Genomic DNA, 56349 nt, shown 5'->3' with positions numbered 1-56349 from the left:
CGCTCGTTGGCGACACGGATCTCGCTGCGCTCGGGCGTGAGCGCGACGAAGTCCAGCGCCGCCGTACCGGTGAACGGGACGGCACGCCGCAGCGCGAAGTTGCGCGCGGCGCCTCGCAGCGGACCGGGCAGGCCGTCCAGCTTGGCGAGCGTGCGTTGAAGCCGGTTCACGACATCGGTCTCAGTTGCGGACCGGCTTGCCGGTTTGCAGCATCCCCATGATGCGTTCCTGCGTCTTGGGGTTGTCCAGCAGCGAGCAGAAATGCTTGCGCTCCAGCGCCATCAGGTACTCCTCGGTGACGAGGGAACCCGCCTCGACCTCGCCACCGCAGACCACGTCGGCAATCGCCGACGCCAGGTGGTAGTCGTGGGCGCTGACGAAGCCGCCATCGCGCATGTTGGCCACCTGCCCCTTGATCGTCGCGATGCCGCTGCGGCCGGCGACCGGGAAAACAGCCTTGTGCGGAGGTCGGTAGCCGGCCTCGGCCATGCCCAGCGCGGTGGCCATGGCCACGTGCAGCAGCTCGTCCTTGTGCGGCACGATGACGTCGCTGTCGAGCAGGAAGCCGTTCTTGCGGGCCTCGTGCGCCGACGTCGCGACCTTGGCCGTGGCCGCGGTCATGAAGCCGTCCTTCAGGAAGCTCAGGATGTCGGCGCCGGCATTGCCGGCCGCCGCCATCTCGGCGGCGCGGCGGGCAATGTAGGTCAGGCCGCCGCCGCCGGGCACCAGGCCCACGCCCACTTCGACCAGGCCCACATAGCTCTCGATGTGGGCGACGCGGCGCGCGCAGTACACGGCCAGCTCGGCGCCACCGCCCAGTGCCAGGCCGCGCATCGCGGCGACAACCGGCACGCTGGCGTAGCGCAGGCGCAGCATCATGTCCTGAAGCTTCTTCTCTTCCGGCGCGATGCCCTTGCTGCCCATCTTCATGAAGACGGGCATCAGGGACTCCAGATTGGCGCCGGCCGAGAACACGTCGTCCGGGCTCCAGATGACCATGCCCGTGTAGTCCGCTTCGGCGATCTCGACGGCCTTGAGCAGGCCCTCGGTGACGGCTGGGCTGATCAGGTGCAGCTTGGCGGTGATCGACGCGATGACGACGTTGCCGTCCAGCGTCCAGACGCGCACCTCGTCGTTCTTGAACAGCTCCGTGCCCGACTTCAACGGGTCTGCCGCGCCGGTTCCCAGCAGCGATTCACGGAAGGCCTGTCGCTGGTAAACCGGCAGCTCGCTGCGCGGCTTGAACCTCGCCTCCAGCGCGCTCCACGAGCCCTGCGGCGTGTGCACGCCACCGGCTTCGGCGACCGGGCCTTCCGTCACCCAGGCGGGCAGCGGCGCGCTTGACAACGCCTTGCCTTCGGCAATGTCGGCCGAGATCCACTCGGCAACCTGCTTCCAGCCCGCGGCCTGCCACAGCTCGAACGGGCCTTGGCTGCTGCCGAAGCCCCAGCGCATCGCGAAGTCGATCTCGCGCGCGGTGTCGGCCACGTCGGCCAGGTGCACGGCCGCGTAATGGAAGCTGTCGCGCAGGATGGCCCACAGGAACTGGGCCTGCGGGTTGCTGGATTCACGCAGCAGCTTCAGGCGGTCGGCCGGGCCTTTCTTGAGCATTCGGGCAACGATCTCGTCGGCCTTCTTGCCGCCGGCGACGTACTCGCCGGTCGCGAAGTCCAGGCGCTGGATGTCCTTGCCCACCTTCTTGTAGAAGCCGGCGCCGGTCTTCTGGCCCAGCGCACCCTTCGCGATGAGGCCGGCCAGCACCTTGGGCGTGGCGTAGGTGCCGTAGAACGGGTCGTCCTTCAGGTTGTCCTGCATCGTCTTCACGACGTGGGCCATGGTGTCCAGGCCGACGACGTCCGCGGTGCGGAAGGTGCCGCTGGACGCGCGGCCCAGTTTCTTGCCGGTCAGGTCGTCGACGACGTCGACACTCAGGCCGAACTTCTCGGCCTCGATCATCGTGGCCATCATGCCGGCGATGCCGACCCGGTTGGCGACGAAGTTGGGCGTGTCATGGGCGCGCACGACGCTCTTGCCCAGCGACGTGGTGACGAAGGCCTCGAGCTGGTCGAGGATCTCCGGTCGCGTCGTCGGCGTATTGATCAGCTCCACCAGCGCCATGTAGCGCGGCGGGTTGAAGAAGTGGATGCCGCAGAAGCGCGGCTTGATCCCCTCGGGCAGGACTTCGGAGAGCTTGGTGATGCTCAGGCCCGAGGTGTTGGACGCCACGATGGCGTGCTGGGCCACGAACGGCGCGATCTTGGTGTACAGGTCCAGCTTCCAGTCCATGCGCTCGGCGATGGCCTCGATGACGAGGTCGCAGTCCTTCAGCAGCTCAAGATGCTCCTCGTAGTTGGCCTGCTGGATCAGCGCGGCCTCGGCTGCCTCGCCCAGCGGCGCCGGCTTGAGCTTCTTCAGGCCCTCGACGGCCCTGGTGACGATGCCGTTCTTGGCTCCATCCTTGGCGGGCAGATCGAACAGCACGACCGGCACCTTGCAATTGACGAGGTGGGCGGCGATCTGCGCGCCCATCACGCCGGCGCCGAGCACGGCGACGCGGCGGACTTGGAATCGACTCATTGGGAAATCTCCGAGGTAGTTCGTTTACTCGACGCGGATCCACGTCTGCGTACGGAAGAAGGGGCCGATGTAGCCGCGCATCTCCAGCTTCTTGCCGCCATCCACGGGCTTCAGGCGCGTGCGGTAGGTCTTGCCGTTGTTGGGGTCGAGGATCTCGCCGCCGCCCCAGACGCCATCGCCCTCGGCCTTCACGCCGCGGATGATCTGCAGGCCGACGATGGGCTTGTCCTTGCGGTCGTCCGCGCACTTGTCGCACTTGGCATCGGGGCCGTCCTTGGCGTCGAGCAGCTTGTCGATGCTGCCGACGAGCACGCCACCCTGCTCGTTGATGCGCACCAGCGACTTGGCGGTCTTGCCGTCGTCGTCGATGGTCTTCCACAGGCCCACCGGCGTGGTCTGCGCGAGGGCGAGAACGGGGGCCAGCAACGTGGCGGCGGCGATCAGGGCTTTCTTCATCGGCTTGTCTCCTGGGTTGTCATGGCGCGTCAGAACAGCGCTTCGTCCATTTCCATCAGCGGGGCCAGGCCCGCGCGGCAGCTGCGGATCAGGCTGGCAGTCTCGGGCAGCAGCTTGGCGAAGTAGAAGCGTGCCGTGGCCAGCTTGGCCGTGTAGAACGGATCGCCCGAGTCCTTCTTGTCCAGCGCGATCTTGGCGGCCTGCGCGAAGAAGAACGCGAAGGTCATGTGACCCACGACGCGCAGGTAGTCCACCGCCGCGGCGCCCACCTCGTCGGGGTTGCCGAAGGCCTTCATGCCGATCTCCTGCGTCAGCTTGTTGACCTTGTCACCCAGGTCGGCCAGCGGGTTCACGAACTCCTGCATGGCTTCATTGACGCCCTCTTCCTCGATGAAGGCGGCGATCTTCTTGCCGAACTTCTTCAGCGTGGCGCCGTTGTTGGCGAGCACCTTGCGGCCGAGCAGGTCCAGCGACTGGATGGTGTTGGTGCCCTCGTAGATCATGTTGATGCGCGCGTCGCGCACGAACTGCTCCATGCCCCATTCGTGGATGAAGCCGTGGCCGCCGTAAACCTGCATGCAGTGCGAGGTGGCCAGCCAGCCGTTGTCGGTGATGAAGGCCTTGATGATGGGCGTCAGCAGCGCGACCTCGGCATCGGCGTCCTTGCGCTCGTCCTCGTCGTCGCTCTTCAGTGCCTTGTCCAGTTGCAGCACGGTGTAGCCCTGCAGCATGCGGCCGCCCTCGGCGAAGGCGCGGGCCGTGAGCAGCATCTTGCGCACGTCGGGGTGCACGATGATGGGGTCGGCCGGCTTGTCCGGCGCCTTGGGGCCGGACAGGGCGCGCATCTGGATTCGGTCCTTGGCGTAGGTCACGGCGTTCTGGTAGGCCACCTCCGTCAGGCCCAGCGACTGGTTGCCCACGCCCAGGCGGGCGGCGTTCATCATGACGAACATCGCTGCCAGGCCCTTGTTGGGCTGGCCCACCAGCGTGCCGGTCGCACCTTCCAGCACGATCTGCGCGGTGGCGTTGCCGTGGATGCCCATCTTGTGCTCCAGGCCGGCGCAGAAGAGGCCGTTGCGCGCGCCCAGCGTGCCGTCGGCGTTGACGTTGAACTTCGGCACCACGAACAGCGAGATGCCCTTGGAGCCGACCGGCGCGTCCGGCAGACGGGCCAGCACCAGGTGGATGATGTTCTCGGCCATGTCGTGCTCGCCGGCGGAGATGAAGATCTTCTGGCCGGTGATCTTGTACGTGCCGTCGGCCTGCGGCTCGGCCTTGGTGCGCAGCAGGCCCAGGTCGGTGCCGCAATGCGGCTCGGTCAGGCACATGGTGCCGGTCCACTCGCCGCTGGTCAGCTTGGGCAGGTAGGTGGCCTTCTGCTCGGGCGTACCGTGGGCATGCAGCGCCTCGTAGGCGCCGTGGCTCAGGCCCGGATACATGGTCCAGGCCTGGTTGGCCGAGTTCAGCATCTCGTAGAAGAACTGATTCACCAGCAATGGCAGGCCCTGGCCGCCGTACTCGGTGTCGCAGGACAGCGCCGCCCAGCCGGCCTCGACATACTGCCGATAGGCCTCCTTGAAGCCCTTGGGCGTGGTCACGGCGTGCGTGGCCTGGTCGAGCGTGCAGCCCTCGGCATCGCCGCTGAGGTTGATGGGGGCGATGACTTCGGCAGCGAACTTGCCGCCTTCCTCAAGCACCGCGTTGATCGTGTCGGCATCGATGTCGGCATGGGCCGGCAGCATCTTCAACTCGTCGACAACGTTCAGCAGCTCGTGCATGACGAACTGCATGTCACGCATGGGCGGTTGGTACTGGGGCATCGGGTACTCCTGGGCTAGGGGTGAGAGTGAGTCGGTCAGCGCCTGGCGGCGCCGTTCTTGGAGTCGGGGCGGCTGCGGTCGATCTCCAGGCCCAGCGGGGTCGCGTAGAACTGGATGGTCCGCTCGAAGCCGTTGCCGGCACGTGACAGTGCGCCGGGGATGCGCATGAAGCGCGCGTCGTGGTGCAGCGACAGGATCAGGCCGTGCAGTTCGAAGACGATCTGGTCGACGTCGGCATCGGCCCGCAGATGGCCCTCGTCGCGGGCCAGGACGATGGCCTTGTGCAGTGCCGCATGCCAGGCCTTCACCATGCCCACCAGCGCGTCGCGCACGGGGCCGGGCCGGTCGTCGAACTCGACGGCGCCGCTGATGTAGATGCAGCCCGAGTCGACCTCGACCGAGACGCGCCGCACCCAGCGCTCGAACATCGCACGCAGCCGCGGCAGGCCGCGCGGCTCGCGGATGGCCGTGAAGAAGACTTCCTCTTCGAACTTGGCGTGGTATTCGGTGACGACCGCGATCTGCAACTCCTCGCGCGAGCCGAAATGGGCGAAGACGCCGGACTTGCTCATGCCCGTCACGTCGGCCAGCGCGCCGATGGAAAGGCCCTCAAGGCCCATGTGCGAGGCCAGGCCCAGGGCTGCTTCGAGGATAGCGGCGCGGGTCTGCTGGCCCTTCTGCAGCGAGCGCGCCACGCGGGCCGGCTTCGCGGCGCGCAGCGGGGCGGCTTTCTTGGCGGGGGCGGGCTGTGTCGACACGGGCAGGAATAAAACGAACGGTCGTTCTATTTTGCAGGTCGCTTCCGTGACAACGCCAGCATGGCCCCGCGATTTACTAGGGTGATGCACCTAATACTGCCGCCAACCTAGGGAACACCCGGATCCAGGGCTGTCATGCGGCCACGCTTGAGCGCTGGCCCGGTTCTCGCTAGGCTCGCGGCTGGAGGTAAGCCCAGTGGATGTGCTCCAGCTCGATGTCTCCGGCCGACCCCAGGCCTGGATCACGACGCGCGAAGCGGCCGTGATCTATGCCTGCGACGGCATCGCCTGGACTTTGGGCGAACCCTGCCAGGTGCTGCGCGGCGGCCTGCAGCGCATCACCGGGCGGCAATCCCGCATCGAGGTGCACTCCATCATCGCCGTGCGCGGCGCCGTGCCCAGCCGGGCCTGGCGTCAGGCGCCGGCCTTGACCAACGGCAAGCTCTTCGTACGCGACCGCTTCGTCTGCGCCTACTGCGGCCACCGCCGCCTGCCGGAGGATCTGACGCGCGAGCACATCCAGCCCACGTCGCGCGGCGGCCTGGACAGCTGGATGAACTGCATCACCGCCTGCCGTCCCTGCAACGGCCGCAAGGGCAACCGCATGCCGGAAGAGGCACACATGAGCCTGCTCTACCTGCCCTATGTGCCCAGCCTCCACGAGGACATGATCCTGCGCGGCCGCCGCATCCTGGCCGACCAGATGGAGTTCCTGCTCGCCAGCGTGCCCAGGAGTTCGCGCTTGCACGGTTGACAGGCAACCGTAAAGAGTTGTGCCGGACGGCATCCAGCCGTCAACGGCGAGACAATGAGGCGCGTTGGGCAGCTGTTTTGCCTCTGGAGACCCCGAATGTCCAAGCTCATGACTTCCCTCACGCTGGCCGCGGCGGCCGCGCTGTCGGCCTGCTCGACGACCAGCCCCGACGTGGTCCAGCGCGGTGACGCGCAGCGCATGTCGCAGGTACAGGACGCAACCGTGCTGTCCACCCGCCCCGTCACCGTGGACGGCTCGCAAAGCGGCGTCGGCGGCGTGGCCGGCGGCGTCACCGGCGCCATCGCCGGCGGCTCTGTCGGCGGACGCCGCGACGGTCAGGTGGCCGGCGTCATCGGCGCCGTTGCCGGTGCCGTCATCGGCAACGCCATCGAGCGCTCCGCCACCCGTGAGGACGCGCTGGAAATCATCGTCCAACTGCGCAACGGCGAGCGCCGCGCCATCATCCAGGCCCGCGGCAACGAGAGTTTCAACAGCGGCGACCCCGTCGTCCTCGTGACGACCGGCGGCAAGACCCGCGTGACCCGCGCCCCGGCCGTCATGCCGGCCGGCCCCGGCAGAAACGGCTGAGAGGCACCTCGGGCCGCAGCGGCGGACAATGGCGGGCTTGCCCCGCCACTTTCCGCCTTTCCATGAGCGAGCCCGACGAACCCCTGTATGAAGCGCGCCTGTGGCGCGACAACGGCTGGACCGCCCAGGTCATCAAGAACGAGGACGACGAGGGCTGGGCCGTCGCCATGTTCAAGGCCGGCGAGAACGAGCCGGCCCTGGTCGGCCCCTGGACCATGGGGCGTGACAAGAAGAACCCAAAGCCGCTGGACGTCAACGCCTTCAACACGCTGGTGAAGACGGCCTCGGAGGTCATACGCCGCCACGAGCAGCAACTGCATGCCCAGCTCAACAAGGCCCTCTATGTCGCCCGCGACGGCAACTGGCTGAAGATCACGCTGGAGATCGTGCCCGCCGAGGACGACCCCTATGCCTGGCTCAGCGCCTTCGATGCCGCCGGCGAGCGTCTGGCGCAGGTCAAGGTGGCCGCGGGCTTGCGGTTCAACCAGTCGGCCGCCGAGGCCTGGGTGGACTCGGGCTTCGAGCGCCCCGCCGGCCAGGACTGACTGCAGGTCCGATTGCGGCCAGACGTCCGCAGGCCGCGACCGAAGAATGGCGGCACCCCTTCTGGAGCACGCCATGTCCTTCCGCATCACCGGCCTGCCGGCCCGGCCCTTTTCCCACCTCTTCGGCCTGAGTGACGCCGAGCTGGCGCGCCATGGCGCCCGGCGCTTCCACGGCGAGGGCCTGCCAGACCGCGTCGAGCTGCGCGACACCGGGCCCGGCGAAACCGCACTGCTCATCAACCACGAGCACCAGCCGGCCGACACGCCCTACCGTTCGCGCCACGCCATCTTCGTGCGCGAGCATGCCGGCGCCCCGTTCGACGCGACAGACACCCTGCCCACTGCGCTGCGCAGCCGCCTGCTGTCGCTGCGCGCCTTCGACGCCAGCCACCTGATGGTGGACGCCGACCTCGTGGACGGCTCGGCGGCCGAGGCGCTCATCGAGCGCCTGCTCTCAAGGCCCGACGTGGCCTATGTACACGCGCACTTCGCGCTCCGGGGCTGCTATGCGGCGCTGATCCGCCGCGCTTGATCCAGCTCCACGATCGCCAACGCCGCTTCGTCACGAGGCAGCATCTGGACGATCTCGCCATCGGGCGCGATGACGATGCCGGCGCCGAAGCCGCCGCGCCCGGGCGCGTTCAGCGACTCGGCCCAGTTGCTCTGCAGCACCCAGGCCCGCAGTGCCAGCGCCAGGCGCGCGGCGCCGACGCGGTAGGCCTCGCAGAGGACAGCCTGCTCGGCGTCCGACTCGGCGATGTAGCCGGGCCAGAAGATCAGGCGCGGTCGTGCGTCGTCGACGGGCAGCGCGGCTCGCAATACCGGCAGCAGTGCCTCCACATCCAGCATCTCGCGGCACAGCACCGAGGTGCAGAGCGACTCGCCCAGCACCGTCCAGCCGCGTGATCCACCGGCGGTGAAGAACGTCGCCTCGCTCGGCGTCAGGCCGGTCTTGTGCACGCGGACGACTTCGTCTCCGCACGCATCAATGAAGACATGGCTGTTGAGGACCGCACCACCTGGCCCCAGCGTCGGCATGCCGATGGCCGCGGCGATGCCGAGCCGGGCACAGGCGGCGCGGACCTGCGCTCGCGCGTCGGCCAGCGCCGCCGCGTCCAGCAACTCGGGCAGGCGACGGTGAAAGCCCGTCAACGCCAGCTCCGTGCAGACGCAGCCATCGGCGCCGGTCGCGGCGGCACCTTCCAGCGCGGCCAGCACCTCGGCCAGGTTGCCGGCCAGCGTCCAGTGCATGCGCGGCTGGCTGATCGCCCAGCGCGGCTGCCGGCTCAAGGGGCAATCTCGAACGTCAGCCCGGCACGCTCGTGCAGGCGACGCACCAGGGCCAGGCCCATCGCGGCGCCGGGCGTCCACACGCCGCCGGGCGTCGCGTCACGTCCAACGTCCTGCACCAGGCACAGCGCGGCCTCGCTGATGAGCTTGCAGGTCGAGCCATAGCCCGGGTCGCGGTCGCCCTTGACGACGGCACGCAGCGTCTGGCCGCGAGCCGACTTGCCCGTGAACCAAAGCGTGTAATGGCCGGCCTCGCGCGCGGCCTTGTCCGGGCCGTCGCCGGGCTGGGTCAACACGAAGCGACGCAGCAGGAAGCGCGTCGGCCTGAAGCCCAGCGCCAGGCTCTGCAGCTTCGTGAGGCGGGCCAGTGCAACCGCTTTCCTGCGACCCTTGTCGCCCTGGCCGGGCTTGCCGGTCAGCAGCCTCTCGCTATAGACGAAGCCCGCGCCCCAGGGGTGGCCGCGCAGCGCATTGCTGCGGTGCACGTTCTTCGTGTTGATGGTGGCCATCAGGAAGGGGCCGCTCCAGGCGTCGGCCCAGTCGTCGTAGGCCGGGTCCTGGTCGGCGGGCTGGCGCGGCCCCTTGAAGCCCGGCGTCAGCGCGAAAGGGTTGGCCATCAGCTTGACGAGGCCCGGCTCGCGGCGCACCGCTTCCAGGGTTTCCATCATGCTGGCCAGCGTGCCGCCCGAGGCTGCGCCCTTCACGCGCGCGACGCGCCCGCGCACCTCAGGCAGTGGCGCGCCGAAGCGTTTTTCGGCCTCGGCCTGCAGGTAGACGACACCCAGGTCGAAGGGGATGGAATCGAAGCCGCAGGAGAACACGATGCGCGCGCCGCTCTTCTCGGCCAGCGGCGTGAGCTTGGGGATCATGCGGGCCATCCACAGCGGCTCACCGCAGAGGTCCACATAGTCCGTGCCGGCTTCGGCACAGGCGGTGGCGAGCGGCTCGCCATGCAGTTGATAGGGGCCGACCGTCGTGAGGACGACCTTTGCGCGCCCGACCAGCGCGTTGAGCGCGGCCGCGTCGCCCGCATCGGCCTGCAGCAACGCCACAGAGGGCGGCAGGTTCAGCTCATCACGCACCCGGCCGAGCCTGTCGAGGCTGCGCCCGGCGACGGCCCAGCGCGCACCGGCCGCGCCGCTGAGGTGCAGGTATTCGGCGACGAGCCGCCCCGTGAAGCCGGTAGCTCCGAAGACGATGAGGTCGAATTCCTTGTCGAAGCTCATGCCCTGCCCCTCATCGCCAGCCAGTCGCTGCGCAACATCGACAGCAAATGGCAGTCCACATACTCGCCTGCCACGAAGACGATGCCGCGCTGTATGCCCTCGTGCTTGAAGCCGCATTTCTCTGCCACGCGACGCGACGCATGGTTGTGCACCGACACGCCACAGGACAGGCGGTTCACCGGCCAGTTCTCGAACAAGTAGTCCACCAGCAGCGCGGCCGCCTCGCTGGCCAGGCCCTGGCCGCGCATCGACGGGTCGGCCAGGGTCCAGCCGATCTCGCGCGCCGTCGTGTAGCGCCCGGCGCTGAAGTGCAGCACGTCGCCTATGACGCTGCCATCCTGCAGGTGGCAAATCAGGAGCCTTTCGGAATCCTCGCTGGCGAAGCCGTTGTCCTTCCAGCGTGCATCGATCTTGTGCGGCGACATCATGCGCGTGCCTGCAAACTGGCCCCGGACCTGCGGGTCGCCGGCTGTGCGCTTGAGCCAAGGCAGGTCGTCCTCGTTCACATGGCGCAGGCCGACGCGTTGTCCTCTCAGCATGGATTCGTCCTCGAAATAGGAAAGCCCGGCCGAAGCCGGGCCCGTGGCGGGTGTCGCCGCCTAGAAATGGATGCCGCGCATCATCTGCTGCAGCGCGATGGCCTCGGGCGACAGGCCGCCGCCCCGGCCCTTCTCGCCCTTGGCAGCATCGCTGTCGGGGAACATGCGGAACGAGGTGTTCATGACGATCTGAGCAATGCGCGGCGCCGCGGCATGCAGCAGTTCGCCGGACACGCCCAGGCGCGTGGCGATGCGCACCGGCTTGGCCGTGCAGGCCTGGGCGATCATGTCGGCAGCCTCCTCCGGCGACAGCGTCGGCACGTTGTTGTAGATCTTGGTGGGCGCGATCATGGGCGTGCGCACCAGCGGCATGTTGATGGTGGTGAACGTGATGCCGGTATCGGCGAACTCGCTGGAGGCGCATCGCGTCCACGCATCCAGCGCGGCCTTGGATGCGACGTAGGCCGAGAAGCGCGGTGCGTTCGTCAGCACGCCGATCGAGCTGATGTTGACGACATGGCCGCGCCTCTTGGCCGTCATGCCGGGCAGCAGGCCCATCGTCACGCGCAGGCAGCCGAAGTAGTTCAGCTCCATCGTGCGCTGGAAGTCGTGGAAGCGGTCGTAGCTGCTCTCGATGGCGCGCCGGATGGAACGGCCGGCGTTGTTGATGAGGAAATCCACGCCGCCGAACTGGGTGTTGCACCACTCGACGAGGTTGGCGCTGTCCTCGGCGTCGGCGATGTCGCAGGCGAAGGCGTGGACCTGCGCCTCCTTGCCGGCCTTCTGCTTGATCTCGGCGACGGCTTCCTTCAGCTTGGCCTCGTCGCGCGCGCAGATCAGCGTGATGGCGCCGGCCTCGGCGAACTTGATGGCCGCGGCCAGGCCGATGCCCGACGAGCCGCCCGTCACCAGAACCACCTTGCCGCCGGTCGCGCCCTTGAGCGAGCGATCGATGAAGAGGTCCGGGTCGAGGTGGCGCTCCCAGTAGTCCCACAGCCGCCAGGCATAGTCGTTCAGGTCCGGGCATGCGATGCCAGACCCCTTCAGCGCGGCCTCGGTGTCGCGGCAGTCGAAGCGCGTGGGGTAGTTGATGAAGGTGAACATATCCTCGGGCAGCCCCAGGTCCTTCATCACCGCATTGCGGATGCGGCGCACCGGCGCCAGCGCCATCAGTCCCTTCTTGACGCTCCGGGGGATGAAGCCCATCAGCGCCGCGTTGATGAACAGGTTCATCTTGGGCGCATGCGCGGCCCGACTGAAGATGTCCAGCACATCGCCGACGCGGTAGCCCTTGGGGTCCACGAGGTGGTAGCAGCCCTGACCCTTGGTGACCAGGTGCGAGATGTGGTCCAGCGCGTCGACGACGAAGTCCACCGGCACGATGTTCATGCGGCCGCCCTCCAGGCCCACGCTGGGCATCCACGGCGGCAGGATCTGGCGCATGCGCTGGATCAGCTTGAACACGTAGTACGGCCCGTCGATCTTGTCCATCTCGCCGGTCCTGGAGTCGCCGACGACCATGGCGGGGCGATACACCGTCCACGGCCGCCTGCACTCCTTGCGCACGAGCTTCTCGCTTTCGTGCTTGGTCATGAAGTAGGGGTGGTCGAGGTTCTCGGCCTCGTCGAACATGTCCTCGCGGAACACGCCCTCGTACAGGCCCGCCGCTGCGATGGAGCTGACATGGTGGACATGGCCCGCGTCGATCGCCTGCGCGAACTCCACCATGCTGCGCGTACCCTCGATGTTGACGGCGACCTGCGACTCCTCGTCGGCGGAGAGGTCGTAGACGGCGGCCAGGTGGTAGAGGTGGTCGATCTGGCCCTTGAGGCCTTTGATGACGTCGCCGGCCACGCCCAGCTTCTTGCCCGTCAGGTCGCCGTAGACGGGGATGGCGCGGGTCTTGCCAACGCCCCAGTAGGCCAGCAGGTCGGGCAGCTTGGCCGCACTCCCCTCGCGCATCAGAAAGTAGACCGTGCTGCCGCGGCGTGCCAGCAGCTTCTTGACGAGCCGCTTGCCGATGAAGCCGGTGGCACCGGTGACGAAATACTGCATGCGGGTCTCCTGCTCTTGAAGTTGGGGGGCGATTCGCGTCTGATTCTTCACCAGCGCCCGCGGCACCCCGCTGCGCACTTTCCCGAGGAAACGCGACCCCACTCGTAGAGCGCACTCACTAGGAATCGCCGTGCTGGAGCGGGATGCGGCCGCTACAGTGCCATCGGCCCACTCAACAATCTGCGCAACTCGCAAGGACACCCACCATGGTCAAGAAGCTCCAGAAGATGGCTGACAAGAAGAAGACCTCGGCTGCCACCGGCTTCCCCGCTGGCCTGCTCGACGGCGCGATGGCACAGAACGTGAAGGACAGTGCACAGCAGATCTGGGCCGCCGGCCTCGCCTCCTTCGCCAAGGCCCAGGGCGAAGGCTCCAAGGTGTTCGAGGCCCTGGTCTCGGAGGGACTGAAGTTGCAGAAGAAGACACAGTCCGCCGCCGAGGAAAAGCTCAGCGCAGTGGCCAGCAAGGTCAGTGGCATGGCCGGCGACATGGGTGCCAAGGCCGGTCACCAGTGGGACAAGCTGGAGGCCATCTTCGAGCAGCGCGTCGCCAAGGCCTTGAAGAGCCTGGGCGTGCCGTCCGCCGGCGACATCGACAGCCTCATCAAGCGCATCGATGCTCTAGCCCAGTCCGCCGGCCTGCAGGAGGCACCGGTGAAGGCGGCCCGCAAGCCCGCTGCCAAGAAAGCCACCGCCGTGAAGAAGGCCGCCATCGCGAAGAAGGCGCCCGCCGCCAGGAAGCCCGTGGCCAAGAAGGCCGCAGCTACGCCCGCCAGTAAGGCCGCCCCGGCCCGGAAGACGGCAGCGACAGCCAAGGCCGCGCAGGCCTGAGGCTAGACCCCCGCCGCGATGAGCCGACCGAAGAAGATCGGCCTGGCCCTGGCAGGCGGCGGCCCGCTGGGCGCCATCTATGAAGTGGGCGCCCTTTGTGCGCTGGAGGACGCCGTTGATGGCCTGGACTTCAGCGCCTGCGACGGCTACATCGGCGTCAGCGCGGGCGGCTTCATCGCCGCAGGCCTGGCCAACGGCATGACGCCGCGCCAGCTCTGCGCCGTCTTCATCGAGAACAGCACCGAGGCGCCCGACCGCTTCGACCCCGCGGAACTGCTGCAGCCGGCCTGGGCCGAGTTCGGTGCACGCCTGCGCCTGTTGCCGGGCCTGCTGGCCGACGCGGTGCGCGACGTGGTGCTGGAGGGCCGCTCCGTGCCGGGGGCCGTCGAGCGCCTGGGACGCGTGCTGCCCACCGGCCTGCTCAGCAGCGAGCGCCTGGCTGCTGCGCTGAGCCGCGTCTTCGCCGAGCCTGGCCGCACGAACGACTTCCGCGCGCTGCGCCGCCGCCTCGTGCTGGTGGCCACCGATCTGGACAGCGGCGAGGCCATCCCATTCGGCACCGCGGGCTGGGACCATGTGCCCATCGCACAGGCAGTGCAGGCCAGCGCCGCGCTGCCGGGCCTGTTCCCGCCAGTGGAGATTGCCGGGCGCCACTACGTGGACGGCGCGTTGAAGAAGACGCTGCATGCCTCCGTGCTGCTGGACCGCGGGCTGGACCTGCTGATCTGCCTGAACCCGTTGGTGCCCTACGCGAGCAACCGGATGTCGCCGCGCGACGCGCGCTCGCGCAGGGCGCGGAAGCTGGCCCACAAGCTGGGCCGCCCGGCGCTGCGCGCGCAGCAACCGCGCATTCATCGGCTGGTGGACGGCGGCCTGCCGCTGGTGCTGTCGCAGACCTTCCGCTCGCTGATCCACTCGCGGCTGGCGCTGGGCCTGAAGGGCTACGAGCGCACGCACCCGCGGACCGACATCCTGCTGTTCGAGCCCGACCCGCGCGACGCCGAGCTGTTCATGGCCAATACCTTCGGCTATGCGCAGCGCCGAAAGCTGGCCGAGCATGCCTACCAGGCCACGCGCGAGCTGCTACGCGAGCGCGCCGCGACGCTGAAGCCGCAGCTCCAGCGCGTCGGCCTGACGCTGCGCGAGGACCGGCTGGCCGACCGCGAAGCCCGTCTGCTGTCCTTGCCGGGCGAAACGCGCATGGAGGCCGCGCTGCGCTCGCTGCGCGGGTCGTTGAGCATGCTGGAAGCTAGGCGTCCACCAGCCGCCGCGTGATCGCCGCACGCAGCGGCGGCAGGTGTCGGGCCATGTCGATGACGGCCCTGCGCAACGCCAGCACCGGCGCGCGGTCGTCGGTGAAGAAGCGCACCAGCGCATTGGTGCCGGCATACAGCGGGCCAGCCGCGCGGCGGTGCTCTGCCTCATAGGCCAGCAGGGCGCCCATCTCGCCCGGGTCGCACCCCGGCTCCAGTCGCCGCGACAGCGCCTCAACGCCGTGGAGCCCCAGGTTGTAGCCATGGGCCGTGACCGGGTGCATGCCCACCGCCGCATCGCCGATCAAAGCCAGGCGCGGCGCGACGAAGCGCTGCGCCCAGACGGCCACCAGCGGATAGACGTGGCGCGCGCCGTCCACGCGCATCTCGCCCAGGCTGCCCTCGGCCGCGGCCGCTATGGCGGCGGCGAACGCGGCGTCATCCATCGCGGCGATTCGCGGCAACTCGGCGTTCGCGACGGTCCACACGGCCGAGCTGCGGCGACCGGTCTTGGGCAGCAGCGCCAGCGTGCGGCCTTCGAGAAAGCATTCCTGCGCCAGGCCTTCGTGCTCGCGCTCATGCGTCAGCGGCACGAGCAGCGCACTGCGGCCGAAGTCGTGGTGGCGGGCGGCGATGCCGGCGAGGCGGCGTAACGGCGAGAAGCGGCTGTCGGCCGCGACGACCAGCGGCGCCGCATGGCGCTCGCCGGTGCGCGTCTGCACGACGGCGACCCGGGCCTCGCGCCAGAAGCCGGCGACCTGGCGCCCGCAGCGGATGTCCATGCCGCGCTGCTGCGCCGCCTCCCAGGCTGCGGCGCGGATGCGGTGGTTGGCGACCAGCCAGCCGAGGTCCTGCCCGGCGGCCTCGAAGGCCAGCGGCGTGCGCGTGCCGCTGGAGCGCACGCTGGCGCGGCGCAGCGGCGCGATGTCGCACAGCCGCCCCCACAGGCCCAGCTGCTCCAGCACGCGGCGTGAGCGGTGGGTCAGCGCGATCTCGCGGCCATCGTCTGCCGGGCGAGCCAGCGCGGCGGCATCGGCCTGCTCCAGGACGCGCACGGCCAGGCCGCGGTCATGCAGCGCACAGGCCAGGGCCAGGCCGGCCGGGCCGGCACCGCAGATCAGGACTTGGGCCTCTGAGGCGGCAAGGTCGTTCATGGCCAAGCAGCCTAGGGCGGTGGGCGGAACGCCGCCTTGACCCACATCAGCCCGGCTCGGGATAGGCCTCGGCCTCCTCCAGCGTCTGCAGCTCGACGAGGCGGCGGTACAGGCCGCCGTCCAGGCCCATCAGCACCTCGTGCGTGCCGCGCTCCTGCAGGCGGCCGTGGTTGAGGACGAGGATCTGGTCGGCCGCACGTATGGTGGACAGGCGGTGCGCGATGGCCACCACCGTCACGCGGCCGTGCAGCGCGGCCAGCGCCTCGCCGACCAGCCGCTCGGTCGCGCTGTCGATGTTGCTGGTGGCCTCGTCCAGGAACAGGATGCGCGGCGCGCCCGCCAGCGCCCGCGCCATCGCGAGCAGTTGCTTCTGGCCGGTGGACACGCGCGCTCCGCCCTCTCCCAGCCGCGTGCCATAGCCCTGAGGCAGCGCGGCGATGAAGTCATGCGCACGGGCGGCGCGGGCGGCATCCTCGACGTCCTCGTCCGAGATGCCCGGCCGACCCATCGCGATGTTGTCGCGCACGCTGGCCGACATCAGATAAGGCTCCTGCGGCACCAGGCCCACCGCGTCGCGGAAGGCCACGTCCGGCACGGCGGCCAGCGGTTGCCCGTCCACCGTGATGCGGCCCTGCTGGGCCGTGTAGAAGCGCAGCAGCAGCGACAGCAGCGTGCTCTTGCCGCTGCCCGTGTGGCCCACGATGCCGACGAAGCTGCCGGCCGGGATGTCCACGTCCACGTCGTGCAACACGAGCCGCGCCGGGTCGTAGCCAAAGCTCAGCCCCTCGATGCGGATGCAGCCCTGCGCGATGTCGCGCCCGTCCTGCGCCGGGCCGCGGTGCTCGTCCTCCTCCAGCAGTGTGCGCACGCGGGACGCGGCGACCATGGCCTGCTGCAGCTGGCCGAACTGCATCGTGATCTGGATCAGTGGCTCGACGACGCGGGCGATGTAGGCCAGAAAGGCATACAGCAGGCCCACCTCCAGGCCCGACAGCTCGCGCCGGCCGAAGCTGTAGATGACGGTGACCAGCAACAGCACGTTCATCAGGTCCAGCGCAGGGCGCAGCAGCCAGGCGTTGGCGCGCAGCTCGGCGATGCGCGACAACCGGTGCTCGGCATTCGTCATCTCGAAGCGCTGCCCGAAGCGGTCTGCCGCGCCGCTGGCCTGCAGCACGGCCATGCCGGCCATGCTCTCGGCCATCTGCGCGTTGATGTCGCTGCGCAGCTGGCGCGTGCGCGCGACGGCCGGCGCGGACAGGCGCTGGTAGCCCAGGATGATGACGACCATGGCCGGCACCAGCGTCGCGACGATGAGCATCAGCCGCCAGTCCAGCACCGCCATCGCGACCAGCGAGCCGGCGACGACGATGGTCGAGTCCAGCATCACGTACAGCACCTGGCGGTAGAGCTGGTTGACCGACTCGGTATCGTTGGTGACGCGACTGACAAGCTGGCCCGTGATGGCCTTGTCGAAGAAGGCCATGGGCAGCGCCAGCACGTGCGCGTAGACGCGCTCACGCAGCCGCAGTACCGAACGCCGAGCGACGCCGGCCATGCGCGACAGCTGCGCGTAGCGTATCCACGACGCGGCCCAGCCGGTCAGCAGCACCAAGGCAAGCAGCGTCGCCATCTCGCCCAGGTCGTAATGGCCTGGCAGCAGGTGGTGGTCGATGTAGCGCTTGCCGAGCATGGGCGCCAGCACCTCCAGGCCGGCGGCGATGACCAGCCACAGCGCGCCCCATAGCAGATGCGGTTTCTCAGGGTGCGCCGCGTCCAGCAGCAGGCCCACGCTCTGCCACGGCTTCTCGTGCTTCTTCGCGGTCTCAGGCGGCTTCAAGGCTGGCCTCGATCTGTTGGTAGCGCCACTGCGAGGCGTACCAGCCGCCCAGCTCCAGGAGCTGCGGGTGCGCGCCGCGCTCGATGACGTGGCCCTGCCTCAGCACGATGACCTCGTCCGCATCCATCACCGCCGACAGCCGGTGCGCGATGACGATGACGCTGCGCTCCGGCCGCGCAGCGCGCAACTCGCGCAGGTGGTCGAGGATGGCCGTCTCGGTACCGGTGTCCACGGCCGACAGCGCGTCGTCCAGCACCAGCAACGGCGCGTCGCTGAGCAGTGCGCGGGCGATGGCGACGCGCTGGCGCTGGCCGCCGGACAGCGTCACGCCGCGCTCGCCCACCTCCGTCGCGTAGCCGTTCGGCAGCCGCGCGATGTCGTCGTGCACGGCCGCCAGCCGCGCCGCGGCCTCGATCTCGTCGCGACTGGCGCCGGGCTTGGCCAGCGCGATGTTGTCGGCCACCGAGGCGGAGAACAGGAAGGGCTCCTGCGGCACCCAGGCAATATGGCCGCGCAGCGTCGCCAGCGGCAGCTCGGGCAGAGCGGTGCCGGCCAGCGTCAGCCGGCCCGCATCGGGCTCGGCCTGGCGCAACAGCAGACGCACCAGGGTGGACTTTCCCGCGCCGGTGGCGCCGACGATGCCCAGCGTGCGGCCCGGCGCCAGCGTGAAGTCCACCTGCTCAAGGGCCGGCCGCTTGGCGCCGGGGAAGCTGAACGTCAGCGCCTCGGCCCGCAGCGAGGCCTGCGCCGGCAGCGCCGCACTGCCTCCATCGGCCAGCGTCAGCGGCGCATCCAGTACCGGCGCCAGCCGCATCCAGGCCGCGCGGCCGCGCTCCAGCAGCGCCAGCACCCAGCCGGCCGCAAACATGGGCCAGATCAGCTGGCCCAGGTACATCGTGAAGGCCGTCAACTGGCCGATGCTGATCTCGCCGCGCGCTACCAGCCAGCCCCCCACGGCCAGCGCGATGGCCGTCGCGGCGGACAGCGTCATGCCCACGGCGGGCTCGTAGGCGGCCTCCAGGCGCTGCGAGCGGAAGCTGGCCTCGGCAGCGCGGTCGGCAAGGCCGCCAAACTGCGCCTCGCTGCGCGCCACCAGGCCCAGCGCGCGCACGGTGCGCACACCGGCCAGACTCTCCTGCACCTGCTGGTTGAGGTCGCCGAAGCGTGTCAGCGAATCCTGGGCGGCCTGGTGCAGGCGCTTGGAGACCCACCAGAACGCCAGCGCCATCGGCGGGAAGGGCAGGAGCGCCGCGAGGCCCAGGCGCCAGTCGATGGCGAGGGTCATCATGGCCAGCACGAGGATCAGCGTCTGCGAGCCGTCGAAGCCCGCCAGCATGGCCTCGCCGGCGGCCTGTTCCACGGTGTCGATGTCGTTGGTCGCCAGCGCCATCAGGTCGCCGGTGCGCTGACTCTGGAAGTAGGCCGGCCCCTGCAGCGCCAGCCGCGCGAACAGCTGCGTGCGCAGCCGCGCGCCAAGGCGGAAGGACGCCTTGAACAGCGTCAGCCGCCAGCCCGCGCGCAGCAGGTAGATGACGAGGCCGGCCGCGACCAGCAGGCCCAGCTGCCGCAGCAGCGCGGGCCCCTGCAGCCCGCCGGCCACCAGTTCGTCGACGACATGGCCCACCTGGCGCGGGATCCAGACGGTCAACAGCGCGATGCAACTCAGCATCGCGCCTGCGGCGGCGTAGGCACGCCAATGCTCGCGCACGAAGCCGGCGAGCATGCGGGAGAGGCTCATCGCCCGGACCGCCGCCACGGCATCCTCCGGGTCGACATGTCGTTCAACGGCTGCGACGCCAGCCCGAGGGCGACGACCGGGCCGCCCCGTTCGTCGACATCACACCCCACGACCACGCCACTCAGCGTGACGCAACGCGGCGGCCAGAAACGGGCGGGCCCGTCGATCAGGAGCAGTGCAGGCGACATGGGCCGCGACTATGCCCCAGAGGCCCCGGGATGCGGCGGATCGGTCGGGAGCGCCGGCAGCCCGATGCGGGGCCCGCCGCGCCTGCAACTGTCGCGCCGCAACCACCCAAGCTCCGCCCGGGCTTGGGTGGTTGCGGCGCGCCCCTTGTCTACACTGCGTGCGCTGGTCATCAGAAATCGCGCCGGCATGCCGCAAGGACGACCTTGCCGGCCTTTCTTCACCTCTCGGGACGACCCGAGCGCTGAGCGCTCGCGCGCCGGGAGATACACATGGCATGGCTGATTCTGGTCATCGCAGGCCTGTTCGAAGTGGGCTGGGCCATAGGCCTCAAGTACACCGAGGGTTTCACGCGCCCCTGGCCCACGGCCGGGACCGTGGCGGCAATGGTGATCAGCGTCGCATTGCTGGGCATGGCGATGCGCACGCTGCCGGTGGGCACGGCCTATGCCGTCTGGACCGGCATTGGCGCCGTCGGCACGGTAGTGCTGGGCATGCTGCTGTTCCACGAGCCGGCGACCGTCGCGCGGCTGACCTGCGTGGGCCTCATCGTGGCCGGCATCGTCGGCCTGAAGCTGACCACGGCCTGAGCCACGGCGGCGCGGTCAATAGGTCCGCCCGCCCTTGAACTGCGCATGCTGGCGGCGCTGCAGCGTCGTGCTGCGGCTCATCGCCTCGAAGCTGATGCGCGCATGGGCATGCATGATGGCCAGGCCCAGCGCGTCGGCGGCGTCCTTGCCCGGCACGCCCGGCAGGTTCAAGAGCCGCTGCACCATGGCCTGCACCTGCTCCTTCTTGGCCTGGCCGTGGCCGGCGACGGCCTTCTTCATCTGCACGGCCGTGTACTCGCTGACGGCGAGGTCGGCCGACACCAGCGCGGTCAGCGCGGCGCCGCGCGCCTGCCCCAGCAGCAGCGTGGACTGCGGGTTCACGTTGACGAACACGATCTCCACCGCCGCGCATTGCGGCTGGTAGCGCGCGACGACCTCGCGGATGCCGTCGTAGAGGATCTTCAGTCGCCCGGGCAGGTCACCCAGCGCGACGCCGCTGGTCTTGATCGTGCCGCTGGCGACATAGGCCAGGCGCGCCCCCTCGGCATCGACAAGGCCGAAGCCGGTGGTCTGCAGGCCGGGGTCTATGCCAAGAATCCTCATCGCATCCCCCGCCAGAGCGCCCCATGGGCGATGAGCCCCCCTTGGGGGGCGTCAAGCGGAGTTCGCATGGGGGTCGACATCACCTGTACCCCAGCGGCAGCTGGAAGTACCAGCGCGCCGAATGGAAGAACACCGGCGCCGCGAAACACAGCACGGCGATGCGGTCCAGCAGGCCCACGGCGCCGGTGATGGAGCTGCGGTTGCCCCAGTAGCGCGCACCGGCGTCCTTCTTCAGCGCCTTCATGACCAGGTCGCCGAAGCCGGCCGCGCCGGCCGTCACGAACGCCATCGCCAGCGCCTGGCCGGCCTTGAAGGGCGTGATCCAGAACAGCAGGCCGCCCGCCGCCGCGCCGGTCAGCGTACCCACCCACCAGGCCCGCATCGAGAAGCTGCGGCTGATGCGCCGCGCCACCGGCCGGCGGCGCAGCAGGCGGCGCGCGATCTCCTGCGCGATCTGCGCTGCCGCGACGACCATGACGAGGAAGAACAGCAGGAAGGCACCGCGTCCCGTATAACCGGGGAAGTCCAGCAGCAGCAGGGCCGGCGCATGCGACAGGCCGTAGACGCAGACCATCACGCCCCACTGGATCTTGGCGTTGCGCTCCAGGAAGCGCTGTGGATCGTCGGCCAGCGCGCTGACGATGGGCAGCGCGAGGAAGCCGTAGACCGGCAGGAAGACGGTGAAGAGGTCGAAGAAGCGCGTGCCGCAGATCATGTACTGCACCGGCAGCAGCACGAAGAAGGCGACGATGAGCGTGCGGTGGTCGCTGCGCTGGGTGTGCAAGAGGGTGATGAATTCGCGCAGCGCGAGGAAGGACAGCAGCGCGAACAGCAGCGTCGCGCCCAGCGGCCCGGAGATCCATGCCACCCAGAACAGGCAGCCGCCCACCCAGGCCGCGCGCAGGTCGCGGCGCACGCGTGACCAGGCCAGCCGCGAGGCCAGCCGGTCGTCCTCGTTCTCGCGCTCGCGCAGCGAGTTCAGGAACAGTCCGATGCTCAGCAGCAGCAGGAATCCGAACAGCACGAGGAACAGCAGGGCCACCTGCTCGTTCGAGGTCAATTGCTTGAGCCAGCCCACCATCAGTCGGACTCCGCCACATGCCCCACCGCCGCGGGATCGGGCCGCTGCTCCATCACGGCCTCGCGCGCGCGGCACAGGAAGTCGGCCTTGCTTTCACCCTCGCGCAGCTGCAGCGGCGCGCCGAAAGTGACCGTGCACAGGATGGGCACGGGCACGACCTCGCCCTTGGGCATGACGCGCTGAACGTTGTCTATCCAGGTCGGGATCAGCGGCACATGGGGGAACTGCTCGGCCAGGTGGAAGATGCCGGACTTGAAGGGCATGGGGTTGCCCTTGCTGGAGCGCGTGCCCTCCGGAAAGATGACCAGGGAGTCGCCATTGGCCAGCGCCTCGGCCAGTGGCTCCAGCGGGTCCTCGTCGGGGGTGGCGCGGCTGCGGCTGACGTAGATGGCGTTGAAGACCTCGGTCGTCAGCCAGCGCCTGAAGGCGCTCTTGGTCCAGTAGTCGCGCGCGGCAATGGCGCGGGTCGAGGCCCGCAGCTCATGCGGAAAGGCGGCCCATATCAGGACAAGGTCGAAATGACTCTGGTGGTTGGCGATGTAGATGCGCTGCTCTGCTTTTGGCGGGCAGCCCTTCCAGTGGCCCTGCGCACCCGTGATGAGCCGGGCGATGAAGGCGAGCAACTGGCCGGTGAAGGCGGCAAGCGTCATGGGCCGGATTATCGCGGCCCGATCGTGGCCGCCTACCAGTCGTCGCCGCCGCTGCCGAAGTCGTTGCTGCCGGCATCGCCGCCGCCCCAGCCGTCGCCACTGCCGAAGTCGACGTCGCGACGGGCCAGCTCGTCGGCCGCCCCGTTGCTGCTGCCCGAGTCGAAACTGCCAGGCACCAGCCCGCTGCCCGCGCTGCCGTCATGGTCGCGCGGCAGGCTGCGCTCGTCGCGGCCCTCGTGCAGCAGCTTCTCGGCCAGCATGCCGGCCGCCACGCCGCCCGCGGCGGCCAGGCCCACGCCCATCAGGCCGGGGCCGCCGGACGCCGGCGGCACGCCGGGGCCATAGCCCGGCTGCGGGCCATAGCCACCGCCCATGCCGTAGCCGCCGCCGGCCATCGCGGGCTGGGACGGCACCTGGGCCTCGGTGCGACGACGCATCCAGCTCGCGGCGATCCAGATGAAGAGGCCGGCGCCGACCAGCAGCACCCAGACCGGGATGCCGCCACCGCTGCGCTCGGCAGGCGCGGCCCGCAGCGGTGCCGCAGGCTTGACGGCGGCCGGTACGTTGGACGGCCTGGCCTCGGCGGCCTGCTCGCGCTGCAACAGCTGCTCGAAGGCACTGAACTTGGCCGGGTCGGCGAACTTGATGGCCGGGTCCAGCCCGCGCGCACGCTGCACATGGGTGGCGGCGTCGCCGAACTTGCGCTCATGCGCCAGGATCTCGGCCAGCACGTAATGCGCCCGCGCGCTGTCGGGCTTGGCCGCGACGACCTCGCGCATCAGCTTCTCGGCGCCGGCGTAGTCGCCGCGCTGCGTGGCGGCCTGGACCTCGTCGACGGTTGGCAGGGCCTGTGCCGCGCCCATCCACAGCAGGGACAGCAAGGCCACGCAGATCAGCAGGAATCGGGGAAATTTCATCGCAACACTCCTCGAAGCGTCGCCCGCGTGCCACGCACGCCGGCCGACGGCAGTTTGCGCCCCGGATCTGACGACGGGCCGTCCGGTTTCAAGGCTTTACGTGCAACATGCAAGCCTGCGCTCAGCCAGCAGGCGACAGGTCTGCGGTCGCACGCCCCCCGGTCAGGCCAGCTGCGCGGCGGCGGCGGGCCGCCGCATCGAGGCCCGCATCATCTGCGCGGCCTTCTCGCCGATCATCATCGCCGGCGCGTTGGTGTTGCCGCTGATCAGCGTGGGCATGATGGATGCGTCCACCACGCGCAGGCCCAGCAGTCCGTGCACGCGCAGCTCGGCATCGACGACGGCCAGCGCATCGGCGCCCATCCTGCACGTGCCCACCGGGTGGTAGATGGTGTCGGCGCGGCGGCGCAGCAAGGCCTCGATGTCGGCGTCCGAACGCGTCTCGGTGCTCCACATCTCGGTGCGCCAGTGCGCGCGCAACGACGGCTGCTCCAGCAGCGCGCGGGTGAGCTTGAAGCCGGCCACCATTTGCGGCATGTCGTCGGGATGCTGGAAGAAGGCCGGGTCGATCAGCGGCGCACTGCTCGCGTCCCGGCCGGCGAGCCGCACGCTGCCGCGGCTGCGCGGGCGCAGCAGGCAGACATGACAGGAGATGCCATGGCCCCAGCGCAGCTTGCGGGCATGGTCTTCCACGGCGGCGACGACAAAATGCAGCTGGATGTCGGGCCGTGACTGCTCGGCGCTGCTGCGCAGGAAGCCGCCGCCCTCGGCGAAGTTGCTGGTCAGCATGCCGCGGCGCTCGGCGCGGTAGCGCTGCATGCCGCGCCAGAACGCCAGCCCGCCGCGCAGCGACAGGCCGAAGGTGTCCAGGCTGCGGCTGCGCAAGCCGAAGACGAAGTCCGGGTGGTCCTGCAGGTTGGCGCCGACGCCGGGCAGGTGGTGCAGCACGGGAATGCCCTGAGCCTGCAGCTGCGCCGCGTCCCCCACGCCGGACAGCATCAGCAGCTGCGGCGACTGGATGGCACCCGCCGCTAGCACCACCTCGCGCCTGGCCTGCAGCCGGCGCAGCACACCGCCCACGCGGGCCTCGACGCCCACGGCGCGGCGGCCGTCGAACAGGATACGCAGCACCTGGGCCTGCACCGTCACGCGCAGGTTGGGCCGGCCCAGGTGCGGGCGCAGGTAGGCGCGCGCAGCGCTGCAGCGCTCGCCACCGTCCTGCGTGACCTGATAGATGCCCAGGCCTTCCTGCGTCGCGCCGTTGAAATCGACGTTGATCGCATGGCCCGCCTCGCGGCCGGCCGCCAGCCAGGCGGCGTGAAGCGGGTTGTCGGTGCGCAGCTGGCTGACCTTCAGCGGGCCTGCGTTGCCATGCAGCGGCGCACCGAACGTGTCATTGCCCTCACTCTTGATGAAGAAGGGCAGCACGTCGTCCCAGGCCCAGCCGGGGTTGCCGAGGGCGGCCCAATGGTCGTAGTCCTCGCGCTGGCCGCGGATGTAGACCATGGCATTGATGCCCGAAGAGCCGCCCAGCATCTTGCCGCGCGGCACATAGCCGCGGCGACCGTCCAGGCCGGGCTGGGGCACGGTCTCGAAGGCGTAGTTGTGCAGCCTGCTGGGCACCATCAGCACCGCGGCGGTGGGCACGCTGCCAAGCCAGTTGTTCACGTCGGCGCCGGCCTCCAGCACCAGCACCTGCGTGTCGCGGTCTTCGCTCAGCCGCCCGGCCAGTGCCGAGCCGGACGAGCCGCCGCCGATGACGATGACGTCGTGGCTCTCGTCGAAGTGCGGCGCGTCGTTCATGGGCATCAGGCGATCCGCTTGAGCAGGGAAAGCAGGCGCTCGAAGGTGGCGCCATAGGGCGGCTGGAACAGCCGCGTGCCGGCGAAGCTGGACTGGATGAAGATGGGCTTCTCCTTGCTGCAGGTGCGGAAGCCCCATTCGCCGTGATAGGCCCCCATGCCACTGGCGCCGACGCCGCCTATGGGCTGCTCCTCCTGGCCGAAATGCCACAGGCAGTCGTTGATGGTCACGCCGCCGGCATGGGTCTGGCACATCACCTGCTCGCGCGCGGCGCCGTCGCGGCCGAACCAGTAGAGCGCCAGCGGGCGGTCGCCGCGATTGATGTGGGCCAGGGCCTCGTCGACCCGGTCGTAGCCGACGACGGGCAGCAGCGGGCCGAAGATCTCCTCCTGCATGACCGCCATCTCGGGCGTCACGTCCAGCAGCAGCGCGGGCACCATGCGACGATCATTGGGACGGTCGCCGGGCTGTTCATCGTGGCTGCGCAGCACGCGGGCGCCGCGGGCGGCCGCATCGTCGAGCAGGCCCTGCAGGCGTGCGAGGTGGCGAGGCGAGGCGATGCTGCTGTAGTCGGCATTGCCGTCTATGCGCGGATACATGCGGCGCATCTCGGCGAGGATGCGCTGGCTCAGCGGCTCGATCAGTTCCCGGGGCACCAGCAGGTAGTCTGGCGCCACGCAGGTCTGGCCGGCGTTGAAGAGCTTGCCGAAGGCCAGGCGCGAAGCGGTCAGCTCAAGGTCGCAGCTGCGGTCCACGACGACGGGCGACTTGCCGCCCAGCTCCAAAGTGACCGGCGTCAGGTTCTTCGCTGCCGCCTGTGCGACGAGGCGGCCGACGGCCGTGGAGCCTGTGAAGAAGAGGTGGTCGAAGGGCAGGCCGACGAAGGCCTTGCCGACCTCGGCGCCCCCCGTGATGACCTGCATCTCCTCCGGTTTGAAATGCTCGGCGACGATGCGGGCCATCAACTCTGCGGTGGCCGGCGTCAGCTCCGAGGGCTTGATGAGCACGCGGTTGCCGGCGGCCAGCGCCGCGACGGCCGGTTCCATGGCCAGGTAGTAGGGGTAGTTCCAGGGCGAGACTATGCCCACGACACCCAGCGGCTGGCGCATCAGCGTATTGCGACCGGGCCGGAAGTGCAGCGGCGTCGGCACGCGCCGCGGCCTCATCCAGCGGCGCAGATGCTTCAAGGCGTGGCGGGCGCCGGCCTCGACCGTGAAGATGTCGGCCAGCAGCGACTCCTGGCGGGCGCGGTGGCCGAAGTCCTGCGCGATGGCTGCGGCCAGGGCCTCGCCATGCTCACGCGTCATGTCGAGCAGGCGCTGCAGGCGGTCACGGCGCACCTCGTAGCTCGGCATGCGCTCGGCCTCGAAGGCGCGGCGCTGGGCCGTCAGCGCCAGATGAAGCCGCTCCTGCAGCGTGTTGTCCATGGGTCGGTCTCCGGTGCTCTTGCTGGATGCACCGAGGCTAACCCCAAGACGGGACCTCACCAACGGGAGAGGCCCTGGACTAGAGGACTACGTCTAGAGCCGGCTCATGCCCATCCCTGACTGGCAGGGATGGTCCTTCGATGGGCGTCGGACAGCCCGCAGGGGCTGCCCTCGGTCTCATCTCAGTGCCGGAAGTGACGCACGCCGGTCAGCACCATCGCGATGCCGCGCTCGTTCGCCGCGGCGATGACCTCATCGTCGCGCATGGAGCCGCCCGGCTGGATCACGCAGGAGGCGCCGGCATCGGCCAGCACGTCCAGCCCGTCGCGGAACGGGAAGAAGGCGTCGCTCGCGACGGCCGAGCCCTTCAGGTTCAGGCCGGCGTTGTCGGCCTTGATGGACGCGATGCGGGCCGAGTCGATGCGGCTCATCTGGCCCGCACCCACGCCCAGCGTCATGCCGCCGCCGCAGAAGACGATGGCGTTGCTCTTCACGTACTGCGCGACGGTCCAGGCGAACATCAGGTCGTCCAGTTGCTGGGGCGTGGGCTGCAGCGTCGTGACGATCTTCAGGTCCTCGCGCTTCAGGAAATGGTTGTCGGCCGTCTGCAGCAGCAGGCCCGAGCCGACGCGCTTGCTGTCTCCGGCGTTGCGGCCCTGGTCCCAGGGGCGGGCGCCGCCCGGAGGCAGCGCGATCTGCAGCAGGCGCACATTGACCTTGCCCTTGAAGACCTCCAGCGCCTCGGCGCTGAACGACGGCGCCATCAGCACCTCGACGAACTGCTTGCTGACCAGCTGCGCGGCCGCGCCGTCCACCTCGCGATTGAAGGCGATGATGCCGCCGAAGGCACTGGTGGGGTCGGTCTTGAAGGCCTTCTGGTAGGCCTCGGCCGGGTTGGCGCCCACGGCCACGCCGCAGGGGTTGGCGTGCTTGATGATGACGCAGGCCGGCGTGTCAAAGCTCTTGACGCACTCCCACGCGGCATCCGCGTCGGCGATGTTGTTGTAGCTGAGTTCCTTGCCCTGCAGCTGCTTGCCGGTCACCAGCGAGCCCGGCGCCGGGAACAGGTCACGGTACAGCGCGGCGCTCTGGTGCGAGTTCTCGCCGTAGCGCAGGTCCTGCACCTTGACGAAGGTGGCGTTCATCTGCGCCGGGTACTCGGCCTTGCTGCCGTCCTCGTTCAGCGCGGACAGGTAGTTGCTGATGGCCGCGTCGTACTGCGCGATGCGGTTGAACGCCGCGACGGAGGCCGCGAAGCGCGTCTTGTCGCTGGTCCTGCCATGGGCCTTCAGCTCGGCCAGCACGGCGGCGTACTGGGCCGAATCGGTCAGCACCGTCACGTCCTTCCAGTTCTTGGCCGCGCTGCGCACCATGGCCGGGCCGCCGATGTCGATGTTCTCGATGGCGTCCTCCAGCGTGCAGCCGGGCTTGGCCACGGTGGCCTCGAAGGGGTAGAGGTTGACAGCCAGGATGTCGATGCGCGTGATGCCATGCTGCTGCATCGCCGCGACATGCTCGGGCAGGTCGCTGCGCGCCAGCAGGCCGCCGTGGATCTTGGGATGCAGCGTCTTCACGCGGCCGTCCATCATCTCGGGGAAGCCGGTGTGCTCGGCCACTTCCGTCACCGGCAGGCCGGCCTCGGCCAGCAGCTTGGCGGTACCGCCGGTGGACAGCAGCCTGGCGCCTAGAGCATGCAGCTCCTCGGCGAATTCGAGGATGCCGGTCTTGTCGGAGACCGAGAGGAGTGCGGTGAGTTGTGTCATGGTCTTGATCGGTTGGGGTCGGAGCTCTTCGCTGCGCTCAAAGGTCCAACCCGCAAGGTCTTACAAATTGTGATCGGTCAGCTTGCGGCGCAGCGTATTGCGGTTGATGCCCAGCCACTGCGCCGCCCTGCTCTGGTTGCCGCCGGCCTCGCGCATGACGATCTCGAACAGCGGCTTCTCGACCAGCTTCACCAGCATCTCGTGCATGGAATGCGGCTCCTGGCCATCGAGGTCACGGAAGAAGGCTTCGAGGTTGTCGCGCACGCAGGCGTCGATGGGGTTGGGCGGGGTGGTGTTCTTCTGGGCACTCATGACAGGAGTTTCTTGTTTCAGGCGGCGCAGGCTTCGTCGGCCTGTGCGTCTTCGTCGTTGGCGGCCGCGAGGGTGGGCGGCAGCCGGTCATGCGCCTGGCCGAGTTCGTCGAACCAGTCGCGGAGCGCCTGCAACTGCTGATCGCAGCGCTCCAGGGTGTTCATGTGCTGGCGGAAGGCCTCGCCGCCGGGCAGACCGCGCACGGCCCAGCCGATGTGCTTGCGCGCGCTGCGCACGCCGCTGAGTTCGCCGTACAGGCCGTAGTGGTCATGCAGGTGCTCGGTCAGCACGTCGCGCGCTTCGACGATGGTGGGCGGAGGCAGGTGCTCACCGGTGGCAAGGAAATGCGCCACCTCGCGGAAGATCCACGGCCGGCCCTGGGCCGCGCGACCTATCATCAACGCGTCGGCCTGGGTGTAGGCCAGCACGTCGCGGGCCTTCTCGGGCGTGTCGATGTCGCCGTTGGCGACGACCGGGATGGACAGCGCGGCCTTCACGGCGGCGATGGTGTCGTATTCCGCCAGGCCTTTGTACCCCTGCTCGCGCGTTCGGCCGTGTATGGTCAGCATCGCGATGCCGGCGGCCTCGAACAGCTTCGCCAGGCGCAGCGCGTTGCGCTCGTCGGCGCTCCAGCCGGTGCGCATCTTCAGCGTGACCGGCACGCCGCGCGGCACGCACTGGGCCACGACCGACTCGACGATCTCCAGCGCCAGCGCCTCGTTGCGCATCAGCGCCGAGCCGGCCCATTTGTTGCAGACCTTCTTGGCCGGACAGCCCATGTTGATATCGATGATCTGCGCGCCGCGGTCGACGTTGTAGGCCGCAGCCTCGGCCATCATGGCCGCGTCGGTGCCGGCGATCTGCACGGCAATGGGGCCGGGCTCACCCGAGTGATCAGCGCGACGCGAGGTCTTGAGGCTGCCCCACAGCTCCTTGCGTGACGTGACCATCTCGCTGACCGCATATCCCGCGCCCAGGCGCCGGCACAGCTGGCGGAAGGGCCGGTCCGTCACCCCGGCCATTGGCGCCACGAACAGCGCGTTGGGGAGGAGGTGGGGGCCGATCTTCACGAGGGGTCTGCTCAAAAATGAGGCGACATTGTAGCCACCCCGGCCTTCGCGCCCGGACCACAATGCCGGCATGGAAGCCTGGCTCGCTCAACTCATCCAAGATCTGCTCACCGCCCTGGCCCTGCCCCAGGTGGGCCTGGTCGCGGTCTTCATCATCACTTTCGTCTCGGCGACGCTGCTGCCGCTAGGCTCGGAGCCGGCTGTCTTTCTCGTCGTCAAGGCCGACCCGAGCATGTTCTGGCCGGTCATGGCGGTGGCGACCGTGGGCAACACCCTGGGCGGCATCACCAGCTGGTGGGTTGGCTATGGCGCGGAAAGGGCGGTCGAGGCCGTCAAGCACCGCGAGCCGCCCAACCCGCGCGCGCTGGCCTGGCTGAAGCGCTTCGGCCCCAAGGCCTGCCTGCTGAGCTGGCTGCCCATCGTGGGCGACCCGCTGTGCGCCGTGGCCGGCTGGCTCAGGCTGCCGTTCTGGCCCTGCGTGGGCTGGATGGCGCTGGGCAAGGGCTTGCGCTTCATCTGCTTCACCGCTGCACTGCTGTGGCTGCTACCCGAATCATGGATGTCATGGATGCAATGAACACACCCGCCTATCAAGACCTGAGCACGCGCCAGCAACGCCTGCACCGCCTCGGCCACCTGCAGGCCATCGCCCAGTGGGACCAGGCCGCCAACATGCCGGCCAAGGGCAACGAGGCACGCAGCCTGGCGTTGGCCGAGATGGACGGGCTGCTGCACCAGCTCGCCACCGATTCCATGCTGCCCGGCTTGCTGGACGCCGCCGCGGCCGAGCCGCTGGACGACACCCAGCGCGCCAACCTGCGCGAGATCCGTCGCGCCTGGCGCGCCGCCAACGCGTTGCCGCAGGCGCTGGTGGAGGCCAAGAGCCTGGCCAACAATCGCTGCGAGCACGCCTGGCGCACTCAGCGCCCGGCCAACGACTGGGCCGGCTTCGCGCCCAACCTGCGCGAGGTGCTGAGGATCGCTCGCCAGGAGGCCGACTGCCTGTCGCAGAGCGCGGGGCTGTCAAGGTACGACGCGCTGCTGGACGTCTACGAACCGGGCATGCGCGGCGCGGACGTCGAGCGTGCCTTCTCGCCGCTGCGCCAATGGCTGCCAGGGCTGATCCGCGACGTCCTCGCCAAGCAGGCGGACGAGGCGGTCATCGAGCCCATCGGCCCCTTCCCCACCGCGGCGCAGAAGGCGCTGGGCCTGGACGCAATGCGGCTGATGGGCTTCGACTTCGGCGCTGGCCGCCTGGACGAGAGCACGCACCCCTTCTGCGGCGGCGTGCCCGAGGACGTGCGCATGACAACGCGCTACCGCGAGGACGACTTCCTGCCCAGCCTGATGGGCACCATCCACGAGACCGGTCACGGCCGCTACGAGCAGGGCCTGCCGCGCGAGCTGCTGGGACAGCCCGTCGCCCGCGCGCGCTCCATGGGCATACACGAGAGCCAGAGCCTGTCCTTCGAGATGCAGCTGGGCAGCCACCCGGCCTTCGCCGGCCTGCTGGCCCCGCTGCTGCGCAAGCACCTCGGCGACCAGCCGGCCTTCGAGCCCGGCAACCTGCATCGGCTGCTGACGCGCGTGAAGCCCGGCCTCATCCGCGTCGATGCCGACGAGGTCACCTACCCCGCCCACATCCTGCTGCGCTTCGACATCGAGCGGGCCCTCATCGAGGGCGAAGCCGAGGTGGACGACATCCCCGCGCTGTGGGACGCCGGGATGGCCGAGCTGCTGGGCCTGGACACGCGCGGCAACTTCCGGGACGGGCCTATGCAGGACGTGCACTGGCCGGCCGGCCTGTTCGGTTACTTCCCCTGCTACACGCTGGGCGCGATGTATGCGGCGCAGTGGTTCGCGACGATGCGCGCGCAGCAGCCGGATCTGGACGCCCACATCGCCCGCGGCGAGCTGGGCGGCGTGTTCGACTGGCTGGGAACGCACATCTGGCAGGCCGCAAGCCGCTACGAGACGCCGGAATTGGTGCTCCGGGCCAGCGGCGAGGCGCTGAACCCGGCGCACTTCGAAGCCCACCTGCGCGGGCGCTACCTGGGCGCCTGAGCGGCAGGCACCCGCTCCGGCGCGATCAGCCCGCGATGGCGGCGTTGGTCTTGGCGCGGTGGATGCGCGCGCTCTGGCGGTTCTCGGCACGCTGCACGCGGCGCTGCTCGGCGGCGCCGACATGGCCGTCGGCCGCGGCATGCGCCTCGGCCTGGTCCACCTTGGCCTGGCCTTGCTCCAGGCGGCCGGTCTCGCGCTTGGTCAGCGCGCCGCTCTGCAGCCCGTTCTCGATGCGCTTCTCCTGATTCACGTTGCGCTGCACGTCGGCCTGCATGCGCTGGCTGGAGGCTGACAGCGGATTGCCGTTGACGCCGTTGGTCTCGGCCGTCTTGATGTCGCGGCTGGCCTGGTTCTGCGCGGCACGCAGTTGGCGGCGCTCGGCGGGGCTGAGCTTGCCGTCCTTCAGATCCTTGGCCTGCAGCTTGTCGATCTTGGCCTCGTCGCGTTCGAGCAGTCCGGCTTCACGCGTGGTGATCTTGCCGTTCTGCAAGCCATTCTCGATGCGCTGCTGCTGGTTCACGTCGCGCTGCACGGTGGCCTGCGCGGGAGTCTGCGGCGCGGCGGCAGGGGTCTGGGCAAAGGCGGCGCTGGTCAGCAGGGCCAGGGCGGCGGAGGCGATCAGGGAAGTCTTCATGTTCGGGTTCCTTTCTGGCGGTCAGCGACGGCTGGCCTGCGGGTTCAACGTCGCGCGCCGAGCGCTGCCGACCGGCTGGAACACTCGTCGGTGAGAGGACGTAACCGCCGCGCAAGCCTGCCGACAGCTTGCCGCGCCGGCGCAAAAAAAGGGGCCGCTCCACCGGGAGCGGCCCAATCTACTTCGAACAATCTCTCTTTCAACCCACCGCGCTTCCCCGGCCCCCCGGCCATCTCCACGCGTGGCGCCCTGACGTTGTGGCCCGCCGGACTGGGCCGCCGCGACTGATGCGGCAACCGTGAAGCCATTCTGGGCAAGACGGGCCGCCCTGCCATCCCCGCAAGCTCAGGGGTAGCAACCGCCGGCCGTGAACGGCGTCACAGCAGCAAGGCCAGGCGCTCCAGGATCAGCACGGCAAAGAAAGCAAGGCCGGCGACCAGCGTCCACTTCATGATGACCAGGCCCGAGCGCCGCCAGCGCGTCTGGCCGGTGGCGATGGACAGGGCAAAACAGACGACAGCCGAAAACAGCAGCAGGCCGACGACGAGACGGGCGATCAGCATGCGTTACCAGGCCGGCGCCAGTTCGGCGAAGCCCTGGGGCGCCGCGCGCTCGTCGTCGAAGCTGACGACCTCGTAGGCGGACGCGTCGGCCAGCAGCGCACGAAGCAGCTTGTTGTTCAGCGCATGGCCGCCCTTGAACGAGGTGTAGGCCGCAAGCAGCGGCATGCCGGCTACCTGCATGTCGCCGATGGCGTCCAGGATCTTGTGCTTGACGAACTCATCGTCGTAGCGCAGCCCGTCGGCGTTCAGTACCTTGTAGTCGTCGACCACGATGGCGTTGTCCATGGAGCCGCCCAGCGTCAGGCCGCGCGAGCGCATCAAGTCGATGTCGGCCGTCATGCCGAAGGTGCGCGCGCGGGCGATCTCCTTCTTGTACTTGCCCGAGCCCATATCGAAGACGAACTGGCTGCCGGTGGCGGCCACGGCCGGGTTGTCGAATTCGATCTCGAAACTCAGCGTGTAGCCGTGGTGCGGCTCCAGCCTGGCCCACATCAGCTTCTTGCCCTCGCCCTGGCGCACCTCGACGGGCTTCTTCACCCTCAGGAAGCGCTTGGGCGCGTCCTGCATGACGATGCCGGCGGACTGCAGCAGGAACACGAAACTCGCCGCCGAGCCGTCCAGCACCGGCACCTCGTCGGCATTGATGTCGATGACGAGGTTGTCCAGTCCCAGGCCGGCGCAGGCCGACAGCAGATGCTCGATGGTCTGCACCTTGGGCGCACCGGGGTCGCCACCGGGACTGATGGTGGTGGCCATGCGCGTATCGCTGACCGACATGACGCCGACCGGGATGTCCACCGGCGGGCACAGGTCCACGCGGCGGAAGACGATGCCGGTGTCCGGCGGCGCGGGGCGCAGCGTCAGCTCGACCTTCTGGCCACTGTGGATTCCCACGCCGACGGCGCGGGTGATCGACTTCAGGGTGCGTTGCTTGAGCATGCCCGCGATTGTCCCGGATCAGGGCTGGGCCCTACGCTCCACGGGCAATCGCAGCGAGAGCCGAGTGCCGCCGCCCGGCGTGGAGTCGATTCGCAGCTTGCCGCCCAGGCGCTGGGCACGCTTGATCTGGCTCTTCAGACCGCGGCCATGCTGGATGGTCTGCAGGTCGAAGCCGGCACCGTCGTCCTCGACACGGATCTCGACATGGCTGCCATGGTGGCGCGTGACCATGCGCACGCGGCTGGCCTGGGCATGCTTGAGTACGTTGTTGAGCGCCTCCTGCATAAGCCGCAGCACGTGCAGCGCGTCGGGCGGCTCCAGCCAGGGCAGCGGTGGCAGGTCTTGCACGTCCCATTCGAGCTTGAGGCCGCCCGCCTGCAGGCGCTTGCCGAGGCGATACCGCATCGTCGCCAGCAGCGAGACCAGGTCGTGGCCCACCGGCTCCAGCGAGTCGATGACCAGGCGCAGATCGTCCACGCATTCGCGCAGCACCTCCACGCATTGTTCGTGCGACATGCTGCCCTGCTCCATCGCCACCAGCGCCGACAGCAGCGACGAGCCCAGGCCGTCGTGCATGTCGGCCATGATGCGCTGACGCTCCAGCAGCAGGGCCTGCTGGCGCTCCGCCTCGCGCAGCTGGACGTTCTGCGCCTGCAGCACCGAAACCTGCTCGTCCAGGTCCTCCTGCAGCTGGCTGTTCTCGGCCTTCACCTGCTCGACGGCGCCGACATAGCGGCGTTGCACAGCATGCAGGAAGCTGACCATGACGATCAGCGTCGCGAACGGCATCAGGAAGACATGCTCGGGCCAGGCCCAGCCGGCCAGCACGGCGAGGTCATGGCCACCGATGAGCAGGCCGACAATCAGCGCCAGCGCCATGATGCACAACTCGGCGCGGCGCTCGCGCCAGGCCAGGTAGGCCAGGCAGGCGGTGCCGACGGCGGCGACGCAGGCCGTCACCGCGTACTGCATGACGACCATGTCGAGCTGGCGCAGCCACAGCGGCATGCTGAACAGGCTGACGAGCAGCACGCTGGCCGTCAGCGCCCATTCCAGCCTGGGCAGGCGCCGGCTCGCGAAGCGCAGCGCGAACAGCAGCGCCGACAGCATGACCCAGCCCATGGACGCATGCGTGGCCCACCAGAACCAGTCCAGCGCAGCGGGCGACGCCGGCAGGCTGACGTAGTAATGCAGGTTGCGTACCACCCAGGCCGCCGCGCCGAGGGCGAACAACCCGTAGATGGCCTCGCCGGGCCGGCGCAGCCACAGCGTCAGCGCGAACAGGCCCAGCACGGCCAGCGTCAGGCTGACGGCCTGGGCCAGGCCTGTCTGGGCACGCACCCGCCACAACCAGCGCTTCTCCAGCGCGTCGCGCGGCCCGACCCAGATGCGCGACACCGCGTGATAGCTGCCCGCCGGCACCGGCAGCGCGACGACCAGGTCCAGCCCCTGGGCGCCCAGGCCTGGCAGAGGCAGCCAGATCGGCTGCACCCATTGCTCGCGTTCGGCATGCTGGTTGTCCAGCAGCAACTGCCAGCCGCCGTCGACGCGAGCCAGCACCGCAGCCGACAGCGTGACCAGGCGCGGCAAGTACAAGGCCATGGCCTCGTCATGCCCGGCCGGCACATGCAGCCGGTACCAGCGCATCTCGTAGCCATGCGCGTCACTGACCATGGCCGCTCCGGGGCGGCTGCGCACGTCTGGCAGGACCACGGGCTGCCAGGCCGAAGCGGCCTGCGGCGGCAGCAGCTCGGCGGGAAGGCCCAGGCGGTGGCCGCCGCTCGCCGCGTGATGGCGCAACGCCGCCCACCAGTCATCGAGCTGGGCACGCGTCCAGGCACTGGTTGCCAGCTCGGTGGGGGCCGCATCGATGCCGGCGGCGCTCGCGCTGGGCTGTGGCAGGCGCTGCGCCTGCGCGGGCAGCCCGGCCAGCAGGGCCAACCCCAGCAGCCAGCCGCGCAGCAGCAGGCCAAGCTCAGGCATCCCCAGTGCTTCTTCTAGGCATTGACATGGGGCGCCAGCATGCCACAGGGGGTGGCGCCGTCCCACCCCGGCCCGCCCTTCAGCTCATGTCGACCGGCAGGTACTTGCGCGCCGCCTCGCGCAACTCGCGCGACAGGCCGGCGTCGCCGACGGCGCGAGATAGCAGCAGCGCGCCGACCAGCGTGGACAGCAGGGCCAGCGCCTGCTCGCGGCGCCCGACGGCGTCCGCCGCGGACATCTGCGTCTGCAGCGTCGTGGCCAGGCACTCGACGCCCTCGCCGAAGGCCTGCTGTACCGCCGGCCCGCCGCGCGCCGCGTCGCCCGCCAGCGCCGCCAGGCCGCAGCCCGCGCCGAGGCGGTCGCGATGCGCGTCAGACAGGTAGGCCTTGATCCAGGCCGACAGGCTGCGGTCGGTTTGCTGCTTCCACTGCTCGCGGTTGGACTGCAGCGCGCGCTGCGTGGCTTGGGCGGCCAGGTCGTCCTTCGACTCGAAGTGGCCATAGAACCCGCCGCGAGTCAGGCCGGCGGCCTGCATCAGGTCGTTCAGGCCTATGCCGTCGAAGCCGCGCTCGCGAAAGAGCTGGGCGGCGTTATCGAGGATGCGCTCGCGGTTCTCCTCGGCCTGGGCACGGCTGACCTTCATCGCATCTCCTGGATTGCTTGCAGATGTCGCTTGACGGATTTTATATGTTGAACGACATTTATCTCAATCATGTCGATCGACATGAATAAACGGACCGAGAAGGAATCGCCATGAAGCTCAAGAACGCCGTCGTCCTCATCACCGGCGCCAACCGCGGCCTGGGCCGCGCCTTCGCCGAGGCCGCACTCGCCGCCGGCGCCGCCAAGGTCTATGCGGCCGCACGCACTCCGGCCGCCATCGATCTGCCCGGCGTCGTGCCCGTCGCGCTGGACGTGACCGACCCCGCCCAGGTCGCCGCAGCGGCCGCGCGATGTGCGGACGTGACGCTGCTCATCAACAACGCCGGCATCTCGCGCCAGGGCCGACTGCTTGCCGCGGACGGCATGGCCGCCGCCCGTGCCGAGCTGGAGACCAACTTCTTCGGTCCCTGGGCAGTGGCGCGCGCCTTCGCGCCGGTGCTGCAGGCCAACGGCGGCGGCGCGGTGCTGAACGTGCTGTCGGTGTTGAGCTGGCTGACGCTGCCGGGCGTGGCCACCTACAGCGCCTCCAAGGCCGCGGCCTGGTCGCTGAGCAACGGCCTGCGCAACGAGCTCAAGGCCCAGGGCACTCAGGTGACGAGTCTGCACGTCGGCTTCATGGACACCGACATGACGCGCGGCCTGGAGGCCCCCAAGGCCGCGCCCACCGACGTGGCCCGCTTCGCGCTTGAAGGCATCGAGGCGGGTGCCTTCGAGGTACTGGCCGACGACCTGAGCCGTCAGGTCAAGCACAGCCTGTCCAGCCCCACGCCGGCCTACGCCGGCTGACGAGGAGGCCGACATGGTCGAACCCCCTGCCCTGGCCGCGCCGACGGCGGCCCGTGCCGACGGCCGACTGGCCGCCGCCCGTCACGCCTTCTCCACGCCCGAGCGCGCGCAACTGACCGCCGCCGAGCGCGCCGCGCTGGCCGGCGCCGCCGAGCCACCGCTGCGGCACGAGGGCCTCAAGCTCGCACGCTGGACGCTCGGCACCGGCCCGCGGGTCGTCCTCGTGCATGGCTGGAACAGCCGCGGCGCCCATTGGCTGGCCTTTGCGCGGGCACTGGTGCAGGCCGGCTTCTCCGTCACGCTGTTCGACCTGCCCGGCCATGGCGACTCGGGCGGCCACGCAGCCAGCGTCGTCCATGCCGGCCGCGCGCTGCGCGCAGTGATGGCAGCCTGCGGTGACGTCCATGCAGTCGTCGGCCATTCGATGGGCTCGGCGGCCGCACTGCTGGCCTTCGCCCATGGGCTGCGGGTCAAGCGCAGCGTGCACCTGGCCGGCCCGTCGTCGCTGACTCCCATGGTCAAGAGCCTGGCCCGGGCCCAGGGGCTCGGGCCGGCGGACGCGGCCGCCTTCGCCGGCTGGGTCGAGGGCTTTATCGGCACGCGCATCGCCTGCGTGGACCTGGAGCGCCTACAACAGGGCCTGCGCCATCCTGCCCTCATCGTTCACGATCCGGAGGACCACACGGTGCCCTTCACCGCTTCGCAGGCGCTGCACGCCGCCTGGGCCGGCTCCCGCTTGGAGCCCATGCCAGGCCTGGGCCACCGCCGCCTGCTGGCCGATGCCGACGTCATCGCGCGCAGCGTGGCCTTCCTCGCCGAGGACAGTTCGCCATGAGCCTGGTTCGGCCACGCCGACGGCCCCGGCCAGGCCATCCCGAAAAAGCAAAAAGGGCGAGCCGCAATGGCCCGCCCTTTTTTGTTGTCGACGCAAGCGCGTCGCTCAGTCCGCCTGCTTGCGCAGAAAGGCCGGGATCTCGATCTCGTCCATGCCGTTGGACGACAGCGCCTCGACCTTGGCGGCCGCGCTGCCCGAACGGCCATGGCGCCAGACGCTGGGCACGTTGGCGTTGGCAAAGTCACCCAGACCCAGACCCACATTGGCCTGCTGCGGTTGGCCGACGGCCGGCGCGGCCATCGCGACGGCCTGCGTCAGCACGGGCATGCCGTCGGTGCCGTTGCGCACCACCTGCTGGGTCTGCACCACTTGCAGCGGCGCCTGCTGGCGCGCGCGGCCGGCCATCAGGCCGGTGGCGATGACGGTCACGCGCAGCGCATCGCCCAGGGTCTCGTCGTAGGCCGTGCCGAAGATGACATGGGCCTCGTCCGACGCGTAGCGCTTGATCGCGTTCATCGCGTTGCGCGACTCGCTGAGCTTGAAGTTGCTGCGGCCGGCGGCGATCAGCACCAACACGCCGCGTGCGCCGGACAGGTCAATACCTTCCAGCAGCGGGCAGGCGACGGCGGCTTCGGCGGCCTTGGCGGCGCGATCCGGGCCCGTGGCCTGGGCCGTACCCATCATGGCCTTGCCCGGCTCGCTCATCACGGTCTTGACGTCCTCGAAGTCGACGTTGACCAGGCCGGGAATGTGGATGATGTCGGAAATGCCGCCAACGGCGTTCTTCAGCACGTCATTGGCATGCGCGAAGGCCTGATCCTGCGTGACGTCGTCGCCCAGCACGTCGAGCAGCTTGTCGTTCAGCACGACGATCAGCGAGTCCACATTGGCTTCCAGCTCGGCCAGGCCGGCGTCGGCCGCCTTGGCGCGTCGGCCACCTTCGAAATCGAAGGGTTTGGTGACGACGCCCACCGTCAGGATGCCCATCTCCTTGGCGACGCGGGCGATCACCGGCGCGGCGCCCGTGCCGGTCCCGCCGCCCATACCGGCGGTGATGAACAGCATATTGGCACCGGCGATGGACTCGCGAATGCGGTTTTCGGCCTCCTCGGCGGCCGCCTTGCCCATTTCGGGTTTGGCACCGGCACCCAGGCCGGAAGTGCCGAGTTGCAGCAATTGGTCGGCCTTGGAGCGATTGAGCGCCTGCGCATCGGTATTTGCGCAGATGAATTCAACGCCTTGAACGCCCTGGGCGATCATGTGGTCCACGGCATTGCCGCCGCCGCCACCGACCCCGATCACCTTGATTTGGGTGCCTTGGTCAAACTCTTCGATCATCTCGATGGGCATATCAAACCTCCTACTGCAATTGTGCCTCGGGCACATGAATGTTGACTAGTTGCTGAAACAATTTTTTCTTGATTCTTGGGGGGTCAGAAATTCCCCATGAACCAGTCCTTGGCGCGGCCGAGCAGGGTTTGCACCGAGCCGGCCTGCTGCGCCGCCTTGAAACCCCGGTTGCGCGACAACCTCGCCTCCTCGAGCAACCCCATGACGGTGGCAGAGCGCGGATTGGCGACCATGTCGTAAAGCGCGCCCGAATAGGTGGGCAGGCCGCGCCTGACAGGTTTCAGAAAAATATCCTCGGCGAGTTCCACCATGCCCGGCATGACGGCCGAGCCGCCGGTCAGCACGATGCCGGAGGACAGCAATTCCTCATACCCGCTCTCGCGAATGACCTGGTGCACCAGCGAAAAGATTTCCTCGACGCGCGGCTCGATGACGCCGGCCAGCGCCTGCTTGGACAGCATGCGAGGGCTGCGATCGCCCAGGCCGGGCACCTCCACCTGATCGGCGGGGTCGGCCAGCAGTTGCTTGGCGACGCCATACTCAACCTTGATTTCCTCGGCATCCTTGGTCGGCGTGCGCAAGGCCATCGCGATATCGCTGGTGATCAGGTCGCCCGCGATGGGAATGACGGCGGTATGGCGGATGGAGCCGCCGGTAAATATCGCCACATCGGTCGTGCCGGCGCCGATATCCACCAGCGCGACGCCCAGGTCGCGCTCGTCGGCGGTCAGGGCGGCATGGCTGGAGGCGCTGGGATTCAAAACCAGCTGGTCGACCTCCAGGCCGCAGCGGCGCACGCATTTGACGATGTTTTCAGCCGCGCTTTGGGCACCGGTGACGATATGGACCTTGACCTCCAACCGGCCGCCGCTCATGCCAATGGGTTCCTTGACCTCGTGGCCGTCGATGACGAATTCCTGGGGCTCGACCAGCAGCAGGCGCTGGTCGTTGGGGATATTGATGGCCTTGGCGGTTTCGACCACCCGGGTCACGTCGACCGGCGTGACCTCCTTGTCGCGCACGATGACCATGCCGGTGGAGTTCTGGCCGCGGATATGGCTGCCAGTGATCCCCGTATAAACCCGTGAGATTTTGCAGTCGGCCATCATCTCGGCCTCTTTCAAGGCCTGCTGGATGGACTGCACGGTGGCGTCGATATTGACGACGACGCCGCGCTTCAGGCCATGCGAGGGCGCCACGCCAAGGCCGGCGATGCGCAATTCCCCACCCGGCAATACCTCGGCCACAACGGCCATGATCTTGGCGGTTCCGATATCCAGCCCGACGACCAAATCCTTGTATTCCTTGGCCATGTCCGTCCTCAACGCTTTCTATTTACGGGTTTACCCGGAGTTTTTACGGTCACGCCACGCAGCTTGACTGCGTAGCCGTCGGCGTGACGCAGGTCGGCGGACAGCAGCGGGCTGTGGTAGGTCGCCGTGACCTGGGTGATGGAATGGGCAAAGCGGCCGAAGCGCTGCACCACCTCTGCCTCGCTGCCACGGCCCAGCTCGATGACTGCGCCGCTGCTGAAGGTGGCGCGCCAGGAGCCGCGACCGGACAAATCCAGGCGCTCGATGCTCTCGCCCAGCCTCTCAGCGGCCGGCTCCAGCGCCCGCCACATCTGCAGCATCGGGGCGGCGGCATGGGCCGGGCCGGCGAGCATGGGCAGGTCCTCGTCCTCGACGTCGCCCAGGTTGGCCTGGAAGACCTCGCCAAAGCTGTTGACGAGGGCGCGCTCCGCGGCGGACTCGGTGGCGGCATCGGCACCGTCAGCTCGCGCCTCCCAGTAGGCCGCGGCGCGGTGCTCCTCCAGGTTGACCTTGAGCCGCATCGGCCAGATGCGCTGCAGCTGAGCATGCCGCACCCAGGGCACGGCCTCGAAGGCGGCGCGGCCGTCCTTCAGGCTCATGCTCAGGAAGGAGCCCTTCAGGCGCGGCAGCGCATTGGCGCGCAGTGACGCGACGCTGTTGCGGCTGACATCGCCCTCGACTTGGATGGCGCGCAGGTTGAACACCGGCAACCGCACCGCCCAGCGGAAGAAGCCCCAGGCCGCCGTCGCCAGCAGGCCCGCGACGAGCAGCGCCGACACCGCATTCATCAGGCGGACGTCGGGCGGCAGCGCGGCGGTGGCGACGGCGGAGTTCATGTCAGGCGCTGGCGGCGCGATCCAGCCGGGCCTGGGCCAGCAGCCACAGGCACAGGTGCGGGTAGGCGATGCCGACGGCCTGCGCGGCCTTCGGGACGAGCGAATGCGAGGTCATGCCCGGGCTGGTGTTCATCTCCAGCAGGAAGGGCTTCATGTCCGACTTGCGCAGCATCAGGTCGGCGCGCCCCCAGCCGCGGCAGCCCAGCAGCCGGTAGGCGCGCAGCACCAACTGCTGGATCTCGGACGCCAGCGCGGCGGGCAGCGTGTCGAACAGGTACTGCGTCGTGTCGGTCTCGTACTTGTTTGCAAAGTCGTAGTTGCCGGCCTCGGCGCGAATCTCGATGACTGGCAGCGCGACGGCGCCCTCGCCTTCACCCAGCACGGCACAGGTCAGCTCGGGACCTTCGATGCACTGCTCGAACAGCAATTCGTCGTCGAAGCCCAGCGCCAGCTCGACGGCGCCCTGCATGTCGGAGTAGCCGGCGGCCTTGGTGATGCCGATGCTCGAACCTTCGTGCGGTGGCTTCACGATGACGGGCAGGCCGAGCTCATCGGGAATGGTGCGGACGCGCTCGCGCGTCAGCTCGGCCCGCGACAGGGCCAGGTACTGCGGCGTCGGCAGGCCCTCGGCGGACCAGACGCGCTTGGTCATGGTCTTGTCCATCGCGACGCCGGAGGCCGTCACGCCGGAGCCGGTGTAGGGCAGGCCCAGCCATTCGAGGGCGCCCTGCAGGGTGCCATCCTCGCCGCCACGACCATGCAGCGCGATGAAGGCGCGGGCAAAGCCCTCGTCCTTGAGCGCCTGCAGCGGGCGCTCGGCGGGGTCGAAGGCGTGGGCATCCACGCCGGCGCTGCGCAGCGCGGCCAGCACGCCGTTGCCGCTCATCAGCGACACCGGACGCTCGGCACTCGTGCCGCCGAGCAGCACGGCGACTTTGCCGAGCGCCAGGGCGTCGATGTTCAGGTCGATTGGCGAGGTCATTCGAAATCTCCGCGCCGAGGCGCTGCGATGCGAGCCCCTTCGGGCAGCAGTGCGTGGCTCATGCGGACGCTCCTTGCGAGAAATGTTGGGCCACCAGGCCCGGCAGCCCGCTCATCGAACCGGCGCCCATGCCGATGACGACGTCGCCGTCGCGCGTCAGCGCGGCCAGCGCGGCCGGCATGTCGGCCACCTTGGCGACGAAGTTGGAGCTGCCCACGGCTCGGGCCAGCGCCGCGCCGGTCGCGCCCTCGATGGGTGGCTCGCCGGCCGCGTAGACCTCGGTCAGCAGCACGACGTCGGCGCCCTGCATCACTCGCACGAAGTCGGCGAAGCAGTCGCGAGTGCGCGTGTAGCGGTGCGGCTGGAAGGCCAGCACCAGACGGCGGCCGGGGTAGGCGCCGCGCGCGGCGGCGAGCACGGCGGCCATCTCGACCGGGTGATGGCCGTAGTCGTCGATCAGCGCGAAGCGCCCGCCGTCGGCTGCCGGCCAATCACCATGCTTCTCGAAGCGGCGGCCCACGCCGGCGAACTTCGCCAGCGCCTTCTGGATGGCCTCGTCCGGGCAGTCCAGCTCCATCGCGATCGCGATGGCCGCCAACGCATTGCGCACGTTGTGCTCGCCGGCCAGGTTCAGCAGCACGTCCAGGTCGGCCGCCTCCTCGCGCCGGCAGGTGAAGCGCATCTGCGCACCGTCGCCGGGCCGCACGTCGACCGCGCGCACGCTGACGCCGGCCGACAGGCCGTAGCTGACGACCGGCCGCTCGATGCGGCCGAGGATGGCGCGCACACCGGGGTCGTCGGCGCACACCACCGCCGCGCCGTAGAAGGGCATGCGGTGCAGGAACTCGACGAAGGCCTGGTGCAGGCGCTCGACCGAGTGCCCGTAGGTATCCATATGGTCGGCGTCGATGTTGGTGACGACGGCCAGAACGGGGCTGAGCTTGAGAAAGGAGGCATCGCTCTCGTCGGCCTCGACGACGATGAACTCGCCCTGTCCGAGGCGCGAGTTGGCGCCGGCGGCGTTGAGTTTGCCGCCGATGACGAAGGTCGGGTCCAGGCCCGCCTCGACCAGGATGGCCGTCACCAGCGAGGTCGTCGTCGTCTTGCCATGCGTGCCGGCGATGGCGATGCCGCGGCGCAGCCGCATCAGCTCGGCCAGCATGACGGCACGCGGCACGACGGGCAACTGGCGGGCGCGAGCCGCGATGACCTCGGGGTTGTCGGCCGCGACTGCGGTGCTGGTGACCAACGCCTGCGCGTCGCCGATATGCGGTGCGGCGTGGCCGATCTCGACGCGCAGACCCAGCGCTCGCAACCGCTCGGTCGTCACGCTCTCGACGGCGTCCGAGCCGCTGACCTTGAAGCCCAGGTTGTGCAGGATCTCGGCGATGCCGCTCATGCCGGCGCCGCCTATGCCGACGAAGTGCAGCCTTTGTACGGCGTGTTTCACTTGAGCATCCCCTCGATCTCGTCGGCCACGCGCGCGGCGGCGCGCGGCCGGGCCAGAGAGCGCGCCTTTTCGCCCATGGCCAGCAGCGCGGCGCGGTCCAGGCCGCTCAGCAGCTCGTGCAGCTTCGCGGGCGTCAGCTCAGCCTGCGGCAGATGGATGGCCGCGCCATGCTGGGCCATGAAGATGGCGTTGTCGCGCTGGTGCGAGGTAGTACTGACAACCAGCGGCACCAGGACCGCCGCGCAGCCGGCCGCGCACAGCTCGCTGACGGTGATCGCGCCCGCCCGGCAGACGACCACGTCCGCCCAGGACAGCGCTGCGGCCATGTCGTCGATGAAGGGACGCACCTCGGCGGCAAGGCCGGCGTCACTGTAGGCCTGCCAGACGGCACCCAGGTGATCCTGGCCCGACTGGTGCAGCACCTGCGGGCGCTGCTCGGCCGGCCACAGCGCCAGCGCCTGCGGCAGCGCCTGGTTCAGCGCGCGCGCGCCCAGTGAGCCGCCCAGCACCAGCAGGCGCAGCGGCCCGCCGCGCTCGGCCATGCGCTCGGCCGGCGCGGGCAGCGCCTCGATCTCGGCGCGCACCGGATTGCCGCTGACGACGGCGGCCGCCGTGGAGGCTGCCGCCGCGCCGTCGAAGCCGAAGGCGATGCGGCGCGCGAAGGGCTTGAGCGCGAGGTTGCTTTTCAGCATCGCCGCGTCGGCATTGACCAGCATCAGCGGTCGGCCGCTGAAGGCCGCTGCCAGGCCGGCCGGCACGCAGACGTAGCCGCCCATGCCCAGCACGGCCGTCGCGCGGCGCTGTTCGTAGACCCGGCGCGCCTGGCCCAGCGATTGGAAGAAGCCGACAAGGCCACGCAGCATGTGCTTGAGCCCCTTGCCGCGCAGGCCAGCAAAGGGCAGCGCGTCGATCGCGATGCCGCGCGCCGGCACGAGGCGGTTCTCCATGCCGGCCGGCGTGCCTATCCAGGACACCGTCCAGCCGCGGCGCTGCATCTCCTCCGCGACCGCGAGGCCCGGAATGATGTGGCCGCCAGTGCCGGCCGCCATCACGACGAGATGACGTTCGGTCATTGGAACCCCTCGTCCAACGAGTATGTTGGCCGATCCCCCGAGGGGATGCGAGCCGGCTCGGGAGCGGCCCGGCGCTCGGCCCGCCATGCACTACGGCCTTCACGGCTCACGACCGCCCTCCCCGCATCATCTGCCGGTTCTCCAGATCGATACGCAGCACCACGGCCAGCGCGACGCAGTTCATCAGGATGGCCGAGCCGCCGAAACTCATCAGCGGCAGCGTCAGGCCCTTGGTCGGCAGCGCGCCCAGGTTCACGCCCATGTTGATGAAGGCCTGGCCACCCATCCAGATGCCTATGCCTTGCGCATACAGCCCCGCGAACACACGGTCCAGCGCGATGGCTTGGCGGCCGATCAGGAAGCAGCGCCGCGTCAGCCAGAAGAACGCGACGATGACGACGGCCACGCCGGCAAAGCCCAGTTCCTCGCCGATGACGGCAAGCAGGAAGTCGGTATGCGCCTCCGGCAGGTAGTGCAGCTTCTCGACGCTGCCGCCCAGGCCCTGACCCAGCCACTCGCCACGGCCGAAGGCGATCAGGCTGTGCGTCAGCTGGTAGGCCTTGCCCTGGGCGTACTTCTCGTCCCAGGGGTTGAGGTAGGCAAAGATGCGCTCGCGGCGGAACTCGCTGAACGTGATCATCAGCACGAAGGCGCCCACCAGCACCGTCGTGATCAGCAGGAACATGCGCCCGTTGACGCCGCCCAGGAACAGGATGCCCATCGCGATGGCCGCGATGACCATGAAGGCACCCATGTCCGGCTCGGCCAGCAGCAGCAGGCCCACGAAGGCCAGCGAGATTGCCATCGGCGTGACGGCCTGGAAGAAGTTCTCCCGCGCGTCCATCTTGCGCATCATGTAGTTGGCCGCGTACAGAGCGATGCCGAACTTGGCCAGCTCGCTCGGCTGGAAGTTCATGACGCCCAGCGGGATCCAGCGCCGCGCGCCATAGACCACCTTGCCGACGCCGGGAATCAGCACGCCCACCAGCAGCACCAACGCGACGATGAAGACCCAGGGCGCATAGCGCTCCCACAACGCCACCGGGATCTGCACGGTGATGAGACCGGCAATCAGCGCGAAGCCTATGGCCACCATGTGGCGCGTCAGAAAATGCGTGGGCAGGTATTTGGAGAAGCGCGGGTTGTCCGGCATCGCGATAGAGGCCGAATAGACCATCAGCAGGCCGAAGGCCATCAGCGCGACGACGACCCAGACCAGCGTGATGTCGAAGCCCTGCAGCTGCGTGGGTCGGCCGGCCGAGGTGGACACCCAGTCACGCACCGGCACGCTGGCGTCCTCGGCCTCTCGCTTCCACAGGCGTTGCAGCCTGGCGGTGACGCCACCCAGTACCGCGTTCACAGCATCACCCCGCGCTCGTCGGCCAGCCGCTGTACCGTCGCGACGAAGACCTCGGCGCGGTGGGCGTAGTTGCGGAACATGTCCAGGCTGGCGCAGGCCGGCGACAACAGCACGCTGTCGCCGCTTTGCGCCTGCCCAAGGCACCAGGCGGTGGCTGCCTCCAGCGTGTCGTGGCGCAGCAGCGGCACGCCGGCATTGGCCAGCGCGGCCGCGATCTGCGGCGCGTCGCGGCCGATCAGCGCGACGGCGCGCGCATGACGGGCGACGCCGTCGGCCAGCGGCGCGAAGTCCTGCCCCTTGCCATCGCCGCCCAGGATGAGCAGCAGCTTGGCGGGCGCGCGGTCGGCGCCCAGGCCGGAGATCGCAGCCACCGTGGCGCCGACGTTGGTGCCCTTGGAATCGTCGTAGAACTCGACTCCATCGATGCTGCCGACCGGCTCGACGCGATGCGGCTCGCCGCGGTACTCGCGCAGACCGTGCAGCATGGGCGCCAGCTCGCAGCCGGCGGCTGTGGCCAGCGCCAGCGCGGCCAGCGCATTGGCAGCGTTATGACGGCCGCGCACGCGCAAGGCGTCGGCGGGCATCAGGCGCTGGATAAGCAGCGGCTCCTCTTCATCGCCCTTGCGCTTCTTGATCGTCGGGTCCAGCTCACGGGCGCGCACCAACCAGGCCAGGCCGCCTTCTTCCAGCAGGCCGAAGTCGCCCGGCGCCGTCGGCGCGTTGAGGCCGAAGCGCACGACGCGGCGCGACACGGTGCGGCCGGGCTTGCCGCGGCTGCCCTTGACGAACACCGGCGCGGGAACCAGCGCCTCGACCGCCGCGTCGTCGCGGTTCACGACGAGGATGGACTCACGGCCGAAAATGCGCGCCTTGGCGCGGCCGTAGGCAGCCATGTCGCCATGCCAGTCGAGGTGGTCCTGCGTCAGGTTCAGCACCGCGCCGGCGGTGGGCTCGAAGTTCGTCACGCCGTCGAGCTGGAAGCTGGAGAGTTCAAGCACCCAGACCTCGGGCAGCTTCTCGAACACCGGGCCGCGCGGTGGCGGGGGGTCTATGGGCAGCGGCGCATCTTCGTCAGGCAGCACCGCAGCCTCTTCCCCGGAGGGCTCCTCGACCGGTGCGCCCTCGACTTCTTCGGGGACCACCTCGGCCAGCACCTCGACTGAAGCCGGATCGGGCTCCTTGTCCAGCGCCGCGGTCAGCGTGTCCAGCAGCGTGGGACCGATGTTGCCGGCCACCGCGACGCGCTTGCCGGCACGCTCGACGAAAAGGCCTGTCATGCTCGTCGTCGTCGTCTTGCCGTTGGTGCCGGTGATGGCCAGCACCGCCGGCACATAGCCATGCTGGGACTGCAACGCAGCGAGCGCGTCGGCGAACAGGTCCAGCTCGCCGCGCACGGCGGGGCCGTGCTGGTAGACGGCAGCGAGCCGCGCGTCCAGCGGCGACAGGCCGGGGCTCTTGAGCACCGCGTTGAAGCCCGCCGCAGTCTCGGCCGTCAGCTCGCCGCTGATGAACGCGGCCGCGTCGCCCAGCGCATCGCGCTGCGGCGGCTGCTCGCGCGAATCCCACACCGTGACCTGCGCGCCGAAGCGCGCGCACCAGCGGGCCATCGCGAGACCGGAGTCCCCGAGGCCCAGCACGAGCACGCGCTGTTGGGCGAATTGCGGCAGGTCCAGCCTCATGCGCTTACCGCAGCTTCAGGCTGGCCAGGCCGATCAGGCACAGCAGCATGGTGATGATCCAGAAACGGATGACGACCTGGGTCTCGTTCCAGCCGCTCTTCTCGAAGTGGTGGTGCAGCGGCGCCATCTTGAAGATGCGCCGGCCCTCGCCGAACTGCCGCTTCGTGAACTTGAACCAGCTCACCTGCAGCATCACGCTCAGCACTTCGGCCACGAAGATGCCGCCCATGATGCCCAGCAGGATCTCCTGGCGCGTGATGACGGCCAGCGTGCCCAGGCCGCCGCCCAGCGCCAGCGCGCCGACATCGCCCATGAAGACCTGGGCCGGATGCGCGTTGAACCACAGGAATGCCAGACCCGCACCGGCCATCGCGGCGCAGAAGATCAGCAACTCGCCAGCGCCGGGGATGTAGGGCAGCAAAAGGTATTTGGCGAACACCGACGAGCCGGTCAGGTAGGCGAACAGGCCCAGGGCCGAGCCCACCATGACGACCGGCATGATGGCCAGGCCGTCCAGGCCATCGGTGAAGTTGACCGCGTTGCTGGTGCCGACGATGACGAAGTAGGAGAGCCCCACGAAGCCCCACACGCCCAGCGGCATGCTGATGGTCTTGAAGAAGGGGATCAGCAGGTCGGCCTTGGGAGGCAGCTCGGTCGAGAAGCCGCTGGTGACCCAGCGAAAGAACAACTGCACGACGCCCAGGAACGAGGTCTCCGACACGCTGAACGCAAGGTAGATGGCCGCGACGAGGCCGATCAGGCTCTGCCAGAAGAACTTCTCGCGGCTGCGCATGCCTTCGGGGTTCTTGTCGACCACCTTGCGCCAGTCGTCCACCCAGCCGATGGCACCGAAGCCCATGGTGACCAGCATGACGACCCAGACGAAGCGGTTGCTCCAGTCGAACCACAGCAGCGTGGACACGCCGATGCCGATGAGGACCAGCACGCCGCCCATCGTGGGCGTGCCCGTCTTGGCCAGGTGGGCCTGCACGCCGTAAGCGCGCACGGGCTGGCCTATCTTCATCTCGGTCAGGCGGCGTATGACCCAGGGCCCGAAGGCCAGGCCGATCAGCAGCGCCGTCATAGCCGCCATCACTGCGCGGAAGGTGATGTACTGGAACAGGCGCAGAAAGCCCAGGTCGGGGTAGAGGCCCTGCAGCCATTGGGCCAGGCTAAGCAGCATGGCTGTCTCCTGATTGAGATTGAAGTGCGGAGACCACTTGTTCCATCTTCATGAAGCGCGAGCCCTTGACCAGGGTCTGGGTCGCGTCGGGTTGCTCGCTCAGGGCCGCGATCAGCGCGGCCGTGTCGTCGAATGCGCGCGCGCCGGGGCCGTAGGCCACGGCGGCGTCGCGGGCGGCCGGTCCAGCCGTCCAGAGATGCGCGATGCCGCGTGCGGAGGCATAGGCGCCCACCTCGCGGTGGAAGGCCGGACCGTCGTTGCCGACCTCACCCATGTCGCCGAGGATGAGCCAGCCCGCGCCGGGCAGGCCGGCCAGCAGGTCGATGGCGGCACGCACGCTGTCCGGGTTGGCGTTGTAGCTGTCGTCGATGAGGGCGCGGCCACGCGCGTCGGCTTTCAGCTCCGAGCGCCCCTTGACGGCGCGGAAGGCCTCCAGCCCCCGGGCGATCGAACCCAGCGGCGCGCCGGCCGCCAGCGCGCAGGCGGCGGCCGCCAACGCGTTGCGCAGGTTGTGCTCACCGGCCAGGTGCAACGCCACCGGCGCAGTGCCGGCGGGCGTGTGCAGCTCCAGCGCCCAATGCGTGCCCATCCACGCGGCGTCGCCGGTCACGTCGGCTTCGCCGCGCAGCGCAAAGCTCAGGTGCGGGCGGGCGCCCGCCAGCTCCAGCCAGATGGGCGCGCAGGCGTCCTCGGCGGGGAACACGGCGCAGCCGGTGGGGCCCAGGGCCTCGATGACGGCACCGTTCTCGCGCGCGACGGCCTCGACGGTGGCCATGAATTCCTGGTGCTCGCGCTGGGCGTTGTTGACCAGCGCGACGGTGGGCTGCGTCATCGCGGCCAGCGGTGCGATCTCGCCGGGGTGGTTCATGCCCAGCTCGACGACGGCAGCGCGGTGGCTCACCTCGTCGTCGTGGCGCAGCCGCAGGAGCGTCAGCGGCACGCCGATGTCGTTGTTGTAGTTTCCTTCGGTGGCCAGCGCGGCGTCGCCCGTCCAGGCGCGCAGGATGGCTGCAATCATCTGGGTGGTCGTCGTCTTGCCGTTGGAGCCAGTGACGGCGATGACCGGCAGCTGCTGCTGGCGGCGCCAGGCGGCGGCGAGCTGGCCGAGCGCGACCTTGGCGTTGGGCACCAGGAGGCCGGCCAGGCCCGCCTCGGCGAGGCCGCGCTCGGCCAGCGCGGCGACGGCGCCGGAGGCCTTGGCCTGCGCGAGGAAGTCGTTGGCATCGAAGCGATCGCCGCGCAGCGCGACGAAAAGGTCGCCGGCCTTGAGCGTGCGGGTATCACTGTGCACGCGGGCGAAGCCGGTCGAGCCGTCGCCCACCAGCGTCGAGCCCGGCAGCAGCGTCTGCGCTTCGGCGAGCGTCATGAACAGGCTCACAGCCCCGCCCTTTCCAGCAGCGCCGCGTGCGCCTCGCCGACGTCGGAGAAGGGGCGGCGCACGCCCATCACTTCCTGGTAGTCCTCATGGCCCTTGCCAGCGATGAGGACGATGTCTCGCGCGCCGGCCTGGGCAATGGCCGCGCGTATGGCCTCCTCGCGCGACTCGATGACCAGGGCCTGCGGCGCGGCCGCAGCGATGTCGGCCATGATCTGCGCGGGCGCCTCGGTGCGGGGGTTGTCCGTCGTGACGACGACGCGGCCCGCCAGCCGCGCCGCGATGGCGCCCATCAGCGGGCGCTTGGACGCGTCGCGGTCGCCGCCACAGCCGAACACGCAGACCAGCTCGCCGCCGCGCGCCTGCGCCAGGCCCTGCAGCGCGGACAAGGCCTTGTCCAGTGCGTCCGGCGTGTGGGCGTAGTCGACGACGACCTGCGGCAGCTCGCGGCCGTTGCCCACGCGCTGCATGCGGCCCGGCACAGGCGTCACCCGGGACAGCGCGCCGGCCACGTCGGCCAGCGCATGGCCCTGCGCGCGCAGCGCGCCGGCCACGCCCAGCAGGTTGGCCGCGTTGTAGTCGCCGATCAGGCCGGTCTGCACGTCGACGGCCTCGCCGCCCTCCAGCAGCGTGAAGGCCAGGCCCTCGCCGGTGTAGTGCAGGCCGCGGGCCGAGAGGCGGGCATCGGGGCGCTCGACGCCGGTGGTCCAGATGTCCAGCGACGCCAACTCCGAGGCCAGGCCCGCGCCCTTGGGGTCGTCGAGGTTGACGACAGCGGCGCGCAGGCCGGGGAAGTCGAACAGTGCACGCTTGGCCGCCCAATAGGCGTCCATCGTGCGGTGGTAGTCGAGATGGTCCTGCGTGAAGTTGGTGAAGACGGCCACGCTCACGGCGCTGCCGGCCAGACGGCCCTCCACGATGCCTATGCTGCTGGCCTCGATGGCGCAGGCCGAGAAAGCCTCGTCGCGCATGCGGGCGAAGGCGGCCTGCAACAGCACGGGATCGGGCGTGGTCAGGCCGTTGTAGGCGAGCCGGGGCGGCTCGCCGATGCCCAGCGTGCCGACGACGCCGCAGCGCCTGCCGAGCTGGCTCGAGGCCTGCGCAATCCACCAGGCCGACGAGGTCTTGCCGTTGGTGCCAGTGACGGCGATGACTTGCAGCGTGTCGGTGGGCTTGCCGAAGAAGGCCGCAGCGATCTCGCCGGTGCGCGCCTTCAGGCCCGGCAGCGAGGCGACGCGCGCGTCGACGAAGCCAAAGCGCTCGACATCGCCGTCCTCCACCAGGCAGGTGGACGCGCCGGCCGCCAGCGCCGCCTCGACGAACTCGCGGCCATCGCGCGCGTAGCCGGGCCAGGCGATGAAGGCGTCGCCGGGCCGGACCTGGCGGCTGTCGGTGCGCAACGTGCCCGTGCACCACTCGGCCAGCCAGCGGGCCGCTGCCTCGGGGGATTTCAGGCGGGTCAGCATCAGAAGCTCTCTTCCACGGCCGTGGCCTTCTGGTTGGCGACGATCTGGCTCTTCACGTCCAGGTCCGGGGGCACGCCCAGCAGGCGCAGCGTCTGCGCCGTGACCTGGCTGAACACGGGGCCGGCGACCTTGCCTCCGTAGTAGACGCCGGCGGTGGGCTCGTCAACCATGACCGCGACGACGATGCGGGGCTTGCTGATGGGGGCCACGCCGACGAACCAGGAGCGGTACTTGTGGCTGGCATAGCCGCGACCCTCCTGCTTGTGCGCCGTGCCGCTCTTGCCGCCTATGCTGTAGCCGGGCACCTGCGCATCGGGCGCGGTGCCGCCAGGGCCGGCGGCGGCCTGCAGCATCAGGCGCAGCTCTCGCGCGATCTCGGGGCGGAACACGCGGATGCCGGCCACCGGATGGTCGTGCGGCTGGCGCAGCATGCTGACCGGAATGATCTCGCCGTCGCGCGCGAACACCGTGTAGGCGCGCGCCAGCTGGAACAGCGAAGCCGACAGGCCGTAGCCATAGCTCATCGTGGCCTGCTCGATGGGCCGCCAGCTCTTGTAGGGCCTCAGCTTGCCGGAGATGGCGCCGGGGAAGTTGATCTGCGGTCGCTGACCCAGGCCGATGGCCGTGAACATCTCGTGCATCTCGCGCGGCGGCATCTGCATCGCGAGCTTGGCGGCGCCGATGTTGCTGGAGAACTTGATGACCTCGCGCACCGGGATGACGCCATGCGCCTTGGTGTCGCTGATGACGGCGCCCTGGAAGGCGTACTTGCCGTTGCCGGTGTCCACCAGCGTGTCAGGCGTGGAGCGGCCAGTCTCCATGGACAGGCCGGCGATGAAGGGCTTCATCGTCGAGCCGGGCTCGAAGACGTCGGTCAGCGCGCGGTTGCGCAACTGCTCGCCGGACAGGTTCTGGCGGTTGCCGGGGTCGTAGCTCGGGAAGTTGGCCAGCGCCAGCACTTCGCCGCTCTGCACGTCCAGCACGACGACGGAGCCGGCCTTGGCCTTGTTCTCGGCCACCGCGTCGCGGATGCGCTGGTAGGCGAAGAACTGCACCTTGGAGTCGACGGCGAGGTCGATGTCGTGGCCGTTGGCGGCCGGCACGATGTCGCCGATGTCCTCGACGACGCGGCCCAGGCGGTCGCGCACGACGGAGCGCGAGCCGTCGCGGCCCTGCAGCTCCTTCTGGAAGGCCAGCTCTATGCCCTCCTGGCCGCGGTCCTCGACATTGGTGAAGCCGACCACATGCGCCGCCGCCTCGCCCTCGGGGTACTTGCGGCGGTATTCGCGGTCCTGGAAGATGCCCTTCAGGCCCACGGCCTTCACCTTGGCCGCGGTGTCGTCGTCGGCCAGGCGCTTGAGCCAGACGAAGCGCGACTCGGGGTTGAGCTTGGCCTCCAGCTCCTTGCCGGACATGCCCAGCACCTTGGCCAGCTCGCGGCGCTTGGCCGGGTCGGCTTCGACCTCCTTGGGAATGGCCCAGATGGACGGCACGGCCACGCTGGCGGCCAGCACCTGACCGGCGCGGTCGTTGATGCGGCCGCGGCTCGCCGGAAGCTCCAGCGTATGCGCGTAGCGGGCCTCACCCTGCTTCTGGAAGAACTCGGTGTGCAGCACCTGCACGTAGATGGCGCGACCCAGCAGGCCGGTGAAGGCCAGGCCCACGAGGGCGACCAGGAAGCGCGAGCGCCAGGGCGGAGTCTTGGACGCCAGCAGCGGGCTGGTGGAGTAGCTGACGCCTCGGCCCGTGCCCAGGGCACGCGCGCCGGACTTGTTCTGCCGCGTCATGCCTGCACCCTTCGCGCTGCACGATGCTCCGCCCAGCAGCAGCGAGCTTGCTTGGGGTGGCTCCGCACGGCGTTCATTGGCTCGCCCCCGACGCGACGACGGCCGGCGAGATCACGCGCATGCCCAGGCGCTCACGGGCGACCTGCTCCACGCGCAGGTTGGTGGCCTGCGCATGTCGCTCGGCCTTCAGTCGCTCGGCATCGGCGGCCAGTCGCTGGCCCTCGTTCTTGGCGCGTTCACGCTCGGCGAACAGGCGGCGCGCCTCGTAGGCGTTGTGCACCAGCACGAGGCCGCTGGCCAGCACGGCCAGGACGAGGAGCAGATTGAGCTTGGCCACGGCTTCAGGCCTTGAGCGGCGCATCGGTGCGCTCGGCCACGCGCAGCACGGCGGAGCGCGCGCGCGGATTGGCAGCCACCTCGGCGGCGCTGGGCATGACGCGGCCCAGCGACTTCAGCGCCAGCGCCGGCGGCGGCGCGAACGGAGCGCGGCGGTCCACTTCGGCCTTGCTGTGGGCGGCGATGAACTGCTTGACGCGCCGGTCCTCCAGCGAATGGAAGCTGATCACGGACAGGCGCCCGCCGGTGCTGAGCAGGCGCAACGCCGCGTTCAGCCCCTGTTCAAGCTCCTCAAGCTCGCCATTGACATGAATCCGAAGGGCTTGAAAGGTGCGCGTGGCCGGGTCCTGACCGGGCTCGCGGGTCTTGACCGTGCGAGCCACGAGTTCGCGCAGTTCGTCGGTGCGCGAGAGCGGCGCACCGGCTTCTCGGCGAGCAACAAGCGCCTTTGCAATCTGTGCAGCAAACCGTTCTTCGCCATAGTCTCGAATCACCCGTGCAATCTCGCGCTCGTCAGCGCCCGCGAGGAAGTCCGCCGCGCTCAGCCCGCGCGTCGTGTCCATGCGCATGTCCAGCGGCCCGTCGAAGCGGAAGCTGAACCCCCGCTCCGGGTTGTCGATCTGCGGACTGGACACACCCAGGTCCAGCAGCACGCCATCCACCTGGCGGACGCCCAGCGCCGCCAGCTGCTCGGCCATGTCGGCAAAGCCGCTGTGGACGATTGAAAAGCGCGGATCGGTAATGGCCGCCGCCGCGGCAATGGCCTCGGGGTCGCGGTCGATCGCGATCAGCCGGCCCGCGGGGGCCAGCTTCGCCAGCAGCGCGCGCGAATGGCCGCCGCGGCCGAAGGTGCCGTCCACATAGACGCCATCCGGCCGAGCCAGCACACCGTCCACCGCCTCATTCAGCAGCACGGTGGTGTGGCGGAACGGGGCGTTTTCGTCCATCACGGCACCCATCAGAAACTGAAGTCCTTGAGCGCGTCGGGCAAGGGCCCGGCCATCACCTCGGCCTCATGAGCGGCATGGGCCTCGGCATCCCAGAGCTCGAAGTGGCTGCCCATGCCCAGCAGCATCACGTCGCTCTTGAGCCCGGCGCTCTTGCGCAGTTCGGGCGAGATCAGCACACGCGCCGCCGAGTCGATGTCGACGTCCATCGCATTGCCAAGGAAGACCCGCTTCCAGCCGGCAGCAGACATCGGCAGCGCGGCGACCTTGTCGCGAAAGACCTCCCAGGTCGGCCGCGGGAACAGCATCAGGCAGCCGTCGGGATGCTTGGTGACGGTCAGGCGCCCCTGGCACAGCAGCTGCAGCACCTCACGGTGTCGGCTGGGCACACTCAGGCGGCCCTTGGCGTCTAACGCCAAGTTGGAGGCTCCCTGAAAGACGATTTCCGACACTTTTCACCACGAAACGACACTTCCTCCCACTTTAATTGGCCAACCTCTCGCCGGTCAAGGTTTCATGCGGGTTTTTTCAATGAAATCAAGCACTTAGCGCGGACTGTTGATTTACACAGTCGCGCAAAAAATATCGTTAATAAATAAGGACTTGGCGAAGTATTGAGAAGTTCCGCTTGAGGTTCTTCGGTACAAATGACAGTGTTTGTCCCCATTCTTGGCTGCCTGATCTGCACGCGAGAACTGCAGGTCGAGACGCAGAACTCAGATCGCGACGCCAGAACTCCGATCCGGGCCACGGCTTGCGCAGGAGTTCCTAGCCGACATGGGCATTGCCTTGGTGTTCGAAGAACACTTCAGCAAGCCCCGGCGGCCACCCAAACTCCCCCACTGATGGCCACCCCAAATTCCCCCACCCCGGCGCCGTCGCGATGACGAGCTGAGGTCGCCGCACGCGGCGCCGGGCTGACCCGGCAGGACGTTACTTTGCGCCCCCTCTGAAGCCGAGGG

At 69.3% G+C, this 56349-nt stretch carries 52 protein-coding genes (1 of these 52 only partly in view); 11 read left to right on the top strand and 41 right to left on the bottom strand.

Going from position 1 to position 56349, the window contains the following annotated elements; all coding sequences use genetic code 11:
- The 5 genes in view from JOY88_RS03480 to JOY88_RS03460 are tightly spaced (at most 35 nt apart) and all read right to left on the bottom strand, a layout consistent with a single transcriptional unit that may run on beyond the window.
- A protein-coding gene (locus JOY88_RS03480; RefSeq protein ID WP_293500400.1) for a DUF4442 domain-containing protein crosses the window boundary here: on the bottom strand, positions 1–170 show its beginning. Its footprint begins 322 nt before the window's first position; only the first 170 of its 492 coding nucleotides appear in the window; it begins with the start codon at positions 168–170; the stop codon falls past the left edge of the window.
- A 10-nt stretch (positions 171–180) separates the two neighbouring features.
- Positions 181–2577: a 3-hydroxyacyl-CoA dehydrogenase/enoyl-CoA hydratase family protein gene (locus JOY88_RS03475; RefSeq protein ID WP_293500399.1), complete on the bottom strand. Its 2397-nt coding sequence runs from the start codon at positions 2575–2577 to the stop codon at positions 181–183.
- 24 nt (positions 2578–2601) lie between these two features.
- On the bottom strand, positions 2602–3033 hold the full coding sequence (locus JOY88_RS03470) for a DUF2147 domain-containing protein (protein ID WP_293500398.1): 432 nt from the start codon (positions 3031–3033) through the stop codon (positions 2602–2604).
- Between the two features lie 29 nt (positions 3034–3062).
- Entirely contained in the window at positions 3063–4853 is a 1791-nt protein-coding gene (locus tag JOY88_RS03465; protein WP_293500397.1) for an acyl-CoA dehydrogenase C-terminal domain-containing protein, read from the bottom strand.
- Positions 4854–4888: 35 nt separating this feature from the next.
- Positions 4889–5611 carry a TetR/AcrR family transcriptional regulator gene (locus JOY88_RS03460; protein ID WP_524539183.1) on the bottom strand — a complete coding sequence of 241 codons (723 nt, stop codon included), beginning with the start codon at positions 5609–5611 and terminating at the stop codon, positions 4889–4891.
- A 196-nt stretch (positions 5612–5807) separates the two neighbouring features.
- On the opposite strand from JOY88_RS03460, the gene JOY88_RS03455 reads away from it, so the two are divergent.
- The 4 genes from JOY88_RS03455 to JOY88_RS03440 all read left to right on the top strand — a co-directional run bounded on the left by JOY88_RS03455 (position 5808) and on the right by JOY88_RS03440 (position 8030).
- A complete protein-coding gene (locus JOY88_RS03455; protein ID WP_293500396.1) occupies positions 5808–6365 on the top strand; it encodes an HNH endonuclease in 558 nt (185 codons plus the stop codon).
- A gap of 96 nt (positions 6366–6461) precedes the next feature.
- On the top strand, positions 6462–6953 hold the full coding sequence (locus JOY88_RS03450) for an outer membrane lipoprotein (RefSeq protein ID WP_293500395.1): 492 nt from the start codon (positions 6462–6464) through the stop codon (positions 6951–6953).
- A 62-nt stretch (positions 6954–7015) separates the two neighbouring features.
- Entirely contained in the window at positions 7016–7498 is a 483-nt protein-coding gene (locus tag JOY88_RS03445; protein ID WP_293500394.1) for a hypothetical protein, read from the top strand.
- Positions 7499–7571: 73 nt separating this feature from the next.
- Positions 7572–8030: a DUF1203 domain-containing protein gene (locus JOY88_RS03440; protein WP_293500393.1), complete on the top strand. Its 459-nt coding sequence runs from the start codon at positions 7572–7574 to the stop codon at positions 8028–8030.
- Here JOY88_RS03440 and JOY88_RS03435 read toward each other — a convergent pair.
- Genes JOY88_RS03435 through JOY88_RS03420 form a run of 4 tightly spaced genes read right to left on the bottom strand, consistent with a single transcriptional unit; the run spans position 8003 to position 12608 of the window.
- Positions 8003–8788, bottom strand: coding sequence for a nitrilase-related carbon-nitrogen hydrolase (locus tag JOY88_RS03435; protein WP_293500392.1), 786 nt, complete (start codon positions 8786–8788; stop codon positions 8003–8005). The two genes, JOY88_RS03440 and JOY88_RS03435, sit on opposite strands and share 28 nt — an antisense overlap.
- Positions 8785–10014 (bottom strand): saccharopine dehydrogenase family protein, encoded by a 1230-nt coding sequence (locus JOY88_RS03430; protein WP_293500391.1) that lies wholly within the window; start codon positions 10012–10014, stop codon positions 8785–8787. The genes JOY88_RS03435 and JOY88_RS03430 overlap by 4 nt, the downstream gene beginning before the upstream one ends.
- Entirely contained in the window at positions 10011–10553 is a 543-nt protein-coding gene (locus tag JOY88_RS03425) for a GNAT family N-acetyltransferase (protein WP_293500390.1), read from the bottom strand. The genes JOY88_RS03430 and JOY88_RS03425 overlap by 4 nt, the downstream gene beginning before the upstream one ends.
- A 60-nt stretch (positions 10554–10613) precedes the next feature.
- The gene (locus JOY88_RS03420) at positions 10614–12608 is read right to left on the bottom strand and encodes an SDR family oxidoreductase (protein ID WP_293500389.1); all 1995 of its coding nucleotides are present in this window, start codon (positions 12606–12608) and stop codon (positions 10614–10616) included.
- 206 nt (positions 12609–12814) lie between these two features.
- Here JOY88_RS03420 and JOY88_RS03415 point away from each other — a divergent pair, with 206 nt between their 5' ends.
- A complete protein-coding gene (locus tag JOY88_RS03415; protein WP_293500388.1) occupies positions 12815–13438 on the top strand; it encodes a phasin family protein in 624 nt (207 codons plus the stop codon).
- Positions 13439–13456: 18 nt separating this feature from the next.
- Positions 13457–14713, top strand: a complete 1257-nt coding sequence (locus JOY88_RS03410; RefSeq protein ID WP_293500387.1) for a patatin-like phospholipase family protein — start codon at positions 13457–13459, stop codon at positions 14711–14713.
- Here the strand turns inward: JOY88_RS03410 and ubiM are convergent.
- The 3 genes from ubiM to JOY88_RS03395 are packed head-to-tail and all read right to left on the bottom strand — an operon-like array spanning position 14688 to position 19420.
- Complete coding sequence (gene ubiM / locus JOY88_RS03405; RefSeq protein ID WP_293500386.1) at positions 14688–15845, bottom strand: 5-demethoxyubiquinol-8 5-hydroxylase UbiM; 1158 nt, start codon at positions 15843–15845, stop codon at positions 14688–14690. The genes JOY88_RS03410 and ubiM overlap by 26 nt on opposite strands.
- Before the next feature lie 46 nt (positions 15846–15891).
- Entirely contained in the window at positions 15892–17682 is a 1791-nt protein-coding gene (locus tag JOY88_RS03400) for an ABC transporter ATP-binding protein (protein WP_293500385.1), read from the bottom strand.
- The gene (locus JOY88_RS03395; RefSeq protein WP_293500383.1) at positions 17669–19420 is read right to left on the bottom strand and encodes an ABC transporter ATP-binding protein; all 1752 of its coding nucleotides are present in this window, start codon (positions 19418–19420) and stop codon (positions 17669–17671) included. The genes JOY88_RS03400 and JOY88_RS03395 overlap by 14 nt, the downstream gene beginning before the upstream one ends.
- A 458-nt stretch (positions 19421–19878) precedes the next feature.
- On the opposite strand from JOY88_RS03395, the gene sugE reads away from it, so the two are divergent.
- Positions 19879–20196, top strand: a complete 318-nt coding sequence (sugE, locus tag JOY88_RS03390) for a quaternary ammonium compound efflux SMR transporter SugE (protein ID WP_293500381.1) — start codon at positions 19879–19881, stop codon at positions 20194–20196.
- A 15-nt stretch (positions 20197–20211) separates the two neighbouring features.
- On the opposite strand, the gene ruvC is transcribed toward sugE, so the two are convergent.
- The 9 genes from ruvC to dusB all read right to left on the bottom strand — a co-directional run bounded on the left by ruvC (position 20212) and on the right by dusB (position 29783).
- Positions 20212–20760, bottom strand: a complete 549-nt coding sequence (ruvC, locus tag JOY88_RS03385; protein WP_293500379.1) for a crossover junction endodeoxyribonuclease RuvC — start codon at positions 20758–20760, stop codon at positions 20212–20214.
- A gap of 79 nt (positions 20761–20839) precedes the next feature.
- The gene (locus tag JOY88_RS03380; protein WP_293500377.1) at positions 20840–21841 is read right to left on the bottom strand and encodes a phosphatidate cytidylyltransferase; all 1002 of its coding nucleotides are present in this window, start codon (positions 21839–21841) and stop codon (positions 20840–20842) included.
- Entirely contained in the window at positions 21841–22491 is a 651-nt protein-coding gene (locus JOY88_RS03375) for a lysophospholipid acyltransferase family protein (protein ID WP_293500376.1), read from the bottom strand. Before JOY88_RS03375 ends, JOY88_RS03380 begins: the two co-directional genes overlap by 1 nt.
- 32 nt (positions 22492–22523) lie before the next feature.
- Positions 22524–23408, bottom strand: coding sequence for a tetratricopeptide repeat protein (locus JOY88_RS03370; RefSeq protein ID WP_293500375.1), 885 nt, complete (start codon positions 23406–23408; stop codon positions 22524–22526).
- A 162-nt stretch (positions 23409–23570) separates the two neighbouring features.
- A complete protein-coding gene (locus tag JOY88_RS03365) occupies positions 23571–25217 on the bottom strand; it encodes a GMC family oxidoreductase (RefSeq protein WP_293500374.1) in 1647 nt (548 codons plus the stop codon).
- Positions 25217–26638, bottom strand: a complete 1422-nt coding sequence (locus JOY88_RS03360) for a coniferyl aldehyde dehydrogenase (protein ID WP_293500373.1) — start codon at positions 26636–26638, stop codon at positions 25217–25219. Before JOY88_RS03360 ends, JOY88_RS03365 begins: the two co-directional genes overlap by 1 nt.
- Positions 26639–26820: 182 nt before the next feature.
- Positions 26821–28401, bottom strand: coding sequence for a bifunctional phosphoribosylaminoimidazolecarboxamide formyltransferase/IMP cyclohydrolase (gene purH, locus JOY88_RS03355; protein ID WP_293500371.1), 1581 nt, complete (start codon positions 28399–28401; stop codon positions 26821–26823).
- A gap of 60 nt (positions 28402–28461) precedes the next feature.
- Entirely contained in the window at positions 28462–28713 is a 252-nt protein-coding gene (locus JOY88_RS03350; protein ID WP_293500370.1) for a helix-turn-helix domain-containing protein, read from the bottom strand.
- 17 nt (positions 28714–28730) lie between these two features.
- On the bottom strand, positions 28731–29783 hold the full coding sequence (gene dusB, locus JOY88_RS03345) for a tRNA dihydrouridine synthase DusB (protein WP_524539184.1): 1053 nt from the start codon (positions 29781–29783) through the stop codon (positions 28731–28733).
- Positions 29784–29853: 70 nt separating this feature from the next.
- On the opposite strand from dusB, the gene JOY88_RS03340 reads away from it, so the two are divergent.
- The gene (locus tag JOY88_RS03340; RefSeq protein ID WP_293500368.1) at positions 29854–30360 is read left to right on the top strand and encodes a YqaA family protein; all 507 of its coding nucleotides are present in this window, start codon (positions 29854–29856) and stop codon (positions 30358–30360) included.
- Complete coding sequence (locus JOY88_RS03335; RefSeq protein ID WP_293500366.1) at positions 30348–31847, top strand: carboxypeptidase M32; 1500 nt, start codon at positions 30348–30350, stop codon at positions 31845–31847. Before JOY88_RS03340 ends, JOY88_RS03335 begins: the two co-directional genes overlap by 13 nt.
- A gap of 25 nt (positions 31848–31872) precedes the next feature.
- Here JOY88_RS03335 and JOY88_RS03330 read toward each other — a convergent pair whose 3' ends face one another.
- The 5 genes from JOY88_RS03330 to JOY88_RS03310 all read right to left on the bottom strand — a co-directional run bounded on the left by JOY88_RS03330 (position 31873) and on the right by JOY88_RS03310 (position 36609).
- Complete coding sequence (locus JOY88_RS03330) at positions 31873–32481, bottom strand: hypothetical protein (RefSeq protein WP_293500365.1); 609 nt, start codon at positions 32479–32481, stop codon at positions 31873–31875.
- 377 nt (positions 32482–32858) lie between these two features.
- Positions 32859–33044 (bottom strand): hypothetical protein, encoded by a 186-nt coding sequence (locus JOY88_RS03325; RefSeq protein ID WP_293500364.1) that lies wholly within the window; start codon positions 33042–33044, stop codon positions 32859–32861.
- Positions 33045–33047: 3 nt separating this feature from the next.
- Positions 33048–33983, bottom strand: coding sequence for a UDP-3-O-acyl-N-acetylglucosamine deacetylase (lpxC, locus tag JOY88_RS03320; protein ID WP_293500363.1), 936 nt, complete (start codon positions 33981–33983; stop codon positions 33048–33050).
- 18 nt (positions 33984–34001) lie between these two features.
- Complete coding sequence (locus tag JOY88_RS03315) at positions 34002–35966, bottom strand: sensor histidine kinase (RefSeq protein WP_293500362.1); 1965 nt, start codon at positions 35964–35966, stop codon at positions 34002–34004.
- A 79-nt stretch (positions 35967–36045) separates the two neighbouring features.
- Entirely contained in the window at positions 36046–36609 is a 564-nt protein-coding gene (locus JOY88_RS03310; protein WP_293500361.1) for a TetR/AcrR family transcriptional regulator, read from the bottom strand.
- Positions 36610–36719: 110 nt separating this feature from the next.
- Between JOY88_RS03310 and JOY88_RS03305 the strand changes: the two genes are divergently transcribed.
- Both JOY88_RS03305 and JOY88_RS03300 read left to right on the top strand, forming a co-directional pair.
- Positions 36720–37415 carry an SDR family oxidoreductase gene (locus JOY88_RS03305; protein WP_293500360.1) on the top strand — a complete coding sequence of 232 codons (696 nt, stop codon included), beginning with the start codon at positions 36720–36722 and terminating at the stop codon, positions 37413–37415.
- Positions 37416–37428: 13 nt separating this feature from the next.
- A complete protein-coding gene (locus tag JOY88_RS03300) occupies positions 37429–38250 on the top strand; it encodes an alpha/beta fold hydrolase (protein WP_293500359.1) in 822 nt (273 codons plus the stop codon).
- A gap of 105 nt (positions 38251–38355) precedes the next feature.
- Here JOY88_RS03300 and ftsZ read toward each other — a convergent pair whose 3' ends face one another.
- From ftsZ to JOY88_RS03225, 15 genes are all read right to left on the bottom strand, one after another.
- Positions 38356–39600 (bottom strand): cell division protein FtsZ, encoded by a 1245-nt coding sequence (ftsZ, locus tag JOY88_RS03295; RefSeq protein ID WP_293500357.1) that lies wholly within the window; start codon positions 39598–39600, stop codon positions 38356–38358.
- Positions 39601–39683: 83 nt separating this feature from the next.
- Positions 39684–40913 carry a cell division protein FtsA gene (gene ftsA / locus JOY88_RS03290; RefSeq protein WP_293500356.1) on the bottom strand — a complete coding sequence of 410 codons (1230 nt, stop codon included), beginning with the start codon at positions 40911–40913 and terminating at the stop codon, positions 39684–39686.
- Positions 40914–40921: 8 nt separating this feature from the next.
- On the bottom strand, positions 40922–41749 hold the full coding sequence (locus JOY88_RS03285) for a cell division protein FtsQ/DivIB (protein WP_293500355.1): 828 nt from the start codon (positions 41747–41749) through the stop codon (positions 40922–40924).
- A gap of 1 nt (position 41750) precedes the next feature.
- A complete protein-coding gene (locus JOY88_RS03280; protein WP_293500354.1) occupies positions 41751–42731 on the bottom strand; it encodes a D-alanine--D-alanine ligase in 981 nt (326 codons plus the stop codon).
- Positions 42732–42789: 58 nt separating this feature from the next.
- Positions 42790–44181 carry a UDP-N-acetylmuramate--L-alanine ligase gene (gene murC, locus JOY88_RS03275; protein WP_293500353.1) on the bottom strand — a complete coding sequence of 464 codons (1392 nt, stop codon included), beginning with the start codon at positions 44179–44181 and terminating at the stop codon, positions 42790–42792.
- Positions 44178–45254, bottom strand: coding sequence for an undecaprenyldiphospho-muramoylpentapeptide beta-N-acetylglucosaminyltransferase (gene murG / locus JOY88_RS03270; protein ID WP_293500352.1), 1077 nt, complete (start codon positions 45252–45254; stop codon positions 44178–44180). Before murG ends, murC begins: the two co-directional genes overlap by 4 nt.
- Before the next feature lie 106 nt (positions 45255–45360).
- Positions 45361–46614: a putative lipid II flippase FtsW gene (ftsW, locus tag JOY88_RS03265; RefSeq protein WP_524539182.1), complete on the bottom strand. Its 1254-nt coding sequence runs from the start codon at positions 46612–46614 to the stop codon at positions 45361–45363.
- Positions 46611–48293, bottom strand: a complete 1683-nt coding sequence (gene murD, locus JOY88_RS03260) for a UDP-N-acetylmuramoyl-L-alanine--D-glutamate ligase (RefSeq protein ID WP_293500351.1) — start codon at positions 48291–48293, stop codon at positions 46611–46613. Before murD ends, ftsW begins: the two co-directional genes overlap by 4 nt.
- A 4-nt stretch (positions 48294–48297) precedes the next feature.
- Positions 48298–49476 carry a phospho-N-acetylmuramoyl-pentapeptide-transferase gene (gene mraY, locus JOY88_RS03255; protein WP_293500350.1) on the bottom strand — a complete coding sequence of 393 codons (1179 nt, stop codon included), beginning with the start codon at positions 49474–49476 and terminating at the stop codon, positions 48298–48300.
- Entirely contained in the window at positions 49466–50842 is a 1377-nt protein-coding gene (locus JOY88_RS03250; protein WP_293500349.1) for a UDP-N-acetylmuramoyl-tripeptide--D-alanyl-D-alanine ligase, read from the bottom strand. Before JOY88_RS03250 ends, mraY begins: the two co-directional genes overlap by 11 nt.
- An 8-nt stretch (positions 50843–50850) precedes the next feature.
- Entirely contained in the window at positions 50851–52317 is a 1467-nt protein-coding gene (locus JOY88_RS03245) for a UDP-N-acetylmuramoyl-L-alanyl-D-glutamate--2,6-diaminopimelate ligase (RefSeq protein ID WP_293500348.1), read from the bottom strand.
- On the bottom strand, positions 52317–54104 hold the full coding sequence (locus tag JOY88_RS03240) for a peptidoglycan D,D-transpeptidase FtsI family protein (protein ID WP_293500347.1): 1788 nt from the start codon (positions 54102–54104) through the stop codon (positions 52317–52319). The genes JOY88_RS03245 and JOY88_RS03240 overlap by 1 nt, the downstream gene beginning before the upstream one ends.
- A 73-nt stretch (positions 54105–54177) precedes the next feature.
- Positions 54178–54441, bottom strand: coding sequence for a cell division protein FtsL (gene ftsL, locus JOY88_RS03235; protein WP_293500346.1), 264 nt, complete (start codon positions 54439–54441; stop codon positions 54178–54180).
- Positions 54442–54445: 4 nt separating this feature from the next.
- A complete protein-coding gene (gene rsmH / locus JOY88_RS03230; RefSeq protein WP_293500345.1) occupies positions 54446–55399 on the bottom strand; it encodes a 16S rRNA (cytosine(1402)-N(4))-methyltransferase RsmH in 954 nt (317 codons plus the stop codon).
- Positions 55399–55830, bottom strand: coding sequence for a division/cell wall cluster transcriptional repressor MraZ (locus JOY88_RS03225; RefSeq protein WP_293500408.1), 432 nt, complete (start codon positions 55828–55830; stop codon positions 55399–55401). The genes rsmH and JOY88_RS03225 overlap by 1 nt, the downstream gene beginning before the upstream one ends.
- Positions 55831–56349: the final 519 nt, after the last annotated feature.

The sequence above is a fragment of the Roseateles sp. genome, from assembly GCF_019237615.1.
Classification (GTDB): domain Bacteria; phylum Pseudomonadota; class Gammaproteobacteria; order Burkholderiales; family Burkholderiaceae_C; genus Pelomonas.
The sequence above is the reverse complement of the archived record's forward strand: the minus strand, read 5'-3'. Positions and strand labels throughout refer to the sequence as shown.

Coding starts and splice junctions, on each gene's coding strand:
- JOY88_RS03465 (WP_293500397.1), bottom strand. CDS start 4,853: ATGCCCCAGTACCAACCGCCCATGCGTGACATGCAGTTCGTCATGCAC.
- JOY88_RS03380 (WP_293500377.1), bottom strand. CDS start 21,841: ATGGTGGGCTGGCTCAAGCAATTGACCTCGAACGAGCAGGTGGCCCTG.
- JOY88_RS03425 (WP_293500390.1), bottom strand. CDS start 10,553: ATGCTGAGAGGACAACGCGTCGGCCTGCGCCATGTGAACGAGGACGAC.
- JOY88_RS03365 (WP_293500374.1), bottom strand. CDS start 25,217: ATGCCCATGAACGACGCGCCGCACTTCGACGAGAGCCACGACGTCATC.
- JOY88_RS03330 (WP_293500365.1), bottom strand. CDS start 32,481: ATGAAGACTTCCCTGATCGCCTCCGCCGCCCTGGCCCTGCTGACCAGC.
- JOY88_RS03315 (WP_293500362.1), bottom strand. CDS start 35,966: ATGCCTGAGCTTGGCCTGCTGCTGCGCGGCTGGCTGCTGGGGTTGGCC.
- ruvC (WP_293500379.1), bottom strand. CDS start 20,760: ATGAGGATTCTTGGCATAGACCCCGGCCTGCAGACCACCGGCTTCGGC.
- JOY88_RS03430 (WP_293500391.1), bottom strand. CDS start 10,014: ATGAGCTTCGACAAGGAATTCGACCTCATCGTCTTCGGAGCTACCGGC.
- JOY88_RS03420 (WP_293500389.1), bottom strand. CDS start 12,608: ATGCAGTATTTCGTCACCGGTGCCACCGGCTTCATCGGCAAGCGGCTC.
- JOY88_RS03250 (WP_293500349.1), bottom strand. CDS start 50,842: ATGACGCTCGCCGAAGCGCAGACGCTGCTGCCGGGCTCGACGCTGGTG.
- JOY88_RS03415 (WP_293500388.1), top strand. CDS start 12,815: ATGGTCAAGAAGCTCCAGAAGATGGCTGACAAGAAGAAGACCTCGGCT.
- JOY88_RS03470 (WP_293500398.1), bottom strand. CDS start 3,033: ATGAAGAAAGCCCTGATCGCCGCCGCCACGTTGCTGGCCCCCGTTCTC.
- JOY88_RS03280 (WP_293500354.1), bottom strand. CDS start 42,731: ATGACCTCGCCAATCGACCTGAACATCGACGCCCTGGCGCTCGGCAAA.
- purH (WP_293500371.1), bottom strand. CDS start 28,401: ATGACACAACTCACCGCACTCCTCTCGGTCTCCGACAAGACCGGCATC.
- JOY88_RS03475 (WP_293500399.1), bottom strand. CDS start 2,577: ATGAGTCGATTCCAAGTCCGCCGCGTCGCCGTGCTCGGCGCCGGCGTG.
- JOY88_RS03440 (WP_293500393.1), top strand. CDS start 7,572: ATGTCCTTCCGCATCACCGGCCTGCCGGCCCGGCCCTTTTCCCACCTC.
- JOY88_RS03370 (WP_293500375.1), bottom strand. CDS start 23,408: ATGAAATTTCCCCGATTCCTGCTGATCTGCGTGGCCTTGCTGTCCCTG.
- lpxC (WP_293500363.1), bottom strand. CDS start 33,983: ATGCTCAAGCAACGCACCCTGAAGTCGATCACCCGCGCCGTCGGCGTG.
- JOY88_RS03335 (WP_293500366.1), top strand. CDS start 30,348: ATGGATGCAATGAACACACCCGCCTATCAAGACCTGAGCACGCGCCAG.
- JOY88_RS03350 (WP_293500370.1), bottom strand. CDS start 28,713: ATGAGTGCCCAGAAGAACACCACCCCGCCCAACCCCATCGACGCCTGC.
- JOY88_RS03325 (WP_293500364.1), bottom strand. CDS start 33,044: ATGCTGATCGCCCGTCTCGTCGTCGGCCTGCTGCTGTTTTCGGCTGTC.
- JOY88_RS03375 (WP_293500376.1), bottom strand. CDS start 22,491: ATGACGCTTGCCGCCTTCACCGGCCAGTTGCTCGCCTTCATCGCCCGG.
- JOY88_RS03360 (WP_293500373.1), bottom strand. CDS start 26,638: ATGGACAACACGCTGCAGGAGCGGCTTCATCTGGCGCTGACGGCCCAG.
- ftsZ (WP_293500357.1), bottom strand. CDS start 39,600: ATGCCCATCGAGATGATCGAAGAGTTTGACCAAGGCACCCAAATCAAG.
- murG (WP_293500352.1), bottom strand. CDS start 45,254: ATGACCGAACGTCATCTCGTCGTGATGGCGGCCGGCACTGGCGGCCAC.
- JOY88_RS03445 (WP_293500394.1), top strand. CDS start 7,016: ATGAGCGAGCCCGACGAACCCCTGTATGAAGCGCGCCTGTGGCGCGAC.
- JOY88_RS03245 (WP_293500348.1), bottom strand. CDS start 52,317: ATGCTGACCCGCCTGAAATCCCCCGAGGCAGCGGCCCGCTGGCTGGCC.
- ubiM (WP_293500386.1), bottom strand. CDS start 15,845: ATGAACGACCTTGCCGCCTCAGAGGCCCAAGTCCTGATCTGCGGTGCC.
- JOY88_RS03305 (WP_293500360.1), top strand. CDS start 36,720: ATGAAGCTCAAGAACGCCGTCGTCCTCATCACCGGCGCCAACCGCGGC.
- JOY88_RS03300 (WP_293500359.1), top strand. CDS start 37,429: ATGGTCGAACCCCCTGCCCTGGCCGCGCCGACGGCGGCCCGTGCCGAC.
- JOY88_RS03285 (WP_293500355.1), bottom strand. CDS start 41,749: ATGAACTCCGCCGTCGCCACCGCCGCGCTGCCGCCCGACGTCCGCCTG.
- mraY (WP_293500350.1), bottom strand. CDS start 49,476: ATGCTGCTTAGCCTGGCCCAATGGCTGCAGGGCCTCTACCCCGACCTG.
- JOY88_RS03310 (WP_293500361.1), bottom strand. CDS start 36,609: ATGAAGGTCAGCCGTGCCCAGGCCGAGGAGAACCGCGAGCGCATCCTC.
- ftsA (WP_293500356.1), bottom strand. CDS start 40,913: ATGGCCAAGGAATACAAGGATTTGGTCGTCGGGCTGGATATCGGAACC.
- JOY88_RS03240 (WP_293500347.1), bottom strand. CDS start 54,104: ATGACGCGGCAGAACAAGTCCGGCGCGCGTGCCCTGGGCACGGGCCGA.
- JOY88_RS03450 (WP_293500395.1), top strand. CDS start 6,462: ATGTCCAAGCTCATGACTTCCCTCACGCTGGCCGCGGCGGCCGCGCTG.
- sugE (WP_293500381.1), top strand. CDS start 19,879: ATGGCATGGCTGATTCTGGTCATCGCAGGCCTGTTCGAAGTGGGCTGG.
- JOY88_RS03410 (WP_293500387.1), top strand. CDS start 13,457: ATGAGCCGACCGAAGAAGATCGGCCTGGCCCTGGCAGGCGGCGGCCCG.
- JOY88_RS03395 (WP_293500383.1), bottom strand. CDS start 19,420: ATGAGCCTCTCCCGCATGCTCGCCGGCTTCGTGCGCGAGCATTGGCGT.
- JOY88_RS03340 (WP_293500368.1), top strand. CDS start 29,854: ATGGAAGCCTGGCTCGCTCAACTCATCCAAGATCTGCTCACCGCCCTG.
- rsmH (WP_293500345.1), bottom strand. CDS start 55,399: ATGGGTGCCGTGATGGACGAAAACGCCCCGTTCCGCCACACCACCGTG.
- murD (WP_293500351.1), bottom strand. CDS start 48,293: ATGAGGCTGGACCTGCCGCAATTCGCCCAACAGCGCGTGCTCGTGCTG.